This is a genomic window from Paraburkholderia caledonica (assembly GCF_000383275.1).
Classification (GTDB): domain Bacteria; phylum Pseudomonadota; class Gammaproteobacteria; order Burkholderiales; family Burkholderiaceae; genus Paraburkholderia; species Paraburkholderia caledonica.
This window is the reverse complement of record NZ_KB911048.1, coordinates 1-56637: the sequence shown is the minus strand read 5'-3', so window position 1 is coordinate 56637 and position 56637 is coordinate 1. Positions and strand designations below refer to the sequence as shown.

57 protein-coding genes and 1 pseudogene (1 of these 58 only partly in view) are annotated in these 56637 nt (G+C 63.0%); 21 read left to right on the top strand and 37 right to left on the bottom strand.

Translation table 11 applies throughout. The annotated features are described in order from the left end of the window. The 10 genes from fliI to fliR form a co-directional block, all read left to right on the top strand. On the top strand, positions 1-759 hold the end of the coding sequence (gene fliI, locus H281_RS0129720) for a flagellar protein export ATPase FliI (RefSeq protein WP_020070766.1). The gene continues 906 nt to the left of window position 1, outside the view; the window shows 759 of its 1665 coding nt (coding positions 907-1665); its start codon lies off the left edge, out of view; the stop codon is at positions 757-759. Positions 760-761: 2 nt separating this feature from the next. Then, positions 762-1211 carry a flagellar export protein FliJ gene (gene fliJ / locus H281_RS0129715; protein ID WP_020070765.1) on the top strand — a complete coding sequence of 150 codons (450 nt, stop codon included), beginning with the start codon at positions 762-764 and terminating at the stop codon, positions 1209-1211. A 60-nt stretch (positions 1212-1271) separates the two neighbouring features. After that, the gene (locus H281_RS0129710; RefSeq protein WP_020070764.1) at positions 1272-2825 is read left to right on the top strand and encodes a flagellar hook-length control protein FliK; all 1554 of its coding nucleotides are present in this window, start codon (positions 1272-1274) and stop codon (positions 2823-2825) included. 248 nt (positions 2826-3073) lie between these two features. Beyond that, the gene (gene fliL / locus H281_RS0129705) at positions 3074-3571 is read left to right on the top strand and encodes a flagellar basal body-associated protein FliL (protein ID WP_020070763.1); all 498 of its coding nucleotides are present in this window, start codon (positions 3074-3076) and stop codon (positions 3569-3571) included. Between the two features lie 64 nt (positions 3572-3635). Continuing rightward, positions 3636-4634 carry a flagellar motor switch protein FliM gene (gene fliM / locus H281_RS0129700; RefSeq protein ID WP_020070762.1) on the top strand — a complete coding sequence of 333 codons (999 nt, stop codon included), beginning with the start codon at positions 3636-3638 and terminating at the stop codon, positions 4632-4634. Further along, positions 4627-5094: a flagellar motor switch protein FliN gene (gene fliN, locus H281_RS0129695; RefSeq protein WP_020070761.1), complete on the top strand. Its 468-nt coding sequence runs from the start codon at positions 4627-4629 to the stop codon at positions 5092-5094. Before fliM ends, fliN begins: the two co-directional genes overlap by 8 nt. Beyond that, positions 5091-5702, top strand: coding sequence for a flagellar biosynthetic protein FliO (gene fliO / locus H281_RS0129690; RefSeq protein WP_020070760.1), 612 nt, complete (start codon positions 5091-5093; stop codon positions 5700-5702). Before fliN ends, fliO begins: the two co-directional genes overlap by 4 nt. After that, a complete protein-coding gene (fliP, locus tag H281_RS0129685) occupies positions 5702-6535 on the top strand; it encodes a flagellar type III secretion system pore protein FliP (protein ID WP_020070759.1) in 834 nt (277 codons plus the stop codon). Before fliO ends, fliP begins: the two co-directional genes overlap by 1 nt. Before the next feature lie 58 nt (positions 6536-6593). Beyond that, positions 6594-6863, top strand: coding sequence for a flagellar biosynthesis protein FliQ (gene fliQ, locus H281_RS0129680; RefSeq protein ID WP_011490196.1), 270 nt, complete (start codon positions 6594-6596; stop codon positions 6861-6863). 40 nt (positions 6864-6903) lie between these two features. Then, complete coding sequence (gene fliR / locus H281_RS0129675; protein WP_020070758.1) at positions 6904-7686, top strand: flagellar biosynthetic protein FliR; 783 nt, start codon at positions 6904-6906, stop codon at positions 7684-7686. Positions 7687-7917: 231 nt separating this feature from the next. Here the strand turns inward: fliR and flgL are convergent, their stop codons facing one another. The 12 genes from flgL to flgB form a co-directional block, all read right to left on the bottom strand. Next, positions 7918-9141 carry a flagellar hook-associated protein FlgL gene (gene flgL / locus H281_RS0129670; RefSeq protein ID WP_020070757.1) on the bottom strand — a complete coding sequence of 408 codons (1224 nt, stop codon included), beginning with the start codon at positions 9139-9141 and terminating at the stop codon, positions 7918-7920. Positions 9142-9151: 10 nt separating this feature from the next. Beyond that, the gene (gene flgK, locus H281_RS0129665) at positions 9152-11125 is read right to left on the bottom strand and encodes a flagellar hook-associated protein FlgK (RefSeq protein ID WP_020070756.1); all 1974 of its coding nucleotides are present in this window, start codon (positions 11123-11125) and stop codon (positions 9152-9154) included. A gap of 175 nt (positions 11126-11300) precedes the next feature. Further along, entirely contained in the window at positions 11301-12071 is a 771-nt protein-coding gene (locus H281_RS0129660; RefSeq protein ID WP_027805058.1) for a flagellar brake protein, read from the bottom strand. Positions 12072-12433: 362 nt separating this feature from the next. After that, positions 12434-13438, bottom strand: coding sequence for a flagellar assembly peptidoglycan hydrolase FlgJ (gene flgJ, locus H281_RS0129655; RefSeq protein WP_020070754.1), 1005 nt, complete (start codon positions 13436-13438; stop codon positions 12434-12436). A gap of 12 nt (positions 13439-13450) precedes the next feature. Continuing rightward, the gene (locus tag H281_RS0129650) at positions 13451-14632 is read right to left on the bottom strand and encodes a flagellar basal body P-ring protein FlgI (RefSeq protein ID WP_027776978.1); all 1182 of its coding nucleotides are present in this window, start codon (positions 14630-14632) and stop codon (positions 13451-13453) included. A gap of 2 nt (positions 14633-14634) precedes the next feature. Beyond that, the gene (gene flgH / locus H281_RS0129645; RefSeq protein WP_020070752.1) at positions 14635-15333 is read right to left on the bottom strand and encodes a flagellar basal body L-ring protein FlgH; all 699 of its coding nucleotides are present in this window, start codon (positions 15331-15333) and stop codon (positions 14635-14637) included. Positions 15334-15382: 49 nt separating this feature from the next. Beyond that, positions 15383-16171 carry a flagellar basal-body rod protein FlgG gene (flgG, locus tag H281_RS0129640; RefSeq protein ID WP_020070751.1) on the bottom strand — a complete coding sequence of 263 codons (789 nt, stop codon included), beginning with the start codon at positions 16169-16171 and terminating at the stop codon, positions 15383-15385. A 100-nt stretch (positions 16172-16271) separates the two neighbouring features. Next, entirely contained in the window at positions 16272-17030 is a 759-nt protein-coding gene (flgF, locus tag H281_RS0129635; protein WP_020070750.1) for a flagellar basal-body rod protein FlgF, read from the bottom strand. 20 nt (positions 17031-17050) lie between these two features. Then, positions 17051-18559 (bottom strand): flagellar hook protein FlgE, encoded by a 1509-nt coding sequence (locus H281_RS0129630; protein ID WP_020070749.1) that lies wholly within the window; start codon positions 18557-18559, stop codon positions 17051-17053. Between the two features lie 42 nt (positions 18560-18601). Further along, positions 18602-19333: a flagellar hook assembly protein FlgD gene (gene flgD / locus H281_RS0129625; protein WP_020070748.1), complete on the bottom strand. Its 732-nt coding sequence runs from the start codon at positions 19331-19333 to the stop codon at positions 18602-18604. Positions 19334-19343: 10 nt separating this feature from the next. Further along, positions 19344-19769: a flagellar basal body rod protein FlgC gene (flgC, locus tag H281_RS0129620; protein WP_027805057.1), complete on the bottom strand. Its 426-nt coding sequence runs from the start codon at positions 19767-19769 to the stop codon at positions 19344-19346. A 102-nt stretch (positions 19770-19871) separates the two neighbouring features. Then, a complete protein-coding gene (gene flgB / locus H281_RS0129615; protein WP_020070746.1) occupies positions 19872-20363 on the bottom strand; it encodes a flagellar basal body rod protein FlgB in 492 nt (163 codons plus the stop codon). Between the two features lie 215 nt (positions 20364-20578). Between flgB and flgA the strand changes: the two genes are divergently transcribed. The 5 genes and pseudogenes from flgA (at position 20579) to H281_RS0129590 (ending at position 24197) form a co-directional block, all read left to right on the top strand. Continuing rightward, positions 20579-22141: a flagellar basal body P-ring formation chaperone FlgA gene (gene flgA, locus H281_RS0129610; protein ID WP_027805056.1), complete on the top strand. Its 1563-nt coding sequence runs from the start codon at positions 20579-20581 to the stop codon at positions 22139-22141. 153 nt (positions 22142-22294) lie between these two features. Next, positions 22295-22648, top strand: a complete 354-nt coding sequence (gene flgM, locus H281_RS0129605) for a flagellar biosynthesis anti-sigma factor FlgM (protein WP_020070744.1) — start codon at positions 22295-22297, stop codon at positions 22646-22648. Positions 22649-22742: 94 nt separating this feature from the next. Next, entirely contained in the window at positions 22743-23189 is a 447-nt protein-coding gene (locus H281_RS0129600; protein WP_020070743.1) for a flagella synthesis protein FlgN, read from the top strand. A gap of 419 nt (positions 23190-23608) precedes the next feature. Beyond that, a pseudogene (locus H281_RS35490) lies at positions 23609-23790 on the top strand (type II toxin-antitoxin system HicA family toxin). Continuing rightward, the gene (locus H281_RS0129590) at positions 23787-24197 is read left to right on the top strand and encodes a type II toxin-antitoxin system HicB family antitoxin (protein WP_020070742.1); all 411 of its coding nucleotides are present in this window, start codon (positions 23787-23789) and stop codon (positions 24195-24197) included. Before H281_RS35490 ends, H281_RS0129590 begins: the two are co-directional and overlap by 4 nt. Positions 24198-24269: 72 nt before the next feature. On the opposite strand, the gene H281_RS0129585 is transcribed toward H281_RS0129590, so the two are convergent. The 20 genes from H281_RS0129585 to flhD form a co-directional block, all read right to left on the bottom strand. Beyond that, entirely contained in the window at positions 24270-25004 is a 735-nt protein-coding gene (locus H281_RS0129585) for an RNA polymerase sigma factor FliA (protein WP_020070741.1), read from the bottom strand. A gap of 28 nt (positions 25005-25032) precedes the next feature. Then, complete coding sequence (locus tag H281_RS0129580; protein WP_020070740.1) at positions 25033-25902, bottom strand: MinD/ParA family ATP-binding protein; 870 nt, start codon at positions 25900-25902, stop codon at positions 25033-25035. Beyond that, on the bottom strand, positions 25895-27886 hold the full coding sequence (flhF, locus tag H281_RS0129575) for a flagellar biosynthesis protein FlhF (protein ID WP_027805055.1): 1992 nt from the start codon (positions 27884-27886) through the stop codon (positions 25895-25897). The genes H281_RS0129580 and flhF overlap by 8 nt, the downstream gene beginning before the upstream one ends. Positions 27887-28248: 362 nt before the next feature. Continuing rightward, complete coding sequence (gene flhA / locus H281_RS0129565) at positions 28249-30351, bottom strand: flagellar biosynthesis protein FlhA (protein WP_020070737.1); 2103 nt, start codon at positions 30349-30351, stop codon at positions 28249-28251. Then, positions 30348-31553 carry a flagellar biosynthesis protein FlhB gene (gene flhB / locus H281_RS0129560; protein WP_020070736.1) on the bottom strand — a complete coding sequence of 402 codons (1206 nt, stop codon included), beginning with the start codon at positions 31551-31553 and terminating at the stop codon, positions 30348-30350. The genes flhA and flhB overlap by 4 nt, the downstream gene beginning before the upstream one ends. Before the next feature lie 217 nt (positions 31554-31770). Continuing rightward, entirely contained in the window at positions 31771-33087 is a 1317-nt protein-coding gene (locus tag H281_RS0129555) for a DUF3443 domain-containing protein (RefSeq protein WP_027805054.1), read from the bottom strand. A 15-nt stretch (positions 33088-33102) separates the two neighbouring features. After that, on the bottom strand, positions 33103-33639 hold the full coding sequence (locus tag H281_RS0129550; protein WP_020070734.1) for a DUF2844 domain-containing protein: 537 nt from the start codon (positions 33637-33639) through the stop codon (positions 33103-33105). A gap of 261 nt (positions 33640-33900) precedes the next feature. Beyond that, positions 33901-34611, bottom strand: a complete 711-nt coding sequence (gene cheZ / locus H281_RS0129545) for a protein phosphatase CheZ (RefSeq protein ID WP_020070733.1) — start codon at positions 34609-34611, stop codon at positions 33901-33903. 1 nt (position 34612) lies between these two features. Continuing rightward, complete coding sequence (gene cheY, locus H281_RS0129540; RefSeq protein WP_006050905.1) at positions 34613-35008, bottom strand: chemotaxis response regulator CheY; 396 nt, start codon at positions 35006-35008, stop codon at positions 34613-34615. 59 nt (positions 35009-35067) lie between these two features. Continuing rightward, entirely contained in the window at positions 35068-36156 is a 1089-nt protein-coding gene (locus tag H281_RS0129535) for a protein-glutamate methylesterase/protein-glutamine glutaminase (protein ID WP_027776958.1), read from the bottom strand. Between the two features lie 5 nt (positions 36157-36161). Then, the gene (gene cheD / locus H281_RS0129530) at positions 36162-36959 is read right to left on the bottom strand and encodes a chemoreceptor glutamine deamidase CheD (RefSeq protein ID WP_020070730.1); all 798 of its coding nucleotides are present in this window, start codon (positions 36957-36959) and stop codon (positions 36162-36164) included. Continuing rightward, positions 36956-37888: a CheR family methyltransferase gene (locus tag H281_RS0129525; RefSeq protein ID WP_020070729.1), complete on the bottom strand. Its 933-nt coding sequence runs from the start codon at positions 37886-37888 to the stop codon at positions 36956-36958. The genes cheD and H281_RS0129525 overlap by 4 nt, the downstream gene beginning before the upstream one ends. Positions 37889-38089: 201 nt before the next feature. Then, positions 38090-39943, bottom strand: a complete 1854-nt coding sequence (locus H281_RS0129520; protein ID WP_020070728.1) for a methyl-accepting chemotaxis protein — start codon at positions 39941-39943, stop codon at positions 38090-38092. 42 nt (positions 39944-39985) lie between these two features. After that, positions 39986-40516: a chemotaxis protein CheW gene (locus tag H281_RS0129515; protein ID WP_020070727.1), complete on the bottom strand. Its 531-nt coding sequence runs from the start codon at positions 40514-40516 to the stop codon at positions 39986-39988. A gap of 63 nt (positions 40517-40579) precedes the next feature. Further along, entirely contained in the window at positions 40580-42856 is a 2277-nt protein-coding gene (cheA, locus tag H281_RS0129510) for a chemotaxis protein CheA (protein ID WP_020070726.1), read from the bottom strand. An 87-nt stretch (positions 42857-42943) separates the two neighbouring features. Continuing rightward, entirely contained in the window at positions 42944-43321 is a 378-nt protein-coding gene (locus tag H281_RS0129505) for a response regulator (protein WP_020070725.1), read from the bottom strand. Positions 43322-43405: 84 nt separating this feature from the next. After that, the gene (gene motB / locus H281_RS0129500; protein ID WP_020070724.1) at positions 43406-44413 is read right to left on the bottom strand and encodes a flagellar motor protein MotB; all 1008 of its coding nucleotides are present in this window, start codon (positions 44411-44413) and stop codon (positions 43406-43408) included. 19 nt (positions 44414-44432) lie between these two features. Next, positions 44433-45293: a flagellar motor stator protein MotA gene (gene motA / locus H281_RS0129495; RefSeq protein WP_006050895.1), complete on the bottom strand. Its 861-nt coding sequence runs from the start codon at positions 45291-45293 to the stop codon at positions 44433-44435. Between the two features lie 226 nt (positions 45294-45519). Next, positions 45520-46080 carry a flagellar transcriptional regulator FlhC gene (gene flhC / locus H281_RS0129490; protein ID WP_020070723.1) on the bottom strand — a complete coding sequence of 187 codons (561 nt, stop codon included), beginning with the start codon at positions 46078-46080 and terminating at the stop codon, positions 45520-45522. 45 nt (positions 46081-46125) lie between these two features. Further along, the gene (gene flhD, locus H281_RS36200) at positions 46126-46446 is read right to left on the bottom strand and encodes a flagellar transcriptional regulator FlhD (protein WP_006050893.1); all 321 of its coding nucleotides are present in this window, start codon (positions 46444-46446) and stop codon (positions 46126-46128) included. A 702-nt stretch (positions 46447-47148) separates the two neighbouring features. On the opposite strand from flhD, the gene H281_RS0129480 reads away from it, so the two are divergent. Further along, positions 47149-48213, top strand: a complete 1065-nt coding sequence (locus H281_RS0129480; protein WP_020070722.1) for a glycosyltransferase family 4 protein — start codon at positions 47149-47151, stop codon at positions 48211-48213. A 313-nt stretch (positions 48214-48526) separates the two neighbouring features. Here H281_RS0129480 and H281_RS0129470 read toward each other — a convergent pair whose 3' ends face one another. Next, entirely contained in the window at positions 48527-48829 is a 303-nt protein-coding gene (locus H281_RS0129470; RefSeq protein WP_020070720.1) for an H-NS histone family protein, read from the bottom strand. A 294-nt stretch (positions 48830-49123) separates the two neighbouring features. On the opposite strand from H281_RS0129470, the gene aqpZ reads away from it, so the two are divergent. Together aqpZ and H281_RS0129460 are read left to right on the top strand one after the other, a co-directional pair. Continuing rightward, positions 49124-49864 carry an aquaporin Z gene (gene aqpZ, locus H281_RS0129465; protein WP_020070719.1) on the top strand — a complete coding sequence of 247 codons (741 nt, stop codon included), beginning with the start codon at positions 49124-49126 and terminating at the stop codon, positions 49862-49864. Between the two features lie 466 nt (positions 49865-50330). Continuing rightward, positions 50331-50642 (top strand): PXPV repeat protein, encoded by a 312-nt coding sequence (locus H281_RS0129460; RefSeq protein ID WP_020070718.1) that lies wholly within the window; start codon positions 50331-50333, stop codon positions 50640-50642. A gap of 129 nt (positions 50643-50771) precedes the next feature. Here the strand turns inward: H281_RS0129460 and H281_RS0129455 are convergent, their stop codons facing one another. Continuing rightward, complete coding sequence (locus H281_RS0129455) at positions 50772-51593, bottom strand: Cof-type HAD-IIB family hydrolase (RefSeq protein WP_020070717.1); 822 nt, start codon at positions 51591-51593, stop codon at positions 50772-50774. 126 nt (positions 51594-51719) lie between these two features. Next, entirely contained in the window at positions 51720-52610 is an 891-nt protein-coding gene (locus H281_RS0129450; RefSeq protein ID WP_020070716.1) for a BadF/BadG/BcrA/BcrD ATPase family protein, read from the bottom strand. A 136-nt stretch (positions 52611-52746) separates the two neighbouring features. Between H281_RS0129450 and H281_RS0129445 the strand changes: the two genes are divergently transcribed. Together H281_RS0129445 and H281_RS0129440 are read left to right on the top strand one after the other, a co-directional pair. After that, a complete protein-coding gene (locus H281_RS0129445; protein ID WP_020070715.1) occupies positions 52747-53343 on the top strand; it encodes a DNA-3-methyladenine glycosylase I in 597 nt (198 codons plus the stop codon). 374 nt (positions 53344-53717) lie between these two features. Further along, a complete protein-coding gene (locus H281_RS0129440; protein WP_020070714.1) occupies positions 53718-54143 on the top strand; it encodes a hypothetical protein in 426 nt (141 codons plus the stop codon). 154 nt (positions 54144-54297) lie between these two features. Here the strand turns inward: H281_RS0129440 and rpsU are convergent, their stop codons facing one another. After that, the gene (rpsU, locus tag H281_RS0129435; RefSeq protein ID WP_006050883.1) at positions 54298-54510 is read right to left on the bottom strand and encodes a 30S ribosomal protein S21; all 213 of its coding nucleotides are present in this window, start codon (positions 54508-54510) and stop codon (positions 54298-54300) included. 358 nt (positions 54511-54868) lie between these two features. Next, complete coding sequence (locus tag H281_RS0129430; protein WP_020070713.1) at positions 54869-55810, bottom strand: aldo/keto reductase; 942 nt, start codon at positions 55808-55810, stop codon at positions 54869-54871. A 265-nt stretch (positions 55811-56075) separates the two neighbouring features. Between H281_RS0129430 and H281_RS0129425 the strand changes: the two genes are divergently transcribed. Continuing rightward, positions 56076-56637: flagellin N-terminal helical domain-containing protein (locus tag H281_RS0129425; protein WP_020070712.1), on the top strand; the 562-nt coding region annotated here is incomplete at its 3' end.

Here is a 56637-nt window from a genome sequence, read left to right as displayed (position 1 = left end):
ATCGGCCTGATCGGCGAACGCGGCCGCGAAGTGAAGGAATTCATCGAGCAGATTCTTGGCGAGGAAGGCCTTGCGCGCTCGGTCGTGATCGCCGCTCCGGCCGACGTTTCACCGCTTTTGCGGATGCAGGCCGCGTCGTATTCGACGTCGCTCGCCGAATATTTTCGCGATCAGGGCAAGCACGTGTTGCTGCTGATGGATTCGCTGACCCGCTACGCGATGGCGCAGCGCGAAATCGCGCTGGCCGTCGGCGAGCCGCCCGCGACCAAGGGTTACCCGCCTTCTGTGTTCGCCAAGCTCCCGGCGCTCGTCGAGCGAACTGGCAACGGCCCGGCGGGCGGCGGTTCAATCACCGCGTTCTATACGGTGCTGACCGAAGGCGACGACCAGCAGGACCCGATTGCGGACTCGGCGCGTGCGATTCTCGACGGCCACATCGTGCTGTCGCGCTCGCTCGCGGAAGCCGGCCACTATCCGGCAATCGACATCGAAGCGTCGATTAGCCGGGCAATGACCGCGCTGATCGACGATAACCATCTGGACAAAACGCGTATGTTCAAGCAGATGCTGTCGCGCTATCAGCGCAACCGCGATCTGATCAACGTTGGTGCTTATTCGAGCGGACGTGACGCGTTGCTCGACCGTGCCATCGCGCTATATCCGCGGATGGAAGCCTTCCTGCAGCAAGGCTTTCGTGAGTGCGCGAATTTTGAACCGAGTGTCGAGATGCTGGACGCGCTGTTTGCCCAAGGAGCCTGACGATGGCGAAACACTTTCCGATCAAGACGTTGATTGGGCTCGCGCAAGACGATGTCGACGCCGCCGCGCAGCGTCTTGGCCGAGCACAGCGCGAGCGTAACGACGTGGAGGCGCAGCTTCAGTCGCTCGTGCAGTACCGCGACGAATACCACGCGCGTTTCACGGCAACCGCCCAGGCGGGAATGCCCGCCGGCAACATGCGCAATTTTCAGGCGTTCATCGACACGCTCGACGCCGCCATCGAACAGCAGCGCAATCTGCTCGTGACGGCCAATGCGCGAGTCGAGGCGGCCAAGCCGGACTGGCAGCGTCAGAAGCAAAAGCTCGGCTCCTATGAAGTGCTGCAGGCGCGCGGCGAAGCGGCCGAGGCCAAGACCGTGGCGCGGCGCGATCAACGCGACGCCGACGAACACGCTGCACGAATTCTGAGGATGCGCGCGGAAGGCGCCTGACGCCCGCGCCGCCCTCCACTGACTGAACACCGTACCCTTTGACGGATTGACAGGACACTTATGTCGCTTCTTTCACAGATCGGCTCCCTGCCAGGTTCTACCGGCAGCACCTCTACCAACGGTTCGAACAGCGCCGCGGCGCTGGCCGCCGCAAGCGCGAAACCGTTCTCGCAAACCCTCCAGCAAAGCATCAGCCTGCAGAACAGTGCGGCTGCAAGTGCGGCTGCCAAATTCAACGCAAGCGTCAACGCGAGCGCGAGCCAGTCTGCCGCAACGCCGACACCTTCCCCGACGCAGGCGGATGCTTCGCAGGCGTCGTCGTCGAGCGTGCACGACGCGCCGCCGCCGGACGACTCCGCAACCAAAAACGCCGACGACGCGAGCAGCGACACCAAGGACAGCACCGCGTCAGACGCATCGGCGTCTGCGCCGGCGGACAAGCCGCAACAGGCATCGACGGACAAGACGGGGGCCGCGCCTGCGAAGTCGGCCAACACCGCCACCGCGGCGAGCAGCAGCGACGCAAGCACGGCGGCGGCAGCCGCAGCGGCTCAGGCGCAAGCCCAGGCCCAGGCCGATGCAAGCGCTGCGGCCGATGCGGCCAACGTGAACATTCCCGCAGCGACGGATGCCAGCACGACCGCAGCCGGCGCGGCCACCGACGCCACCACGGTCGGCCTGCCCGGCAAGAAGGCGCCGACCGATCCGAAGTCGCTACAGGACGCATTGCAGGCGGCTCTGGCGGCGCTCGCGAACGGCCAGGCCGTGGTGCCATCGCAGGCGCTGGCAAGCGGCGCGGCCGCAGCTGCGGCGGCGAACGGACTGGCGAGCGCGAACGCGTCGCTGAACGATACAGACGGCAAGACGCTGGAAGCCGGTCTCTCCGGCGGCGGCAAGGGCTCCGCAGCCGCCCGCGGCGCATTGACGACGGCTGCGACCGTGGCGGATCCGACGGCGGCTGCGTCGGCTGCTTCCGCGGCGGCGGCGGGTGCGTTGGCATCGACGGGTGCGGCAGGCGCACAGGCGGACGACCTGGCGGCGTTCAAGAACGCAGCCGACGCAGCGAGCGCAGCGCTGGCCGCGTCGCAGGCAGCAGCGAGCGCTGCCAGCACCACGGCCGCCGTGCAGACGACCGGCAATGCGGGCGCGGCTGCAGCGGCAAACGCGTTGGGACCGCAGGTCGGCACGACCGACTGGGAGGAAGCGCTGAGCCAGAAGGTCGTGTTCCTGTCGAACGCTCATTCGCAGAGCGCCGAGCTGACGCTGAACCCGAAGGATCTTGGACCGCTCCAGGTCGTGCTGCAGGTCGCCGATAACCATGCGCACGCGTTGTTTGTTTCGCAGCATCAGCAGGTACGTGAAGCCGTCGAGGCAGCTCTGCCGAAATTGCGCGAAGCGATGGAAGCGAACGGCATCGGACTCGGCAGCGCGAGCGTCAGCGACGGGTTTGGTCGTCAGGGCGGGCAACAGCAGAATGCCGAGTCGGGACGTTCCGGCTCTGGAAGCCGCTCTACGGCGGGTAGTGGAGGCGGCATGGGCGGTGCCGCGGGTGCCGGCGTGACGGCGGACGTTGCCGTGCGGCGCAGCGTCGGGTTGGTCGATACGTTCGCCTGACGGGTTTTTTTGCGGGTTGCGGCTTTGTTCGGTGGTTGATTCGAGGTGTTGGCCGTTCCTCGAAATCGCGGTGCTCTATTGGCGCTGCCCTTGTGCGGGGCAATGCCCATGGACCACCGCGATTTCATTTCAGGGAAAGGCCAAAAACTAGAGATAGCCCGCATTAACCCTTCTGTTCGACCCATCGCGCCGCAGGCAAATCAACAACAATCACTATCACCAGCACTAACGGCAAGCAAGCAAACCTCATGGCTACCACTCCCGCAAATCAGCAAGCCGCGCCCGCGTCTCCGGGCCCCTTGAAGCGCATCATCCTGATCGCCCTCATCGCTATCGTCGCCGCCGGTGGCGCCGGCGCAGGGGTGTGGTTCTTCATGTCCAAACGCGCTCCGGCCGCCGCCACCGCAGCTGCGCCGGCTCCGGCTCCCGCTCCGACGTTCTTCCCGCTCGAATCGATGACGGTCAACCTGCAATCGGACGACGGCCAGCAGCACTTCCTGCGTATCGGTCTGACGCTCAAGCTCACCGATCCGAAGACGCCGCAGGAACTCACCGAACACATGCCGGAAATTCGCAGCCGCATCCTGCTTGCGCTGTCGAACCATCATCCGGATGAACTCGCTCCGCTCGAAGGCAAGCACGCGCTTTCCACCGAACTGCGGACGCTGATCGAGCAACCGACCGACAAGGGTGCCGCGCCGATCCATGTCCAGGACGTGCTGTTCACCGAATTCGTCGTGCAGTGACGTCGTTGTGACGCTGTCCCGCACTGCCATCATCAACCGTCACGGTATGCACGAGGAATAAGGAATGGGCCACGAAGAGTTCATGTCCCAGGAGGAGGTCGATGCCCTCCTCAAGGGCGTAACCGGCGAGTCCGACTCTGAAGCCGAGCAGAGCGAACGTGTAGGCGTACGTCCCTACAACATCGCGACGCAGGAACGCATCGTCCGCGGCCGGATGCCCGGCCTCGAAATCATCAACGACCGCTTTGCGCGCCTGTTGCGCGTCGGCATCTTCAACTTCATGCGGCGTTCGGCGGAAATCTCCGTCGGTCCGGTGAAGGTGCAGAAGTACAGCGAGTTCACCCGCAACCTGCCGATCCCGACCAATCTGAACCTGGTCCACGTCAAGCCGTTGCGCGGCACGTCGCTGTTCGTGTTCGACCCGAACCTGGTGTTCTTCGTGGTCGACAATCTGTTCGGCGGCGACGGACGCTTTCACACGCGTGTCGAAGGTCGCGATTTCACGCAGACCGAGCAGCGCATCATCATGAAGCTGCTCAACCTGACGTTCGAACACTACGCGGCGTCGTGGAAAAGCGTGCGTCCGCTGCAGTTCGAGTACATGCGCTCGGAAATGCACACGCAGTTCGCCAACGTCGCGACGCCGAACGAAATCGTCATCGTCACGCAGTTCTCGATCGAATTCGGCACGACGGGCGGCACGCTGCACATCTGCATGCCGTATTCGATGATCGAACCGATCCGCGACATTCTGTCGTCGCCGATTCAGGGCGAGGCGCTTGAAGTCGACCGCCGCTGGGTCCGCGTGTTGTCGCAGCAGGTGCAGGCGGCGGAAGTCGAACTGACGGCCGACCTCGCGCAGGTGCCGATTACGTTCGAACAAATCCTGAACATGCGCAAAGGCGATGTTCTGCCGATCAACATTCCCGAGCACATCACGGCCAAAGTCGACGGCGTGCCGGTGATGGAATGCGGCTACGGAATTTTTAATGGTCAATACGCGTTGCGCGTGCAAAAGATGATCAGCGCAGCCGACACGATGAAGGAAGGTGGATATGAGTGATCTGAACGCAAAGCCCGCGGACGAGCTGACCGCCGCCGCCGCGCAAGTGGCCGCCGACGCGGCGAGCGCGGAAGACGAAGCAGCGCTGGCCGACTGGGCGAGCGCGCTCGCCGAGCAGAACGACAACCCGAGCGAAATCAGCGCCAGCACGGCCGGCGTGTTCCAGCCGCTGTCGAAAGTCGCGCCGACCTCGACGCGCAACGACATCGAAATGATTCTGGACATTCCCGTTCAGATGACCGTCGAACTCGGCCGCACCAAGCTCGCGATCCGCAACCTGCTGCAACTCGCGCAAGGTTCGGTGGTGGAGCTCGACGGCATGGCCGGCGAACCGATGGACGTGCTCGTCAACGGCTGCCTGATCGCCCAGGGTGAAGTGGTGGTGGTGAACGACAAGTTCGGTATTCGCCTGACCGACATCATTACGCCGTCAGAACGTATCCGGAAGTTGAATCGATGAAAACCGCAGTCCGCCGCGCCGTGTTCCCTGCGTCGCGTCACGTCATCTCCCGCGCAATCGGCGCAGCGCTGTCGGCAACGGCGTCGTTCTGCGCACCGCTCGCTGCACACGCAGCCGACATGAACGCGGTCAACAACGCAGCGAAGATGGCGTCGAGCGTCGGCGCGGGCACTGCGGTTCCGGCGCTTGGCGTCGGCGCGGTATTGCAGACGATCGTCGGCCTCGTCGTCGTGATCGGTCTGGTGTTCGGATGCGCGTGGCTTGCGCGCCGCTTCGGCTTGCAGCCGGGCAGCCGCAGCGGACTGGTGAAGACAATTGGCGGCGCGTCGCTCGGCGGTAAGGAGCGCGTGGCGGTGGTCGAGATCGGCGATACGTGGCTCGTGCTCGGCGCCGCGCCCGGCAACGTGCGTCTGCTTCATACGATGCCAGCGGGATCGGTCGCCGTCGACGCGATCGGCAATACCCAGGCGGGCACGCCTGGCGCAACGGGCAGTAGCAGCGCGGCGGGCAGCACCGGACTGCCAGGCAGCTTCGGCCAGCGCTTTCGCGACGCCTTGAAAGGCGAAGTGAGCAAACGTTTCAACGGGCAAGGCAACGGGGTTCGGTAATGCAGTTCAGTCTTCAATCGGCGCCTGGCGCGCCCTCCACCCGCACCTCGCGCGCCGCCTCTGCAGTGCTTCGCGGTTTGCATCGCGCCGCGCCCGTCGCGTCGCTGGTTGTGCCGGTGGCATTGTTCGCGCTGCCGACGCTTTCGTTCGCGCAAACCGCCGGCTTGCCGGCCTTCAACACGAGCCCGGGCCCGAACGGCGGAACCACGTATTCGCTGAGCGTGCAGACGATGCTGCTGCTCACGATGCTGTCGTTCCTGCCTGCGATGGTGCTGATGATGACGAGCTTCACGCGCATCATCATCGTGTTGTCGTTGCTGCGCCAGGCGCTCGGCACGACGACAACGCCGCCTAACCAGGTGCTCGTCGGTCTTGCGCTTTTTCTGACGCTGTTCGTGATGTCGCCAGTGCTCGATAAGGCTTACACCGACGGCTACAAGCCCTTCTCCGAAGGTACTGTTCCGATGGAGACGGCGGTGAGCCGCGGCCTCGCTCCGTTCAAGACGTTCATGCTGCGTCAGACGCGCGAAAGCGATCTCGCACTGTTCGCGCGCATCTCGCACGCCGCGCCGATGCAAGGCCCTGAAGATGTGCCGCTGTCGCTGCTCGTGCCTTCGTTCGTTACTAGCGAACTGAAGACCGGCTTCCAGATCGGCTTCACGATCTTCATTCCGTTTCTCATCATCGACATGGTGGTGGCGAGCGTGCTGATGTCGATGGGCATGATGATGGTTTCGCCCGCAACGATTTCGCTGCCGTTCAAGCTGATGCTGTTCGTGCTCGTCGACGGCTGGCAACTGCTGCTCGGCTCTCTTGCGCAGAGCTTTGTCTGAGCGTGCTCGCTCGATAGTCCCTGTTTTCAACGTTGTGCCAGTTTCCGGTTGAATCGCCATGAATCAAGAATCCGTCATGACACTCGCGCACCAGGCCATGTACGTCGGCCTGCTGCTCGCCGCGCCGCTTCTTCTTGTGGCGCTGGTGGTTGGCCTGGTGGTGAGCCTTTTCCAGGCTGCCACGCAGATCAACGAATCGACGCTGTCGTTCATTCCGAAACTGCTCGCTATCGCGGTCACAATGGTGATCGCCGGTCCGTGGATGCTCACCACCATGCTCGACTACCTGCGCCAGACGCTCACCAACATTCCGACGCTCGTCAACTGAGCGCCGCGATTTTCTCTCTGCATCGAGCCTCGCCGCCGCCATGTTTTCCGTCACCTACGCGCAACTGAACGCCTGGCTCACCGCGTTTCTGTGGCCGTTCGTGCGGATTCTCGCGCTCGTCGCGACCGCGCCTGTGCTCGGCAACCGCTCGCTGCCGCTGCGCGTGAAGATCGGCCTGGCGGCTTTCGTGACGATCATCGTCGCACCCACGCTCGGGGCGCTGCCGCAAGTCACGGTGTTTTCCGCGGAAGGCGTGTGGATCATCGTCAACCAGTTTCTGATCGGTATCGCGCTCGGCATGACCATGCAGATCGTGTTTCAGGCGATCAGCGCGACCGGCGACTTCGTCGGCCTCGGCATGGGCCTCGGCTTTGCCACTTTCTTCGACGCGCAGGCGAGCAGCTCGAGCCAGGTGCTGTCGAGCTACATGAACACGATCGCGATGCTCGTGTTTCTCGTGATCGACGGTCATCTTCAGATGGTCAGCGCCCTGCTCGCGTCGTTCAATTCGCTGCCCGTGTCGGCAAATATTCTCGGCTCGCCGGGCTGGCGCACGCTCGCCAATTTCGGCAGCACGATTTTTTCAGCGGGACTGCTGCTCTCTCTGCCAGTCGTCGCCGCTCTGCTGATCACCAACCTCGCGCTCGGCATTCTCAACCGCGCGGCGCCGCAGATCGGCGTGTTTCAGATCGGCTTTCCGCTCACCATGCTGATCGGTATGCTGCTTTTGCAGTTGATGATTCCGAACATGATTCCGTTCTTCGGGCGCCTCTTCGCGGTGGGCATCGACCAGATGGGGCGGGTCGCGCTGGGATTCAGGTAGCGGGGGAATTTGGGCCGTTGCCCGCTCGCCGTTAGAAGTGACTTTGAAGCCGACAGTTGATGTCGGCTTTTTTCGTTTGGATGCGCGACTGGTGCTAGCGGTGCTCCGCGTTGAATCTGTTAATAGAGCATGCGTCTCGCATACTTCTCACGCCCCAAAAAAACAAAAGCGCGGTAACCAGTCCCCCGGTTACCGCGCTTGCCTATCGAAACTAATCGAGCAGAAGCTCTATCAGTTCAGGTACTGAAACAGCGACATATTCTGGATCTTCACGAACGCCTGTTGTGCTGCTTGCAACGCGTTCTGCGCCAGCGTGTATTTGCCGACCGTCTTGATCAGGTCTGTCTGCGTCAGGTCCGACAGGTTGCTGGCCGTTTGCAGCGTATTGGTCTGCGTGACCGCCTGCAATGCCTTGACCTCCTGCGAGCGGCCGCCCACAGTCGCTTGCGCGGTCGTGATGTTGTTCATCGTGTTCTCGAGCTGCGTCATGCTGGTGGTGAGCGCGCTCTGAAAGCTCGCGGTCGACGCACCGCCCGAGATCGGCGATTGCAGCGTGCTGATCAACTGGCTCAGGTTCGCGAACACATCCATGCTGCCTTGGGTCGCGGGCGTCACCGAGAAGCTGTCGCCCGCGTTCGGCGCGCCGCTGATCGTCACCGACTGGCCCCCGAGCGTGATCGCCGTACCTGCCGTGAAGGCTTGCGGTGCGCTCGTCGTAACCGCGCCGGTCGCCGGATTCGTCTGGCTCACGGTGTAAGTCGTCGACGACGTAAAGTTGATCGCGTATTTGTCGGCGTTCGTCGGATCGGTCGGGTTGTTCAGGCTCACGGTGCTGATGACACCCGTACCCGTGTTGCCCGTGGTCGCCGCCGGCACCGCGCTCGTGCCGATAGGCGCGACACTGCTGAAGATCGAAATGCCGGTGTCGCCGGTCTGCACGACGTGCGAGTCGGTGATCTGCACCGCAGGCGTGCCGGTGTCGCCCGAATACGTGACCACGCCGGCCGAACTCGTCGTGTACGGCTGTGCGCTGCTTTGATAGCCGGCGAACATGTAGTTGCCCTGCGGGTCCGTCGAGTTACCGAGCGTTATCAACTGGCTGCGCAAGCTTTGCAGTTGCGTCGCGATGGAGCCGCGGTCGCCGTTGTTGAGCGAACCGTCGCCGGCGCGCAACACGAGCGTGTGGATACTTTGCAGCACGTCGTTGACGCTGCTGAGCGTCGTGTCTTCGAGCTGCAGCGACGCAAGCGCCGTGTTCTGGTTGCTCGTGTACTGTGCGAGGCTCGTCGCGGTCGAACTCAACTGCACGGCCTGCGCCGCGCCGAGCGGATTGTCCGACGGCGTCGCAAGGCTCACGCCGCTCGAAATCTGCGCGTAAAGCTGCGACAACTGAGCTTGCTGATCGCTCATCGTCGCCACGTTCATGGTGAAGTACTGCGTGCTGGAGATGCGCATGTTCAACGCCTCACTGGAAGATGCCGAGCAGCGTCTGGAACAGGGTCTGCGCGGTCTGAATGACCTTGCTGTTCGCCTGATAGAGCTGCTGATACTGAAGCAGATTGGCTGCTTCCTCGTTGATGTTGACGCCCGAGACGGACTGCTGCGCCGTTGTGATCTGCGTCACCAGCGAAGCCTGCGCCGTGCTCGAAGTCTGAATCTGATTCGTCTGGTTGCCGATGTCGTTGACGTAGTTCGCGTACGCGCCCGTCAGCGTGACCGTGCCGCCGTCCATCGATTTCGCCGTCGACAGGTTCGACAGTGCAAGCGCGTTGCGGCCGTCGTTGTTCGCGCCGGTGTTCGGCCCGATGGTGAACTTGTCGCCGGCAGCGGGCACGCCGCTGATCGTCACCGACACCTTGTTCATCTGGCCGGCGGTCGTGTTGTTGATCGTCAGACTCGCGCCGTTGCTCGACGAATACGGCACGACGGTCGTCGCGCTCGTGATCGAATAAGTGGTCGCCGGCGAGCCCGCCACGGTCACCGTCGAGCCGACCGGGAAGCCGGTGAGACCAGTGCCGTCGTACGTCAGCGTGGTCGTCGAGTTCGGCATCGTGTAGCCCGCCGCGACCGTGCCCTTCGTGATGGCGCCGGTGCCGGTGTTAGTCGACGCTGCCGCGCCGAGAACCGGCGCTGCGGCCGCGATCGCCGAGGCGTCCGTCGTCGCAGTTGCAAAGCTGTTCAACGCGCCGCGAGTCGGCTGGACCGTGAACGAGTCACCGGCGTTCATCGTGCCCGTGGTCGAAAAATTCAGGCCGTTGATCGGCTGGCTCAGATTCGTCGCCGAGCCCACCACGCCACCCGTCGAATTGTCGGTCAACGTATAGGTGGTGCCGTTGAAGGCGAGCGTGTAGTCGCCCGTGGTCGGCTGTGCAGGATTCGCGAACGACACGTTGAGCGATGCGTTGCCGGTGTTCTGCGTGTTCGCGTAGACGGTCGGGCCGCCCACCGAGAACAGGGCGCCGCCCTGCACGCCCGCGAGGGTGATGCCGAGCGCGTTCTGCGCATTGACCTGGGAGGCGAAACTCACCGCAATCGCGCCAAGTTGCGCTTCTGCCGGATCGAGCGTCTGGCTGCGGAATGCGACGAGACCGCCGAGCGTGCCGCCCTCGATCTTGCTGTCGGGCAAATCCTGCGGCGCGGCGGCAGGATTTGCGCCCGCCTGGCCGAGATACTGCACGGACAATTCGCTGGAGTCGCCCGTCGAAGGCGTGGTGCCCAGATTGAAGCTGTTGCCGGCCGACACGAGCGGCTGGCCATTGCTCATGAAGACGCCATAGCTGCCATTGCTGTTCACCACCTGCACGCCGATCAGTTGCGACAGATTCGACACGGCGAGATCGCGCTGATCGAGCAACTGGTTCGGCGGCTGGCCTTGCGTGCTCGCGGCGGAGATCTGACCGTTCAATTGTGCGATCTGCTGCGTGTAGCTGTTGATCTGCGAAACGGTGTTGCTCAGTTGCGTGTTGACGCTCTGGCGCAGCGCGTCGTATTGCTGGCCCGCGGCATTGATCTGGTTCGCGAGTGTCTGCGCGCCGCTCATCGCCGTCTGACGCGTAGCGAGGCTCGAAGCGTTGTTCGAGACGTTCTGCATGCCCGTGAAATAACTCGTGACCGCGCTGGCAATACCGGCAGTCGGGCTGCCGATCAGATTGTTCAGTTGCGAGATCAGCGTGTTGTAGGTCGCGAGCGAGCTGCTGGACGACTGCGCGTTATTGAGCTGGGTCGTCAGATACTGGCTGTATTGGCGAGTCACCGTGACGGTCGAAACGCCGTGCGGCAGATAGCCGGAACCCGTGTACTGCCCACCCGTTTCCGCGAAGACCGGCGTTTCAATGGTATAGCCGGGCGTCGACGCGTTGCTGATGTTCTGGCCGGTCGTCGTGAGTCCCCACTGGGCTGCATTCAGTCCGCTGAGGCCGAGATTGATGAGATTGGACATGCGTCATCCTGAAGGGCGACACCACACATGCCGCCGCGTTACTTGAACTTAGTGTTTAACGGCTTTCGCGACGGAAAATTGAGGCCATTCACGACGCTTGCGAGAGTTTGTTTCAACGTTTGCGAGGCCGATGCGCCGGGCCTTCGCCGGCGCGTCATGTCTGGTCCGCGCGCTGTCAGCGAACCAGCGAACGGCGCTTCATTTCGAGTTGCGTGATGAGACGCTGCAGCGTGTTCTCCGCGTTGCCGGGCAACGTCAGAAAGCGGAAACCAAGCTGATACCGCTGGGTGCCGTTCGGCAGCGCGAGCGAGCGATGCGACACGAGTTGCAGATCGAGCGAGAGGCGGCCCAATCCGCCGAGCGACAATTCGCAATCGTCGAGACGCGTGCCCATGGGCAGTTCGGCGACGCGTTCGTCGGAAGTGCGCATGCCGACGCCGCCCAGCGAGAGGTCATGCACCTCGAAACGGAACGAATCGCCTTCCGGCAGACGACCGCTGCACACGTACGGATCGAGAATCGGTGCGTCGACGCGGAAATACTCGCGGCGTTGCACGTAGTACAGCACTTCCGGAAAGTCGGCTTCGAATGCCGGCATTCCCTCGTAACGCGTTTCGCGCGGCGTGCTGGTGACGAACTCCATGCGCACGCCCTCGGGCGCCGCGTGGAACTGACAGCTTGACGCCGCAAGCAGACCGCGGTTCTGATCGGACAACGCGCCCCAGTCGAACGTGAAGGTGCGTCCGCGCACGTCGACGTCGAGCAGGCGCGTAACGAGCTGGCCGCCGGCATATTGAACGGTAAGAAAATCGCCCCGATTGACGAGGTTGCGCAATTGAACGCCGATTTCGAGCGGATTGCGGCGGCCAAAATCGAGTGCACTGTCGTCCAGCGGAACGTGCGGCTGAAGCGTGTCGGTTTGGCCGTTCGACTGATTGGTTTCCATGGGCTTGCCGGTATGCATGTTCTTGCGGGTACGTGCCAGAGCTCCTGACGGGGCTTTCACGCGGTCTCTCATTCCCGGCCGCGGCACGCACATTCAACCGGACATGAACGCTTCCGGTATGGGGTCTAACGGATTAGCGGCAGTATCGAGCCAAAATTTAGGGGCGACTAATAATAAATTTAGAATAATCGCGCGCAAACGTTAAAGCCCCGGTAACTCGCCGATAACGCGTCTTTAAATCGCCCGCCGTTTTTTCGCCGCGTGTTTGTTGCGTGTTTGTGGCTTGTACGTCTGTTGTTCGGCGCGCCCCGCAAAACCGCTTCTCGCGGTCAATCCGCGCCGACCGGTCGCAATCACACCGCTCAGCCCATCTTTTGCATGATGGACATCAGTTTCTTCGCGTAATGCGGATCCGTTGCATAACCGGCGCGCTGCATGCCGGTCGCAAAACCCTTCACGTCGTGCGCGGAATTGATGACCTGCGCGTAACGCGGATTGCCCTTCAGCATGCTGGCGTAGTCGGTCATGGCTTCCTGATACGAATCGTATGCGCGGAATTTCTCGACCACGCGCTGCGGCTTGCCGTTCACATACTCGGTGGTGAGCGTGGACACCGTCTTGCCGGTCCAGTCCTTGGTCGCCTTGATGCCGAATACGTTGTGACTCGTGCTGCCGTCAGCCTTTTTGATTTCGCTCTTGCCCCAGCCCGATTCCAGCGCCGCCTGGCCGATGATGAAGCGCGCCGGAATGCCGGTCGCCGCGCTGGCAGCCTGCGCGGGAGCCGCGAGCTTGTCGACGAAAGCGTCGACCTTCGGCGAGCTGCCGTCACCCTTCAACGGCGGCGTCAGCGCGCTGTTGGCCGAGTAGCCTTTGCCCATCGCGAGCTGGCCGTTTGCTTGCGCATTGCCGTAGGCCTTGGCGAGCGCGTTGAGCGCCGCAGTCTGGCCTTCGTCGCCGCCGCTGCCGCCGCCGAGCGCGTTGGCCATGCCGGCGAGTCCGCCCGCGCCGCCTGCTCCGTTCGGGCCGCTCACCTGCATGCCCTGGTTGCGCATCAACTGCTTGAGCATCGCATCCGCCACACCGATGCCCTTCTGCGACATCTGCTGCGACAACTGCTGATCCATCATCGACGTAAACGTCGCGCTGTCGTGCGAGTCGAACGGGCCGTCCTGCGGCGTCGCATCGCGCATGCTCTTCAGCATCATCTGCGTGAAGACCGCGTCGAACTGCTGCGCGGCTACCTTCATGCCGGCTTGCGGCGACGCCTTCGCCTGCGCGCTCAGCTTCGCGAAACCCTGCACGTCGAGCGCGAAGCGCTGGCTAAGATCGTTCGCCGCGGCGGCGGAATTGGTCGTATCCGAATTCATCTGCTGTCGTCCTTAGATGATTTCCAGGTCGGCGCGCAAAGAGCCCGCCGCTTTCATGGCCTGCAGGATCGACATCAGATCCGCGGGCGTCGCACCCAATGCGTTGAGCGCCTTCACCACGTCGGCGAGGTTCGCGCCGGCGGTCACTAGCTTGAGCGCGCCGTTGTCCTGCTTCACCTGAATCTGCGACTGCTTCGCCACCACCGTCTGGCCGTTCGAGAACGCGCCCGGCTGACTCACCACCGGCTGCGTGTTGATCACGACCGACAGGTTGCCGTGCGCCACCGCGCAGTTCTGCAGCGTGACCATCTGGTTCATCACGATCGAGCCGGTGCGCGCGTTCAGGATCACCTTCGCTGCGGCCTGCGCCGGCTTCACGTCGAGATTCTGCAGTTGCGCCATGAAGGCGACCTGCTGTTCGGGATCGGTCGGCGCGCGCAGTTGAATCGTGCGGCCGTCAAGCGCCGTGGCCGTGCCGCCGCCGAACGCGTTGTTCACTGCCGCCACCACGCGTTGCGTCGTGTCGTAGTCCATTTCGTTCAGGTCGAGCTGCATCGTGCCGGCTTGCGACACCGACGTCGGCACCGAGCGTTCGACGATCGCGCCGCCGGCAATACGGCCGGCAGCAAGTGTATTGACCTGCACCTTGCTGCCGTTGGCGCTCGCGCCGGCGCCGCCAACGGCGAGATTGCCCTGGCCGAGTGCGTACACCTGGCCGTCGGCGCCCTTGAGCGGCGTAAGCAGAAGCGTGCCGCCGCGCAGGCTCTTCGCATTGCCGAGCGAGGACACGGTCACGTCGATCTGTTCACCCGGGCGCGCGAACGGCGGCAGCACCGCCGTCACCATCACCGCGGCAACGTTCTTCAACTGAACGTTCGACAGCGACGATTGCGAGTTGCTCGAACCGGCGGCCTGGTTGTTGATCGAGATGCCGAGGTTCGCCAGCATGTTGGCGAGCGTCTGCGTGGTGAACGGGGTCTGCGTGGTCTGGTCGCCCGTGCCGTCGAGACCGACGACGAGGCCGTAGCCGATCAGCGGATTGTCACGAACGCCCTGGATCTGCACGAGATCCTTCAGGCGCTCGGCGTGCGCGGGCGTCGCCGCCGGCAGCGCCGCGCAGGCGAGCGCGACGAAAGCCAGCGCCCGGCCGATGCGGCCGGCTCGCGCGAGAAAGCGGAAAGAAACAGTACCCATGATCACCACGGCGACACGTTGAGGAAGAAGCGTTGCAGCCAGCCCATGTTTTCGGCCTCGTCGAGATAGCCTTTCGCCGAATACTCGATTTTTGCGTCGGCCACCTGCGTGGAGTACACGGCATTCAGACTGGAGATCGTGTTCGGATTCACCACGCCCGAGAAGCGCACGAACTCGTTGCCCTGATTGATGAGCATCTGCTTTTCACCGCTTACCATCAGGTTGCCGTTCGGCAGCACACCGGTCACCGTCACAGTGATCGTGCCGTTGAATGTGTTCGACGCGTTGGCGCCGCCGGTGCCGCTGAACACGTTCCCACCCTTGGCGCTCAGATTCGCCTTGCCGAACAGTCCGGCAAGGAAGCCCGCCGTCGGCACCGCAAGGTTGGTACTGCCCGAGCGGTTTGCATTGGCACCCGAGGACTTCGTCGCGTTGACGTTTTCCTGGATCACGATGGTCAGGATGTCGCCGACATTGCGCGGACGCTGATCTTCGAACAACGGCCGGCCCGCGTAACCCGGGTTGTAGATCGAGCCGGGCGACTGCGCTTGCGGCGGCATCGGCGGCAGCGCCGTCATCGGCTGCTGCGTGATCGGCTGCTTCGGCACGAGGCCGCAACCGCCGAGCGCGACGAGCAGCGTGAGCTGCGCGAGCGCGACGGCAGTACGCGAATGAACCGGATTACGAGTGAAGTGCGACATCTTGATTACCGCCTGATTTACAGCCTGTTAATTACCAGTGACTTCAGCGTCAGACTTGCATCTGGCTGAGCGTCTGCAGCATCTGGTCGGACGTCGTCACGGCCTTGCTGTTGATTTCGTAAGCACGTTGCGTCTGGATCATGTTCACCAGTTCCTGCACCACGTTCACGTTCGATGCTTCGACGTAGCCCTGATTGAGCGTGCCCGCGCCGTTCAGGCCAGGCTGCGCAACGTTAGGCGCACCCGACGACGCCGTTTCTGCGAACAGGTTCTCGCCCTTCGCATCCAGACCGGCCGGGTTGATGAAGGTGGCGACCTGCATCGAGCCGAGCTGCTGGCTGTTGGTCGAGCCGGCGACGGTGATCGACACCACGCCGTCGCTGCCGATGGTGAGCGAGGTCGCGTTGTTCGGCACCGTGATGGCCGGGATCACCTGATAGCCGCTCGACGTCACGAGCTGGCCTTGCGCGTTGGTTTGAAACGAGCCGTCGCGCGTATAGGCGGTCGTGCCGTCGGGCATCTGCACTTGGAAAAAGCCCTGGCCGTTAATGGCGACGTCTTTCGAGTTGCCGGTCTGCTGCAGGTTGCCCTGCGTGTACAGACGCTCGGTGGCAACCTGTTGCACGCCGGTGCCGAGCTGGATGCCCGAGGGCAATTCCGTTTGCTGCGTCGAGTTCGCGCCGGGCTGGCGGACGGTCTGATACAGCAGATCCTCGAACACTGCGCGCGATCCCTTGAAGCCGTTGGTGCTGACGTTCGCGAGGTTGTTCGAGATGACGTCCATCTGCGCCTGTTGCGCATTCATGCCGGTGGCGGCGATATACAGCGAGCGATTCATATTCCTTCTCCTATGTCGACCGGAGTGCCTCCGGTTCCATGCAAGGCACTTACTCTGGTCCCATGCAACATGGTGGCGGGCCGGCACAAGCCGGCGGCCGTTAGCTAAAGCTGAGCAACTGGTTAGCCGACTGATCGTTCTTGTCGGCGCTTTCCAGCAGCTTGGTCTGCATCTGGAACTGGCGCGCGTTCGTGATCATCGAGACCATCGCGCTGACCGGATTCACGTTGCTCCCTTCGAGCGATGCAGGCGCGACCGTCACGGCCGGATCGGCGTCGGCGGGATTGCCGTCGGCGGTGCGAAAGAGGCCGTCGTCGCCGCGCGTCATGGTTTTCGGATCCGGGTTGACCAGCTTCAGCTGATCGACCGTCACCACGGCGGTCGGCGGATCGCCCGGTGTGAGCGCCGACACGGTGCCGTCCCGACCGATGGTGATCTGCGCACCCGGCGGCACCGAGACCGGCCCGCCGTTGCCGAGCACCACCTGATTCGTGGCGTTCACCAACTGGCCGTTCTGGTCGATGTGCAGATTGCCGGCACGCGTGTACGCCTCGCCGCCGTCAGTGGTCTGCACCGACAGCCAGCCCGGACCTTCGATAGCGACATCGAGAGGATTGCCCGTCTGCTGGATCGGGCCGGGCGTGTAGTCCGCGCCCGGCGTCGACGACAGCACGAAAGTGCGCGTGGTGTTGTCGTTGATCGAACTGCCGTCGCCGAACGCCATCGGCACGGCGCGGAAAGTCGCCAACTGCGCGCGAAAACCAGTGGTCGATGCGTTCGCGAGATTGTTCGCAACGATTGCCTGCTGTTCGAGCGCTTGCGTGCTGCCCGACATCGCGGTGTAGATCAGCCGATCCATGATGGGTCCGTCCTGCTCGCTTACAGGTTGATGAGCGTCTGGTCGACGGTCTGCTGCGTCTTGATCGTCTGCGCGTTCGCCTGATAGTTGCGTTGCGCGGTGATCAGGTCCACGAGCTGGCTCGTCAGATCGACGTTCGAGTTTTCCACGGCGCCGCCTTGCAGCACGCCGTGATTGGTCGAGCCCGGCGCCGAAATCTGCGCGGCGCCCGATGCGTCGGTCTGCTGGAACTCGTTATTGCCGAGGTTCACGAGGCCGTTCTGGTTCGCGAAGTTCGCAAGCGCGATCTGGCCGAGCGCGGCCGTCTGCTGGTTCGAATAGTTGCCGGTCAGCGTGCCGTCGGCGCCGATGCTGAAGCTCGTCAGCGTGCCGGCCGGATAGCCGTCGGGCTGAAGCGAATTCACGCCGTCCTTGCCGCCGTACTGCGTGGTGCCGCCAATATTCAGCGTCAGTTTCTGAGGCGTCGCCGAACCGTCGGTGGTCGGCACCGAGAAGTTGAAGACGAACGGCGTGGCAGTCGCCGCGCCGGAAGCGTCGGTCGTGCCGAGCAGCGTGCCCGACGAGTTGAAGTTCGCATGGCCGACGAGCGCCGCGGTGCCGGTGGAGACGCCGGCATACACGTCCCACGTGCCGGCGGCCGTCTTGGCAAAATACATGTTGACCGTCTGCGAGCCGCCGAGCGTGTCGTACACCGTGGTGCTCGTCGAGTAGTTGTACGTCGTCGAGCTGTTCTGGTTGAACGCCACGGGAGTCGGCGTGACGCTATAGCTGTCACCCGTCGCCGGCACGCCGTTGAACGTGATCGTCTGGCCGTTGCCGAGCGAAATCGGCGAGCCGGCCGTGTATGTGCCGGTCGTCGACGTGCCGAGCGTGGTGTCGGTCACCGTGTAACCCGTCGCGCTCGTGAACGAGACGGTGTAGTTGTCCTTGTTCGTTCCCGACGCAGTGTTGGTGATCGTCGCGCCGGTCGTGCTCAGCGTGCCGGAATTGGTGCCTCCTGCCGTCACCTTCGGCGTGCCGAGCATCAGCGGGTCTTGCGCATTCAGGTTCAGGCCGGCTGCGATGTTGGTCGTCGCCTTCGGCGCGATGTTCGCGGTCGGCACGCTAAGCGGCACGGTCTGGGCGGTATTGATGATGCCCGAGCTGTTGGCCGCGTAGCCCATCAGTTGCAGGCCTTGCGAGTTCGTGATGAAGCCGTTCTTGTCGAGCTGGAACACGCCGTTGCGCGAGTACACGAGCGAACCGTTGTTCGACAGCTGGAAAAAGCCGTTGCCGTTGATGGCGACGTCGAGTGCCTGGTTCGTGCTGGTGATCGTGCCTTGCGAGAACTGCTGCTGCACCTGTGCGAGCTTGGTGCCGATACCGACCTGGTTGCCGACAGCCGTCGCCACCGAATTGGCGTACATGTCGGCGAATTGCGCTGCGCCGCTCTTGAAGCCAACCGTATTCGCGTTGGCAATGTTGTTGCCGATCACGTCGAGATCGCTCGACGATGCGGACAAACCACTCAAACCTTGTTGGTAACCCATGACGGTCTCCGTGTCTGGAAAGTCGTAACTGACTGAATCGAATTAGAGGATCGCGGCCACGCTCGTCAGCCCGACAGTCGAGCCGTTCGAGAGCACGAGGCCCGGCGTACCGTTGTTCTGCATGACGACGCTTTGCACCGTTGCGCCTGCGAGCGTGGTGGCCGTCGCTTGCTGGCCGTTGATCGTGCCGACCGCGCTGATCGTGTACGTGCCGTCGGGCAGCGCGTTGCCGGCCGAGTCGGTCGGCGTCCAGCCCACCGGGATCGTGCCCGCCGACTGCTTGCCGAGGTCGATCGTGTTGACGATCTGGCCTGCCGAGTTCTTCACGACGACCTGCAGGTCGCTCACCGAGTTCGCGAGTTGCACGCCGAACGCGCCGGCCTTGCCGCTTGCGACCGACACGGAGTTGCCCGGCGCGAGCACGGTCGAGCCGATCAGCAGCGCCGCTTGCGACTGCTGACCCGCCGACATCTGCGTCGCGAGCGAGCTCAACGTCGTGTTCAACTGGCTGATGCCCGACACGGTGTTGATCTGGGCGAGCTGCGAGGTCATCTGCGAGCTGTCCATCGGATTGGTCGGATCCTGATTCTTCAGCTGCGCGACGAGCAGGCTCAAAAAGGTGTTTTGCAGATCGGTCGCCGAAGTGCCCGACGTGCCGGACGTGCCGCTCGTCGAACTGCTCGAGCCCGAGGCACTGTTCGTGCCGTTCATCGTATCGAGCAGCGTTTGCGACACGGTCGTGCCGTTGTTGCCGATGGTGGTGCCAGTAGTCAAGGGGCTCTCCTCAGGTTCCGATCGTGAGCGTTTTCAGCATCAGGGTCTTGGCGGTGTTCAGGGTCTCGACGTTGGCCTGGTATGAGCGCGACGCCGAAATCATGTTCACCATTTCCTGCACCGGGTCGACGTTGGGCAGCGTCACATAGCCGTCAGCGTTGGCCGCCGGATTGCCCGGGTCGTAGGCGGTTTTCATCGGTGTCGGGTCGTCGACCACGCCGGTGACCTGCACGCCGCCAACCTGCTGGCCGGAGCCGCTGCGCGCGCCGCCGAGCGGCGCAACGCCGAACACGACCTGCTTGGCCTTGTACGGCTGGCCGTCCGGGCCGGTGGTGCTGTCCGCGTTGGCGAGATTCGACGCCGTCACGTTGAGCCGTTGCGACTGCGCGGACATCGCGGAGCCTGCAACACCAAATATGTTCATCAAAGAAGGCATGTTTGCTGACCTTTCCCGCCGGTTCGAGCCGGCTTCAAGTTAGTTCCCGTAGCGATTGTTCTTGCGTACTGCGTGTTTCTTTGCGTGCAGACCGTTACCCGGTTACGAGCCCGACTGGATCGCCGACAACATCGCCTTGATCTGGCTCGACAGCATCGTCATGCCAGATTCGAAGTGCAGCGTGTTGTCCGCGAACTGAACGCGCTCGGTGTCGATATCGACCGTGTTGCCGTCGAGCGCGGGCTGCGTCGGAACGCGGTATTGCAGGTTGCCGTAGTCGTCGGGCCTGCCGCCCGCCGCGCTCAGCGTCGACTTGCCGGACATGTGGCCCGGCGTGGTCGACGCCATCGACATTCCGCTCGTCACGCCGGCCGGCTGCGCCATCGGCAGCGTCGCGGTGTTCGACGCCGTATGCGCGGCCACACCGGTCTTTTTCAGCGCGCCCGCGAGCGACGAAGCGAAGTCGACGTCGCGCGCCTTGTAGCCGGGCGTGTCGGCATTGGCGATATTCGACGACAGGAGCTCCTGGCGATAAGCGCGCACATCGAGCGCTTCACGTCCAAAGGCGAATTCGGCATCGAGTTTGTCCAGCATAAGAATCTCCGGAGAACGGTCCCGAGGCTTCCCGTGCGCCTCGCGTGAGGACTGCATCAGACGGGAAGACCTTTTTGCATGAGGTGCATCTTATGGGCCGAGTGCAAGCAGCAATCGGACGAATAACCGGGAAAGGGGGCTTCTATTCAACGTTTGCGCGAAGGGGGCTCTCAATAGAATGCAAGGCGTACCAAATGCATTCGATGGAGAACCGCATGGACCAGCACACTTTCGATCCGACGCACCGCGCGCAACGCGCAGCGGCGCATCGCCTGTGTGCGGCTGCGCTGCGCGTCGCCGCGCGGCTCCTGTTGAGTTCGTCGCTGGGCGTGCCGGGTGCCGGCGCCGCCGTGCTTTGCGCGCCTGCCGCCGCTATGCTGATCGCCAATGCCGCGAACGCGGGCGAGGCGGACGGTCCCATCGTGATTGCCGGTCCGAACGAAAAGGATCCCGCGGCACTTACCGAGCTTGCCGAGCATATGCAGGCAGCGCCCGCGAAACGCGCCGGCTCTGCGGCGACCCTCGCCGCCGCCACCGCACAATCGCTGACGCGCGGTTCGACCACGCGCGACGCCGATCCTTTCTGCCGTGCCGCCAATGCGAGCGGCTCGATCGTCATCGCGGGCTCGGGCGAAGCACCGGCCGCGCCGCAAATGATCCGCACCAGTTTCAAGCCCGACGCGAACGGCGTCGTGACCATTCCGGCGCCGGGCCGTGCCGGTTCTGCCGCGACGAACGCAACGAGCGCAGCCAGCGTCGATGAAATGCCGGCCTCCCGCCGTGTCGTTCCGGTCGTCGTGACACCGGCGCCGCAAGCGAACGGCGTGCGTCAGGCCGCCGGCGTTCAGCCGGTGGCGGCCAACGCGCCGACCAGCGTGACGGGTCGCGCAGCGGCTGCGGCGTCGCAAGCGTTGGGAGCATCGGCAACCGACTCGTTCGACACGCTCGCTTCGCGCGGCGAGCCGCCACAACTCGGCGCGGACGGCAAGCTGATCCCGGCGCGTTCGAACGCGCCCGCCAATTCAACTCGTGCCGCTGCGGCGTCGCCGACGGCGCGCGTGGCCGCTGCGCGGCCCATCGCGGCAGCACCGGCACCCGCACCCGCACAGCAGAATCAGCGTGCAGCCGCGCCGGCGCAGCCCGAGCCGTTGCCTGGCCAGCAAGACGCGGAAGCGATCCGCACAACCGCGCTCGCGTTCCTGCAGCAGCAGTCGGCGGGATTGCCGGGGAAAGTGGACATCACCGTCGCACCCGCGTTTCCACGCGGTCTTGCAGCCTGCATGGTGCTGGAGCCGTTCATGCCGAGCGGCGCTCGCCTGTGGGGCCGCGTAACGGTCGGCGTGCGTTGCGCGGGCCAGCGTCCGTGGACCATCTATCTGCAGGCGCGCATCTCGCTGCATGCCACCTACTATCTCGCCGGCCGCGCGATGTCGCCGGGAGAAGTGCTCACGGCCGCCGACCTCGTCGCGCGCGAGGGCGATCTGACGGGCTTGCCGCAAGCCATCGTGACGGACCCGTCGCAAGCGGTTGGCTCTGTCACGTTGACACGCGTTTCCGCAGGCATGCCGCTGCGCCGCGATATGCTCAAGAGCGCGTCGGCTGTGTCGATCGGACAAACGGTACGCGTCGTCGCCGCCGGCGAAGGATTCGCGATTTCGTCGGAAGGCAGCGCGATGAACAATGCGTCGCCGGGTCAGCAGGTCCGCGTGAAGACGCCCAATGGTCAGGTTATCTCGGGCATCGTCAAGGACGGCGCGACCGTGGAGATTCAACTGTGAGCCGCGCGCTTTCCGGGCTGGCAGCCGATCCGTATGCGTCCGCCGTTTCAGGGCCGGATCGTATTGACAGACAAGGGAAAAGCAGCAGCGATTGCGCTAAAGTTTTGATCGACGCCTGCCGTTATCAGGATCAAATCGTTCAGGAAGCCAATCGTGAAAGTCGATTCCAAAACCAATTCGAATCTGCCGACGTTGAAAGACGGCGTGTCCCGCTCGCAACAAAGCGACGCGGCGACGGCCAACACCGGCGCGCAGACCGCGAGCACCGCCTCGCAAGCCACTCCCAGCGGTTCGGGCGACGCCAGCGTCAGCCTGTCGGGTCTGTCGCAGCACCTGCGCAGCCTCGCGGCGTCCGGCTCGGCCGACATCGATACGGCGCATGTCGAGTCGATCAAGCAGGCCATCAAGGACGGCACGCTGCAGATCGACTCGGGCAAGATCGCCGACGGCGTGCTGAGCACCGCACGCGAACTGTTGCAAAGCAAAACCCCGTCGACCGGCAATTAATCGACGCATCGAAATACGGTGAATGGCCGGGCGGCGTTCGACAAACCCGACTCGCGGATCGTCCGCGAGCCGTCGTTTTCAGCGAGTTGTTGAGATGAAAGACGCCCTGCTTGCCACCCTCATCGAAGAGTATTCCGCCGTCGAGGCGTTCGCCTCCGTTTTGACGCTGGAGACGAAGGCATTGACTGCCTTGTCGCCGGTCGAATTGCTGCCGCCGGTCATCGACAAGAAAACCGAACTGATCGGCGAGCTCGCGCAGCTCGAAACCCGCCGCGACGAACTGCTCGCCAGCATGGGTTTTCCGGGCGGCTGGGCCGGCATGGAACTCGCGGCCAGCACCGACGAGCGGCTCGCCGCACAGTGGTCGCTGCTGCAAAAAGCCGCCGAGCGAGCGCGCCGCTTCAACACGAGCAATGGCGAACTGATTCGCGTGCGCATGGATTACAACCAGCGGGCGCTCACGGCGTTGCAGGTCGCGCTGCCGCAAAAGGCCAACTTCTATGGCCCGGACGGACGCATTCCGGCGCGCGCAGCGGTGTGATGCCGGGTGACGCTGGCACTCAGCTTCAGCGTCTCCTGTTCGCTACTGTGAATGCTGCTTATCGCGATGCGGACCTCGCATTGCTTTGCGGTGTTTGACGCCAACGCCTGACTCGCCCGCCACTTCGTGACGCGCGGCTAGCTCGCCGCAGCAACGCAGCCGACTCAAGCAGCCTCGCGTGAACAGAAGGGTTCGTCGTCTCGACGAGCCCTTTTTGTTTTCTATCTCCCCGCCCTTCGCTCCCCGCCTGCCGCAGCCATTCGGCTAGGTGGCGCGAATCCGTCGCGCACGATCAAATCGCCTGTTTTCCCTAACGAAGTTTTCCGCTGCTAGCGGGCGTGCCGACGCATCGCGGCGAGCCGAAGCTCACTTCATCTAGCGAGAGTGTGTAATCGTGTGTATGATTCGAGGAGTGCAATATGAACAGTGCCGAAGTCGTCAAACTGATTCTGGCGAACGGCTGGCGGCTCGTCCGCATAACGGGCAGCCACCATCATTTTCGGCACGCATTCAAAGCCGGGTCGTGACCATCCCTCATTCCTGGAAGGATCTGCCGGCCGGCACGCCGAACAGCATCTTGAAACAGGCAGGGCTGAAATGAAAAATCTGATCTTCCCGATCGCAATCGAGGCAGGCGACGCACAGCACGCGTTCGGCGTCGTCGTGCCGGATATTCCGGGCTGTCACTCGGCGGGAGATTCGCTGGAAGAAGCTTACGCGAACGCAAAAGAAGCGATCGAGGCGCATCTGGATACGCTGCTCGATGAAGGCTTGCCGATTCCCGAAAGGCTGACACTAGACGAGCATCGGCGTAATCCTGACTACGCGGGTTTCGCGTGGGGTTTCGTGACAACCCGGAATATTCCCGCGCTGAAGAAGGCGGTACGCATCAACATTTCGTTGCCCGAAGCGCTGGTGCATGAAATCGACGAATACGCGCAGGCGCGTGGCATGTCGCGTTCCGCTTTTCTCGCGCTCGCGGCCGAACATGAAATGGCGGACGCATGACGGAAGGCGCGGGTAACGCCCTCGCTTCACAACTCATTGCCCCGCTGAGCGTTAGCTCACGAGGCAAGCCGCTCAGGTTGCCTCGGCATTCGCCCACGCCATCTCGCGCAAGCGCGTGCGCAAACGCGCCACCGCCTGGCTGTGCAACTGACACACGCGCGACTCGCTGACTTCCATCACCGCGCCGATTTCACGCAGGTTCATGCCGCGCTCGTAGTAGAGCGACATCAGCAACTTCTCGCGTTCCGGCAAGCGGTCGATCGCCTCGACCAGCGCCGAGCGCAGACTGTCGTCGAGCAAGGCGGAAAGCGGGTCCGAATGATCGACACAGTAACGGTCGAGAAACGGTTCGTCGTCCGCAGAACGGTCGAAGTCTTCGTAGTAGATCAACTGGCTTCCGTGGAGATCCTGCAACATCGACTGATACTCGTCGAGTGGCATGTCCAGGTGTTCGGCAATCTCGGTTTCGCTCGCCGAGCGGCCCAGATTCTGCTCCACCTTGTGTACGGCCGTCTCCACTTCTCGCGACGTGCGTCGCAAGCTGCGCGGCAACCAGTCGTTGCTGCGCAGTTCGTCCAGCATCGCGCCGCGAATCCGCTGGCTCGCGTAGGTTTCGAACTGCGCGCCCTGATCTTCCTTGTAGCGACTCGCGGCATCCAGCAAGCCAATCATGCCCGCCTGAATCAGATCGTCGAGATCGACGCTGGCCGGCATTTTTGCAACGAGCTGCAAGCCGAGTCGACGCACCAGCGGTGCGTACTTCGTCAAAACATCGGCTTGGGAAATCTTTCCCTGAGCGTTATACATCGTGCTCCCCTTGTCCTTGTGCCGCCTCTCAGGCGTGCTGCGCAGACGGTTGGTCGGCGTGTTGCGCCGCTGTAACTGCCGCAGGCGCCATCCATGGCGTTTGCGACGACATCGCTGGCCGCATCGGCCAGTACTGCAATTCGGCTGCGAGGTGGCGGAAGTCGCGCGCTGCCGGTGTCGACGGAAATGCGTCGACGACACAACGCGACAACTCCTCGGCTCGCGCCATCCGCGCATCCGCGGCAATGCAACCGGCGTCTTCCAGCGCCACCGCGAGGTAACGCCCGGCCACGCCGGCCAGGTTTGCAAAAGCAGTGCGCGCGTCTTCCACGCTCTGCACGTGATTCACCAGCACGCGAAACTGCGCGATCGCATGCGCGTAGTGCAGGCGCTTCATGCACGCATACGCGTCGGTGATCGCCTGTGCCGCCATGCGCGTGACGATCATCACGTCATGAGCCTGCATCGCGAGCGCCGAGAGGTGCCCTTGCTGATCCAGTTGCGCGTCGATCAGCACGATGTCGGCCGAACCGCGCAGCACCACGCTGAACTGCGCCGCGCTATAGCCTTCGCGATGCGCACGTGAGGCGGCGAGCACCGAGAAGCCGAGCGCGTGCCGCAAAGCAGCTTCGTCGAGCGTCATCTCGCCGCGCATCACGGCGGCAAAGTTGCCCGCGCCGCGCACGCTGCCGAGCATCGCGCTCACTGACTTGTCGCCCACGCACTCGTCGATCACGAGCACATCTTTCCCCTGCTGCGCGAGCGCCACCGCAAGGTTCATCACTGTCGCCGTACAGCCGGCGCCAAGTGAGCCGCCCGTCACCGCAATCACGCGCGAGCCGCTCCGCGCGAGAAGGCGCCGCAGTCCTTCTGCCTGATCGGAGACGAGCTTATCCAAAGCGGACCTCGTGCAATTCGGCCGTCGAGCGCGCGGACAACGCAGATAGCAATGCCGGAACATCGTCGTCATGCGGCACGAATGGCGAGTGATCGCGCGGAATGCAGAACGCGCTCTTGATCAGAAAACGTTTGGTCGCGACGTACAGGTTCTCCGGCACTTTCTGACCGGTCGACACGTAGTGCACCGGCAGCTTGTAGCGGATCACCGTATCGAGCACGCCGCCCAGGTTGGTCGCCTCGTCGAGCTTGGTCAGAATGCAGCCGGCGAGCGGCTGTTGATCCGGCCCGCGCTGATAGGCCTGCACGACTTCATTGAGCGTGTCGCCGTGGCTCGTTGCGTTGAGCAGCAACAGGCGTTGCACGGGCTGGCCCGCGCGGCTCAGCATCGCGATCTGCTCGGAGACAAGGCGATCGCGTTGGCTCATACCGATCGTGTCAATCAGCACAATGTGCTTGTTGCGCAATTCGGAGAGTGCGAGTTGCAGGTCGGCGCTGTCTTTCACCGCATGAACCGACACGCCGAGAATCTTGCCGAAGATGCGCAGTTGTTCATGGCCACCGATCCGGTAACTGTCGGTGGTGAGCAGCGCCACTTTGCTGGCGCCGAAACGCATCACGCAGCGCGCCGCGAGTTTTGCGGTGGTCGTCGTCTTGCCGACGCCCGTCGGGCCCATCAGCGCAAAGACGCCGCCGCGTTCCATCAACGTGTCTTCGTCTTCCATGACCGGCAGGTTCGATGCGAGCACCGAGCGCACCCAGTCCATGCCGTCGTCCATGTTGTCGACTTCGTCGGGCAGGTTCGCGACCATCATCTGCACGAGCTGCGCGGAAAAGCCAGCGGCGAAGAGATGCTTGGTGAGCGACGCGTGCGCCGGATTCCGGCGCTGACGATCGCCCCACATGAGACCGGCGAACTGTTCTTCCATCATGCCGCGCATCGAAGAAAGCTCGTTCATCACGGTTTCTTTGACGACCTGCTCCATGCGCGCCTTGATCGCTTCGGCGACTGCAGCAGGCGTGCGCGAGTCGTCGGTCGGCGGCAGCGTGGTCGGTGCGACCTTCTGCGCGGCGCGCCGTGCGGCAACCTGCGCGGCTTCGCGGGCCCAATCAGGCGTGTTGTCCGCCTGCGACGCAGCGGCCTTGCCCGGTTCCACGGCAGCGCCAAGACCCTTGGCCATCGCGGCGGCCGGCGTCATCGCGCCCGGACGTGTGTTGTATTCGCCTTGCGGCTCGTGGTCCGCGGCGATCCGTCGAGCGTGATCGATCAGCCAGGGATTCGATTCGGCCATCGTACGCGGCGCGTGGAGGTCCGAGGCCGGTGCTGCAGAGCCGGACGGCACGCCGGCGGCCTTCAGCAGATCGGCGCGAATGTCTTCGTTCAAACGAGCGGCGGCTGCGCGTGCGCTCGGCTGCCCGACGTGAATCTGTTGCGGTTGCGGCGCCGACGCGGGCTTCGTGGCCATGCCCGGGGCACCCGGCAATGCGGTCTTGCGCGAGTCGGCCTGGCCGGCCGACGCCTTGGCTGCATTCATCGCGGCGCTCATGGCCGCGCTCGGAACGACCTTCGCAGCGGGCTGTGCATCGTGACTCGCGGCCAGCGCTGAGTCGGCGAAGCTGCCCGTCGATTCAGTGCCGGCTTCCGGGCTCGCGCCGAACACCGACGAGAACACGTCCGGCATGCCGCTCGCGTACGGATTGGCCTGCATCGGCTGCGCGGCGGACATTGCGCGCGGCGCATTCAGCGCACTCGGCGCGGGTTGCGCAGCCGCTGCATTCGTCGATGCGAATTGCGATGCGCTCGCGTCTGCGCGCGGAGCCTTCGGCGTGATTGCCGCGAGGTCGCTGTCGGCCAGGGCGACGATTTCGACGCTGCCGTCGTCCATCGTTCGATTGGACAGCACGACCGCGTCGGCACCCAGCGCTTCGCGCACGAGACGCAGTGCGTCGCGACTGGTAGCACCGATAAATTTACGAATGTTCAAGCTGGACCCCCGATGAGGTATACGGACTGACGGACCGGCAACACACCGCTTCCCATTGAGATCATTATTGCGAAACGTGACGACCGACGATCGGTGGATAAGGGCTGTTAAACGTGGGTAATTCGAACGATGGACGGAGGCCGCGATTCGCAGCTCCCGCATCTATCGAATGACTCGCGCGCCGGACGATTGCTTCCGGGTCCCGCAGGCGAAGCATGGACGAGCCAATACGTCGGCGGTACGAAAAGTCAGGCGCGGAAATGAAAACCGGCGCCCTGGGGCGCCGGTCAATATGCAGGTCGTCGTCGAGCCGGGAAGCAAACGCAACTTGCCGATCGCAGTCACGTTCGTCGAACGCGACTTCAACCGTGCGCGCCGATCAGATTAACAACCTTGATGTTGCGCGTGTCGGGCACTTCCGCATACGACAGCACCTTCAGTTGCGGCAGGCTGCGACGAAGGAAGCGCGCGAGCATCGGCCGCAATGCATGTTGCACGAGCAACACCGGCGCGAGCCCAAGGTTCTGCTGGCGATTCATCGCCTTCTGCGTTTCGTTCATCAGCGTATGCGCGAGGCCAGGCTCGAGACCCGGGTTGGAGCCGGTCGAAAGCGCTTGCGACAGCACGCGTTCGAGATTCGAGTCGAGGCCCATCACCTGCATGTCGCCGGTGCCTGGGAACCACTGCTGCGTGATCGCGCGGCCAAGCGCAAGGCGCACGGCGGCGGTGAGATCGTGTGCATCGGTGATCTTCGGCGTGTGTTCCGACAGCGCTTCGAGAATCGTGCGCATGTCGCGGATCGGCACGCCTTCTTCCAGCAGGTTTTGCAGCACCTTTTGCAGCGTGGTGAGCGGCAGCGACTTCGGCACCAGATCGTCGACGAGCGACGGCGTGTCTTTCTGCATCCGCTCGAGCAGCGCCTGCACTTCCCGGCGACCGAGCAGTTCGGACGCATGCGTGACCACCAGGTGATTCAGGTGCGTCGCGACGACCGTGCTCGAATCGACCACCGTGTAGCCGTACACCTGCGCCTGTTCGCGCAGATTGGTGTCGATCCAGATGGCCGGCAGACCGAATGCCGGGTCCTGTGTCGGCGTGCCCGGCAGCGCAGCGGAAACCTGGCCGGGGTTGATCGCGAGCCATTGACCCGGATACGCCTCGCCGACGCCCACTTCCACGCCCTTGAGCGCGATCCGATAACCGTTCGGACGCAATTCCAGGTTGTCGCGGATGTGAATGACAGGCGGCAAGAAGCCGATTTCCTGCGCAAACTTCTTGCGGATGCTTTTGATCCGCTTGAGCAACTCGCCGTCGGAATTCTTGTCGACGAGCGGAATCAGCCGGTAGCCGACTTCGAGGCCTAGCGTGTCGATCATCGTCACGTCGTCCCAGCTTGCTTCCGCGTTTTCGATCGGTGTTACGGCTGCCGGTGCGACATCTACGAGCGCGGTCGTGTTCTTGCGTTCTTCGGCGCGCTTTTTCATCGTGCGGCCGAGCTGGATCAAACCGCCGCCGAGAATCAGAAACGCGAAATGCGGCATGCCCGGAATCAGGCCCATCAGCACGAGAATGCAACCCGTGATCGCCAGCACGCGCGGGTTCGTGAAAAGCTGCCCGGTGAGTTGTGTGCCGATGTCTTCGTTCGTCGCGACACGCGACACGATCACACCGGCAGCGGTCGAAATCACGAGCGACGGAATCTGCGCGACCAGGCCGTCACCGATGGTCAGCAGCGTGTAGTTCTTGCCCGCCGACGCGAAGTCCATGCCGTGCTGAACCATCCCCACGATCAACCCGCCGAAGATGTTGATCACCATGATCAGCAGGCCGGCAATCGCATCGCCGCGCACGAACTTGCTCGCGCCGTCCATGGAACCGTAGAACTCGGCTTCCTGCGAGACTTCCGAGCGACGCTTACGTGCCTGTTCTTCGTTGATGAGACCGGCGTTCAGATCGGCGTCGATCGCCATCTGCTTGCCGGGCATCGCGTCGAGCGTAAAGCGCGCGGACACTTCCGCGATACGCCCCGCGCCCTTCGTGATCACCATGAAGTTGATGACCATCAAAATGATGAAGACGACGATACCGACCGCGAAGTTGCCGCCCACGAGGAAGTGGCCGAACGACTCGATCACCTGGCCGGCCGCGTCAGGACCCGTATGGCCTTCGAGCAGCACGACTCGCGTCGACGCAACGTTCAGCGACAGCCGCAGCAGGGTCGAGAACAGGAGCACGCTCGGGAAAGCGGCAAAGTCCAGCGGCTTCATCGTGTACATGCTGACAAGCAGCACCATCACGGAAAGCGCGATATTGAAGGTGAACAGCAGATCCAGCAGGAACGGCGGCAACGGCAGAATCATCATGCCGAGGATCATGCAGATCAGCACCGGGCCGGCTAGGGCGCGTAAATTGGTGCCGCTCAAGGCATCGGGCCGTCGAGCGAGGAAACCGGCGCGAGCGTTCATGCGGAGGCTCCGTTATCGTTAGCGGGGTTAAGCGTGTCGGCGGCTTCCTGATCGGCTTCTTCATCCGATACACCGCCCTTGTCGAGTTCAGCTGGCACGTCGAGCTCGGTCGGTGCGACCGGCACGTCGCCGCCGTCGGTTTTGAAGCGCCGCAACTGATACACCCACGCGAGCACTTCGGCGACCGCGCCATAAAGCTGGCCGGGAATCTCGCGATTCAGTTCGACGTTGTGATACAGCGCGCGGGCAAGCGGCGGCGCTTCGAGCAGCGGCACATTGTTTTCGGCGGCCAGCTCGCGAATCCGCGCGGCCACCAGGTTCACGCCCTTGGCTACCACCTTCGGTGCGCGCATCTCGCCGTCCGTGTATTGCAACGCGACCGCGAAGTGCGTCGGGTTCGTGACCACGACGTCGGCCTTCGGCACTTGCGTCATCATGCGGCGGCGGGCAATTGCGCGCTGCTGCTGGCGAATCCGGCCTTTTACGTGCGGATCGCCTTCGCTTTCGCGGTGCTCGCGCTTCACTTCTTCCTTGCTCATACGCAGCTTCTTGTGGAACTGCCATAGTTGATACGGCACATCCATCGCGGCCACGACGAACATGCCGGCCACCGTCATGCCGCAGCACACGGCAATCAGATGCACGGTGTTCGCAAGCGCAAGGTGCAGCGGCTGCGTGGCCAACGCGAGAATTTCCTCGCGTCGATTCCAGATCGCGGTGCCGCCGATCACGCCCACCACCAGCGTCTTCGCGAGCGACATGACAAGCTGGATAGGCCCGTTGATCGAAAAGATCTTGCCGAGGCCTGCAATCGGATTGAGACGGTCGAACTTGGGCTCGAGCCCTTTCGCCGACAGTTGCCAGCCGCCCAGCGCCATTGGCGCGAGCAAGGCCGCAGCGCCCGTGATCGCGAGAATCGGCAGCAATGCGGCGAGTCCTTCGCGGCTGGCGGCACCCGCGCCGATCAACATGCGACGGGTCTCGAAAGCGGACGCGTGATCGAAAGTGAAGGCCGCGCGCAGCATGCCCTGCAAATGTTCGCCGATGCTGCCGGACATGCCCCACACGCCGAAAAAGCCCGCCGCGAGCAGCGCGAACGTCGACAGCTCCCGCGAACGCACGATCTGCCCTTCCTCGCGCGCTTTCTGCAAGCGCCGGGGAGTGGCTGATTCGGTTTTTTCGAGGTCGCTTTCCTCTGCCACAAAGCTCTCCAGTCGGCCGAGGCACAACGCCTCTTTCCAGTGAGAGCGATTATTCCCGCTCGGCGCAAGCACCGATCGGCGGATAAGGAAGGGGAAACGGGGGCTTTTCGGGGGATGGGCAAGCGCGGCGTGGACCCGGGCGAGGCCGAAAAAAGAAACGCCTGCGCGGGGTCGCGCAGGCGTTGTGGACAGCCGTCAGGCTTTGCGTGGCGGCAGGTTAGCTTGCGTAAGCCACGAAAGGCGCCTGGGTGCCGCCGATCGGCCGCAGATCGAAGCCGTGATACACGTGGCGTCCGTAGAAGAACGGCAAGCCGAGGTCGAATGCGGCGAGACCGCCGACCTGACCCGCCAGATCGTTGAACGCGTAGTTGGTGCCGTTGCCGAACAGCGTCGATGCACTGACGATGCCGATGTTGGCCGTCGCCTTCACGTTGTTCAGGCCGGCCAGCGTGATGGAGCGGGTTTGCGCGGTGGACGGGCAGTAGAAGCCCGAGAAATTGCTGCCGCACAACGTGAGCGAGCTATCGCTGAAGAAATAGCCGTTCGAGCCCGAATCCAGGAACGCCGTCACCGTGTTGCCGTTGAACACGCTGTTGGTCAGATCGCCGAAGTTATCCGTCGTGAAAGTCTGTGCCGATCCGAGCGCATTGTTCGACTGCGTGCCGATGCCGAATACCAGCGTGCCGTTGGCCGACGGCGCGCCGCTGTTCGAGATGGGCGGCATCTGCACGATCACACCGTTGTTGTCGACCGGGAATTTGGCGACCGGATTGGCCACCTGATTCGCCAGCGCGACCGCGGTGCGAGCGCAAGACGTGCCGTTCGGACACGCGAAGTAATTGCTGTAAGTCGCCGCAGTAGAGGCATTCGCGCACGTGGCGCCGCAATCATAAAGCGCGGTGCCGATGCCGATGATGCCGTTCGCGCCCAGGTCGCTCGCCGTGTTTTCCGCCGAGCCGCTGCCGCAACCGGCTGACGGCACGGTGCTCGCGTCTTTATCGCCGATCACCTGGATCGGAACCGCCGATGTCGTGGTTTCGCCGCCGATGGTGACGGCGGCGGTACGCACGGTGCCCCACGTGTAGCCGTCGGCGAACGTCGCGCATTCAGCAAGCTGAGCGCCGCCCGAGGTCGCGGTGACCGGCAAGGCGGCTTGCATCGCCGCATTCAACGCCCCGCCGACGATGCGCAGGCCGAACGAGCCCGTGTCGACCTGAATGTTGTTGATGGTCTGGCAGGTCGTGGTACCGGGCGCGCACAGCGTCACGCTGATCGTGGGTATGTTGATCACACCCGTGGCGCCGTGGGCGACCGTGATCGGCACGGTGTTCGCGGCTGTCGCGGCGATCGGCTGCTGGGTTGGACTGGCCGGCAAGGAGCCGCTGATCTGACTGCCTGACGAGCCGCCGCTGGAGCTGGAACTGCCGCCGCTGTCGCCGCCTCCACCGCACGCGGCGAGCGCCGATACCAGCGCGACGGTCGCCACAACTTGCATCCAGTTCTTGAGTTTCATCGCAATATGCATGGTTCGCATCGTTCGTCCTCGCCGTTACTGGATGTCTGAGCTGCTGACGCCGGCCGGCAGCGCGGGCGGCAGCCATGCACGGCCGCTAAAAGCGCCCATGTGACCGCCGGACTGCACGACGAGCGTGCTCTGATCCACCGCAACCGGCCCGCGAGCGCCGCCGCGCGCCGCGCGCGCCGCCTTCACACCCGCGACGTACTGCGGAAAGTAACTACCGAGCATTTCATTCAGATCGGGCATTTGCGGACCGCTCCACGCGACGCCGAACACGGTGCCGTCAGCGGACAGATATTCGCGCACCACCGTGCCATTGCCGAGCGTGGTTTCACGAACGGTATAGGACGCGGAAGCCGAAGCGGAAGAAGCCGCACCGGATGCCGAGCGCATCACGGCGTTCGCCGACGTGTCGGCAGGCTGGAACTTGCGGGACGAAACCGACGCATCTGCCGGAGGCGACATTGGGGCGCCGCCGAGCGCCGCGTGAGCGGACTGCACGGCCGTCAACGAACAGGGCAAAACAAGCGCCGTAACCACACCGGCGCGACGTACACGACTCCACATAACGAGACTCCTCCCTGGCTGCTAGCCGGCGCAAGCTCATGCCAACCGGCTGCAAATAGGCAAATCATAGGGCACGGACGGGGCCGCATTGCCGAGGAATACCTCGTCGTGCAGGCCGCTGGTGATAGCGTTCACCTTCGGCCGCGCCGCTGCTTGACCTCGTAGTATGCCTGCGGTTTGTGTCGATAGACAGCACTCGCGCGCGGGAGCGCGCCTTGCTATTCATACTGGCAGGCCTCGCGCCGCAAGGGCGCGGGCCGCTCAGAAACCGAGGCTGGCGAGCAGATCGTCGACCTGCGACTGGTCCTGCACGACGTCGGTCTTGCCTTCCGGATTGATCTGCGGACCGTTCAGCAGATGCTCGGGGCTGCCGGTCGGAGATACTTCGGCGACCAGCGCCGCCGCATGCGCCGCGAACTGCTCGCGCCGCTCGAGCGCGATGTTTTCGACGAGCACGCCGAGCAACTGCTGCTCGATCAGGTACACGACGTCAGTGATCTTCTTGATCACCTGACCGGTCAGATCCTGGAAATCCTGCGCCAGCATGATCTCCATGAGCTGCGAATTGGTCGCCGTGGTTGCTGCGGGCACGCCGCGCAGAAATTCGCGCGTATCGTTCATCAGCGCGCGCACTTCCGCGCGTTCGATCGGCGCCGCGTACCATTGCTCCCAACGCGCGTCGAGTTCGCCGGCGTCTTTCTGCAACTGCTCCTGGATCGGCTTCGCGACATCGATCGAGCCCAGCACGCGCTCGGCGGCCTGCTCGGTCATGTTCGCGATGTACTTCAGACGGTCGCGTGCATCGGGTACCGCTTCGGCCGCGCGCTCGACATGCTTGTCGAGGCCCAGCTCGCGCATCGAATCACGCAGCGTACGTGTCAGTTGTCCAATGCGGGCAAGAATGCGGTCTGACGCGAAGTCGCCGCTCTCGTTGACCGCTTCAGCGCCTTGTGCATTGGTCGGCAGGTTCACATCAGCTCCCGGTCTTGGCCATCTTTTCGAGAATCTTGTTGAGCTTCTCGTCGAGCGTCGCGGCCGTGAACGGCTTTACGACATAACCGCTCGCGCCGGCCTGAGCCGCCGCGATAATGTTTTCCTTCTTCGACTCGGCCGTCACCATCAGCACCGGCAGGTGCTTGAGGTTTGCATCGGCGCGGATCTCCTTGAGCATGGCGAGACCGTCGAGGTTCGGCATGTTCCAGTCGGAAATCACGAAGTCGTAGGTGCCGCCGCGCAAACGGGCGAGACCAGCCTGGCCGTCTTCGGCTTCGTCCACGTTGCCGTACCCCAGCTCTTTCAGGAGGTTGCGAACGATCCGGCGCATCGTCGGAAAATCGTCAACAACCAGAAACTTCATTGCCTTATCCATTTGATTCCCTTTACTTGATTCACGGTGCGGCGTGTGACCGCCTCAATCCGAACGGCGCATCATACCCGCTGAACGCGATCGCCCATCGACGCAAGCCGCGCCATTACGCGCCGGCACATATCCGGCAGCGACGCGATTTCGTCCGCCGCGCCCAGCGCAATCGCTTCACGCGGCATGCCGAACACAATGCAACTCGCCTCGTCCTGCGCAAGGGTGTAAGCCCCTGCCTTTTTCATATCCAGCAGACCTGCGGCGCCATCGCGCCCCATTCCTGTCAGGATCACTCCGACCGCATTCTTGCCCGCGTGCTGCGCGGCGGAACGAAAGAGCACGTCCACCGAAGGACGATGCCGGTTCACCGGCGGATCATCCGACAGATGCGCGATGTAGTTCGCACCGCTTCGGGCAAGCAGCAGGTGAGCGTGGCCTGGGGCGATATACGCATGTCCCGGCAGCACACGTTCGCCATGCTCTGCCTCTTTAACGGTAATCCGGCACAAACCATTGAGGCGTTGCGCAAAAGATTTTGTGAAACCGGGCGGCATATGCTGTGCAATCAGCACCGCGGGTGCATCCGGCGGCAGCGGCACGAGCACTTCGCGGATGGCTTCCGTGCCGCCCGTCGACGCGCCGACGATGATCAGCTTCTCGGTACTCAGCAGCGGATTGTTGAAAAGCGGCGCGGCGCCGACAGGCGCATGTCCGGCGGCAGCCGGCGCATGATGCACCGGCGCGGCCTGGCGCACACGAGCGCGCGCCGCGGCGCGAATCTTGTCGGCGAGCTTTTCCGAATAGTCGAGCATGCCGTCGCGAATGCCGACCTTCGGCTTCGTCACGAAATCGACCGCGCCGAGTTCCAGCGCACGCAGCGTGATTTCATTGCCGCGCTCCGTCAGCGAGGACACCATCACGACCGGCATCGGACGCAAACGCATCAGCTTCTCGAGGAAGTCGAGACCGTCCATGCGCGGCATTTCGACGTCGAGCGTCAACACATCGGGGTTGTGCTGCTTGATGAGCTCGCGCGCGACCAGCGGGTCAGGAGCGGTTGCAACGACGGTCATGTCCGGCTGGCTATTGATGATTTCCGTCATCAAGCTGCGGATCAGCGCCGAATCGTCGACGCACAATACTTTGATCTTTTGCACAGCGCTCACGCCTCCTCTGCGGTTCTGGCGTTTGTTGAATTAGTTGGGCGCGGGGTCGAGCCGAACAGTTCGATGCGCGATCTTGGCGCGCCCGCGCCATTCGCTGTTGTGCTGCCTGAGCCGTTGCCCGAGCCACCGCTTGAGCCGAACAGTTCGATCTTCGGCTTCGTGGCGGCTGGCGCTGAAAACAGTTCGACCCGCTTTCTCGCGGCGGCAAGCCGCTCGGCGCGCGCTTCGGCGGTTTGCCGCACGAGCGCCTGTTCGCGCTCGGCCACACCCGGGTCCTGCTGCAGACGCAGCTTCTTCACCATGACCTGGCCGGTGCGTGGCATGAATGCCACCTTGCGCGGATGCGAGCCCTGCAAATCCTCTGCGACGATGCGGATCTTTTCGAGCGCAAGATAGCGGCGCACGAATTCCGAATTGCGATCGCCGATGTTGATCGTCGTCATGCCCGCGAGCACCGCGCCGCCGCCGAACACCTTCGCTTCGAAACGGTCGCGCCGGCCGCCCGCCTTGATGAGTTCGTTGATCAGCACTTCCATCGCGTAGGCGCCATAGCGCATCGAATCGGACGCGGCCTGGCCGACTTCCGCACCGTCGTCGGGCAACATGAAGTGATTCATGCCGCCGATGCCGGCCGTGCGGTCCTGAATGCAGGCCGCGACGCACGAACCGAGTACGGTGACGAGCACCATGTCGTCGTGCGTGGTGTAGAACTCGTTCGGCAACAGCTTCACGCCTGGGCGTTGGAAGTGGTTGTCGTAATAGAGATTGGTCGCGATAGGCAAGGCGCTGCTCATACCGTCACCCCGCTCGTCGCCGGCGTGCGTGCCGGTGCGCGCGCGCCTGCAGCATCGCGCGTCAGTTCATAGACGGTCTGACCGCGCAGCTTGAAAGCCTGCGTGACGTAGGTGAAGTTTTCCGAGTGGCCGGCGAACAGCAGGCCGCCCGACTTCATCAGCGGCTCGAAGCGGCTCAGCACCTGAGCTTGCGTCGGCTTGTCGAAATAGATCATTACGTTGCGGCAGAAGATCGCGTCGAACTGCGTGCGCAACTGATAGTCCCGATCGGTGAGGTTCAATTGCTCGAAGCGCACCATCGCACGCACTTGCGGACGCACCTTGACCATGCCCGCATGCGCGCCCGTGCCCTTCAGGAAAAAGCGCTTGAGCCGCTCGGGCGAAAGGTGCTTCACCTGGTCGAACTGGTACATACCGGCTTCGGCTTTCGCGAGCACTTGCGTGTCGATGTCGGTCGCGAGCACCGTGGCCTGACGCGCGCCGGTCTCGCCCAGCGCTTCGATCAGCGTCATCGCGATCGAATACGGTTCCTCGCCGGTCGAGGCCGCCGAGCACCACACCGAAACAGGCTGCGCGCGGCGCGGCACGAAATCGGCCAGGATCGGAAAGTGATGCGCCTCGCGGAAAAACGCGGTCAGGTTCGTCGTGAGCGCATTCGTGAATGCTTCCCACTCGGCGGGATCGTTTTCCGCTTCGAGCAGATCGAGGTATTGCTTGAACGAGTCGAGGCCACGGGCGCGCAGCCTCCGGGCGAGACGGCTATACGCCATATCGCGCTTGTGATCGGAGAGCGAGATGCCGGCGCTGCGGTGAATCAGTTCGCGAATGCGTGTGAAGTCCGCCGAAGTGAAATCGAAATCACGTCCCTGTTCGCCGGATCTGACCGGTTCTGCCCGGTCGGTGCGTTGCTGTGCGCGCGTTGCCATCATGAAAGTTCCTGCCTGCGATACGAGCCATCACGCTTGCGCGACGGAACTGCCGGCGAGCAAGGGACTGTTTTTGCGGGGTCGCGCCCGCCCGCAAGAATCACCACCATGCAGTCGGCCCGCGACACGCTGTAAGAGCGTGCTCCGATGATTCGCGCCGCATGGAGCGAGATACCGAATGACTGCATGTTTCTTCATCATTTCTTAAAACGTTTCCCAGTCCGCGTCCGAGCCCGCCGACGCTACGCTGGCGGCAGCCGGCCGTGGTGCGGGTGCGGATGCCGCGGGCGGCGTCTTCGGCTTGAGCGCCGGTTCGACGCGCGCCGCGCCTGCTTCGTGATTGCCCGAAGCGGAAGCGGTGCCGCCTGCCGTTACTGCATTTGCCGTTGCTGCTGCCGGCTGCGCCGGTCGCGCTGCGCTCTTCGCCACTGTCTTGCTCTTGCTCACCGCCGCCCGCGCCTTCACCTGCGGCTCGGCCTGCGCGGCGAAACTGCGAGCGGGGCTGCTGGCGACTTTCCAGCCGCTCAGCACCGCTTGCAACTGACGCGTCTGATCTTCGAGCGAGCCTGCCGCTGCCGCCGCTTCTTCGACAAGCGCGGCGTTCTGCTGCGTCACCTCGTCCATCTGCACGACCGCGCGATTCACCTGTTCGATGCCGCCCGATTGCTCCTCGGACGCCGCGCTGATTTCGCCCATGATGTCGGTCACGCGGCGCACGGCCTGCACGATCTCGTCCATCGTCGTACCGGCACGTCCGACGAGTGCCGAACCGCTTTGCACCTTGTCGGTCGAGTCGCCGATCAGCTCCTTGATTTCCTTCGCGGCGCTCGCGCTGCGTTGTGCAAGGCTGCGCACTTCGCCGGCCACGACCGCAAACCCGCGGCCCTGTTCGCCGGCACGCGCCGCTTCCACCGCCGCGTTCAGCGCCAGAATGTTGGTCTGGAATGCAATGCCTTCAATCACGCCGATGATGTCGACAACCTTGCTCGAACTGCTCGCGATGTCCTGCATCGTCGTGACGACCTGACTTACCACCTCGCCGCCGCGCGTCGCGATGTCGGACGCATTCACAGCGAGCTGGCTTGCCTGGCGCGCGTTCTCTGCGTTCTGGCGCACGGTCCCCGTGAGTTGCTCCATGCTCGATGCGGTTTCCTGCAACGAGGCGGCTTGCTGTTCGGTACGCTGCGACAGATCGGTGTTGCCCATCGCGATTTCACGCGCGCCGGTGTCGATCGACTCGGTGCTGCTGCGAACCGCGGTGACCATCGACGCCATGCTTTCCTGCATCCGTTTGATGCCGGCAAAGAGGCGGCCGATTTCGTTGCGGCTCTTCACCTCGATCGCTTCCGACAGATCGCCCGCGGCGATCCGCTCGAAGCATTCGGTTGCGTCCTGAAGCGGCTGCACGATGAGGCCACGCAGCGCGAAACGCAGACCGATCACGAGCAGCAGCGCGAGTGTGGCAAACGCGATGATCAACGTCGTCATCAGCGAGATGTTCGACTGCGCATCCGCCTGCTGGTCCACGGCCTGTTGCTGCAGGTTCTTGATCACCACCGACGCCACGTTGTCATACGAGACGAACATCGGGCTGATCTTCGTATCGGCGATCGCGTGGTACGCGGCCATGTCGTTCGCCCGCAGCGCCGCGAACTCCGGCTCCATGCCGTCGCGCACGAGCGCCGTGCGGCGCGCGAGCAGTTCGTCCATCTGCGCCTGGTCGACGCCGGTCTTCGGCGCGTCGACGTAGGTCTGCCAGTTCTTGTTGCTGAAGCCGTACAGCTCCACTGCACGGTCCAGAACCTTCTTGGCCGTTTCAGTGTCGCCAGCGGCTGTCAGCGCGGTAAAGCGGTCCAGCGAAACACGCGAGCGCAGCAGGTATGCCGAAGCGTCGTCGAGCGCATGAATCGCCACCAGATCGCCGCGCGCGATGCGGTCGAGCGACTTGCTCGCGCTGCCGAGCGCCGTCAACCCAAGTACGCCGACCACCATGGTCAGCGCGACGAGAATGATCCCCACTAGCGTGAGCGATGTGCGAATCGACCACCTGCTTAGCATCTCAATGCTCCCTGTCACTAACTTTTCTGAACGCCGCGGCTGTTAGACGCCGAGCGTTTCGATGAGCGCCATCTCGCGGCTCGTCATCAGCTTCTCGATGTCCATCAGGATCAGCATGCGGCCGTCGACGGTGCCGAGACCCGTGAGGTACTCGGTCGTCAGCGTCGCGCCGAATTCCGGCGCCGGCATGATCTGGTCGATGGCAAGCGTCAACACGTCGGACACGCCGTCCACCACCATGCCGACCACGCGATGCGCGACGTTCAGGATGATCACGACGGTCTGGTGGTCGTACTCGACGCGGCCCAGATGGAACTTGATGCGCATGTCGACGATCGGCACGATGATGCCGCGCAGATTGATGACGCCCTTGATGAACTCGGGCGCATTCGCGATGCGCGTCACGTTGTCGTAGCCGCGGATTTCCTGCACCTTCAGAATGTCGATGCCGTACTCTTCGGCGCCGAGCGTAAAGACGAGGAATTCCTGACCGCCGGCGTCGGCCTGCTGCGCATCGCGGCGACCATTCGTCGCGTTCGCGACGCTCGAATTGATGGATTGAACTTCTGCCACGTTAGCCCCCAAACGGTTGGGATAAATTAAGTTGAGTGAGTGTTACGACAAATTTGACGGACATCATGCGAGACTCATTGCGCCGTGCGCGTTGCGCGACTCGCGGTTCAGCGCCGCCACGTCCACGATCAGCGCGACGCGGCCGTCGCCGAGAATGGTCGCTGCGGAAATGCCGCGCACCTTGCGGTAGTTCGTTTCAAGGTTCTTCACGACCACTTGCTGCTGCCCCACCAGTTCGTCGATCAGCATCGCAAAGCGACGCCCTTCGGTTTGCATGATGGTGACGATGCCCTGGGTCGGCTCCTGCTTTGCGCCGTCGACGTTGAACACTTCGTGCAACGCGACGAGCGGCAGATATTCACCGCGCACGCGCACCACGCGCTCGCCGTTGGCGACCGTGTAAATGTCCTCGGCTTGCGGCTGCAGCGACTCCATCACGAAGTTCAGCGGCAGAATGAAGATCTCGTTGCCGACCTTGACGGACATGCCGTCGAGAATCGCCAGCGTGAGCGGCAGAACAATGCGCGTGGTGCTGCCCTTGCCGGCGTGCGACGTGATTTCCACGTGACCGCCCATCGACTGGATGTTTCGCTTCACCACATCCATACCGACGCCGCGACCCGACACGTCCGTGACCTGCTCCGCCGTCGAAAAGCCCGGCAGGAAGATCAGGTTCCAGACTTCCTCGTCGGTCATCGTTTCGCTGACCTGCATGCCCTGCTTCGCAGCCTTCGCGAGAATCTTGTCGCGGCGCAGACCGGCGCCGTCGTCGCTGACTTCGATCACGATGTTGCCGCCGTGATGCGCCGCCGACAGCACGAGCTGACCGGTCGAGGCCTTGCCCGCCGCGCGCCGCGCTTCCACGGTTTCGATGCCGTGGTCGAGACTGTTGCGCACGAGGTGGGTCAACGGGTCGATGATCCGCTCGATCAGGCTCTTGTCGAGTTCGGTGGCTTGACCGAAGGTGACGAGTTCCACTTCCTTACCGAGTTTGGCCGCGAGATCGCGCACGAGTCGCGGGAAGCGGCTGAACACGTAGTCCATCGGCATCATGCGGATCGACATGACGGCTTCCTGCAGATCGCGCGCGTTGCGTTCGAGCTGTGCCATGCCGTTGAACAGGCGATCGTGCAGCGCCGGATCGAACGTGCTGGTGGTTTCCGCAAGCATCGCCTGCGTGATCACCAGTTCGCCGACCAGGTTGATCAGCTGATCGACCTTTTCGACGCCCACGCGAATCGAGCTGCCTTCCGCGCCGCCTGCCGCCGCTGCCGGACGTGCGGCCTTGCGGTCCTGCTCGCCGGCTGCCGCGGCAGCGGCCGCCGGTGCGCTGGCCGCAGGCGCTTGAGCCGCTGCCGGAGCTGCCTTGGCGGGCTCGGCGGCGAGCGCCGGAGCAGGCTGCGCGACCGTCGCGGCAGGCGCCACGGGTGCTGCGGTATTAGTGGCGGCCGAAGCCGCCGGTGCTGCTTGCGCCGGAGACGAAGGCTCAGCGTCGGGCGTTCCAGGTTCGCCTTGCTGAGCACCGTCCGCCGGTGCGGTTCCGCGGCCGATCGAGATCTGACTTTCGTCGATCACGAAACAGCACACGGCGATGATGTCGTCGGACGTAACATCGGTCTGAAGCCACAGCGTCAGATCGCCGCCGCTCTTGACCTGCCCGACGATATTGCCCAGGTTACCCAGCTCTTCGGCAAGGAGTTCCTGGTCCTTCTCATCAACGCCCCGTAGCGTAATTTTCAGGTGCGGACCGGCGGCGTCGTCCGCGTCGCCGGTTCCTTCGGCTTGCCCGGTCTGTGCCGGTTCGCCGTCATTCCATTCGCCCGCCGCCTGCACCGCCTGTTCGACGACGTGTTCCGGCGGACTGCCTTCTTCTACTGTTGCGAATTCCTCGATCGGCGCGGTCACCGCGACTTCGACCGGCGCTGCAGCAGCCGGCGCAGCCACGCCGCGGCTTTCCGCGTGCAACTGTTCGAGCTTCGCGCAGATCGCCTTCGCAACCGCCGCGTCGGGCTCTGCGCTCGCGCGGTAGTCGGCGAGCTGGCCCGACAACACGTCCTTGGTTTCGAGGAACGTGTCGATCATGTCCTTGCGCAGCACGAGTTCGTTGTTGCGCGCACGGTCGAGCAGCGATTCGAGGATGTGGGTCGTCTCCGTCAAGGCTGTAAAGCCGAACGTCGCCGCGCCGCCCTTGATCGAATGTGCCGCGCGGAAAATTGCCGCGAGGTCTTCGGGGTCTGGATGCGCGATGTCCAGATTGAGCAGCAACTGCTCCATCTGCGCGAGCAGTTCGTCCGCTTCGTCGAAGAACGTCTGATAGAACTGAGTGATGTCGAGTGTCATGCCTGGGTCACCGCGAGAGTTCCTGTCTAGGCTTGGGCTACCGTGCCGCAGCGTCGAGAGCTTCTATAACTTGTCTAAGGTTGATGCTTATGCCTGATCTGGCTCGGCCAGCGCCGCCACCAGTTCGGTGAGCATGTCGGGGTCGAGCGGCTTTTCGATCCAGCCGGTCGCACCTGCTTCGCGCGCCGCGGCTTTGAACGACTCGCCCGATTCCGTCGTCAGGACGAGGATGGGCGTCGCCGTGTAAGCCGGATTGCCGCGCAGCTCGGAGATCAGATCGAGGCCGGTCTTGCCCGGCATGTGCTGATCGGTCAACACCAGGTCGAACCGCACGGCGAGCGCGTTTTCGAGCCCTTCCGCGCCGTCCGCGGCGAGCGTCACCTCATAGCCGGCCGCCGTCAGCGTCGCGGAAAGAATCTGCCGCATCGATGCCGAATCGTCGATTGCCAGGATATGCCTGATCATGAAAACCTCGCTGCACTTACGCTATGTGTCGCCTCGCTGTCCGCGCCAGTGAGGCGCATGGAACAGCGGGACGACCGCCTTCTGTTACTGAGCCGCCGGCGCTACCGCCGGTACCTTGGGCGCGGCCGTCGCCGGCTGCGCCAGTTTTTGCAGCAGCGGCTTCGAGCCGGCTGCATCGTCCGACAAGGTCGTCGTTGTGGAGTCGTCGTGGTCGAGCGCCTCCTCTGATTTCCTGTTCAGAACGATGATGCTGATGCGGCGGTTCTCCGGATCCATCGCGTCCGCCTTGTTCAGGTTCTGCGTCGACGCGAGGCCGAGTACACGCATTACCTTTGCTTCGTCCATGCCCCCGGCGATCAGCTCGCGGCGCGACGCATTCGCGCGGTCCGCGGACAGTTCCCAGTTGCTGTAGCCCTTCTCGCCGCCCGCGTACTGCGCGGCGTCGGTGTGTCCTTGTACGATGATGCGGTTCGGCACATCGTTCAGCGTGTGGCCGATCTCGCGCAGAATGTCGCGCATGTACGGCTCGACCTGATCTCTCGCGGTCGCGAACATCGGCCGCTTCTGCGAGTCGACAATTTCGATGCGCAAGCCGGTCAGCGTCGAATCGATTCGTATCTGCTGCTTGAACTGGCGCAGCACGGGATTCGCTTCGATCGCGGCCATCAGCTTCACTTGCAGATCGTGCAGCCGGACCTGCTCGCGTCGCTCCAGTTCACCTTGCAACTGCTTCATCGAGTCTTCGCTGCTGTGCGAGACCGTGCGCTCGGCGCGATTGTTCGTACCGTCCGTTGCGCGCGTCACGCCTTGCGCGTCGGTCGAGATATCGCGGCCGCCGCCCTTCAGAATGCTCGAGTCTTCCGCGCTGCGGTCGCCGCCCCACAGCGTGATCTTCAACGGCTGGTTGAAGTATTCCGCGATGCCTTTCAGCTGCACCGTGGATGCCGAGCTCAGCAGCCACATCAGCAGGAAGAACGCCATCATCGCGGTCATGAAGTCCGCATACGCGAGCTTCCAGGCGCCGCCATGGTGGCCGGCCTTCTTCGGCGCAGCGCGCTTGACGACAATGGCGCGGTCTTTGTCCTTGCTCATCGGTTCGTTCCCGGCGCCCTTACTTGGCCTTCACGCGGCGCACGTGCTCTTCGAGCTCGGCGAACGACGGACGCTCGGTCGAGAAGAGCACCTTGCGGCCGAACTCGACGGCGATCGCCGGTGCGTAGCCATTCAGGCTCGCGAGAATCGTCACCTTGATGCACTGGAACATCTTGGTCGACTCGGTCACGCGCTGTTCGGCGACGCTCGCAAGCGGCCCGATCAGCCCGTACGAAAGCAGAATGCCGAGGAACGTACCAACCAGCGCCTGCGCAATCATTTCGCCGAGTACTGCCGGCGGTTTGTCGGCGGACGCCATGGTGTGCACCACGCCCATCACCGCGGCCACGATACCGAACGCCGGCATTGCGTCGCCCACCTTGTTCAGCGCATGAGCGGGCGCTTCGCCTTCCTGGTGATGCGTCTCGATCTCCTCGTCCATCAGGCTTTCGATTTCGAACGCATTCATGTTGCCGCCCACCATCAGGCGCAGGTAGTCGGTCAGAAACTCGATGATGTGATGGTCAGCGAGAATCTTCGGGTACTGCGTGAAGATCGGACTCTTCGACGGATCGTCGATGTCCGCTTCCAGTGTCAGCGTGCCTTCCTTGCGCGCTTTGGCGAGCAGGACGTAAAGGAGCGCCATCAGCTCCATATAGACGTCCTTGTTGTACTTCGCGCCCTTGAACAGGGTCGGAATGACGCGCAGCGTTGCCTTGATCGTCTTCATCCCGTTTCCGAGGATGAACGCGCCTACGCCGGCGCCGACGATCATCAGCACTTCAACGGGCTGCAACAGCGCGCCGAGATGGCCGCCTTCCAGCGCGTAACCGCCGAAGACGGACAAAAGCGTCACGAGTGTTCCCACGAAAATCAGCACTGCGGAGCCCTCACAAAGAAGCGACGGTGACCGTCGTTAAACTGGTTTACGGCAACGCACCAGAAAACTTTGGCGGAAAAGCGGCTAGCCTCGCCGGTGTAAACCAGAGGCGGGCGCGGCTGGCCGGAGACGTGGATGCGCGGCCCGGCGCGGTAGTCAGCCGGGCGGCAGCGCCCAGTGGGCGGGGAGATGGACGAGGGCCGCACGGCGGCGGCCCGCTTGAGGATCAGGCGGCGAGCGCAGCGAGGCTCTCGCGGGCGCGGGCGTCCGCAACTTTCTTTGTCTTACCGGCGCGCGAAGGCGGCTGGCACAGCCCGCAGATAAAGCCGTGTTTCGGGTCGTGAGCGTGTGCGACGAAATGTCCGCCGCAGCGGCAGCAGGGCGTGATCTGCAGCATCCCCGAATCGAAGAAACGCACGAGCGTCCATGCGCGCGTGAGGCTGAGCACGGGTTCGTCTTCGTGCAACTGCACGTGCTCGAGATAAAGCCGGTAGCTCTTCACGATCGACTGGATCGTCGCGCAGCCGCCATGGTCGGCCATGAAACGGTAGATGTTGTAGAACAGCGAGGAGTGAAAGTTCGGCTGCCACGTCATGAACCAGTCGGTCGAAAACGGCAGCATGCCCTTGGGCGGCGAGACCCCTTTCAGTTCCTTGTACAGCTTGATGAGCCGGTCGCGCGACAGGCTGGTTTCCGCCTCGAGCAGTTGCAGACGCGCGCCGAGTTCGATCAGTTCGATGGCCAGGGTGATTTCCCTGACTTCGAGCACCACGCTTTTATAGGCCATCCGCTTACGTTCCCGTCCCGATTGCTTGCCTTGTGCGGACCGCCATCAGCCGAGTTGCTCGACAGGCTGGCTTGCCATCAGGATCGCGGAGTGCGCCTGCGCAACGGCGCTTGATTTGCCCTTGTCCGCGAGCGCGGACAGCACGGCGTGGTCGTCGAAACGGAAGCGGCACAGCACCTGATTCGACGCCGCCAGCTTCACGGTCTGCGCCAACGAAAGGTTGGCGAGCACGTCGGCCAACTGGTCCGAAATCCCCATGCGGAACATGCCCATCGGCTTGTCTTCGCGGAGCAGGCGCTGCGCGAGCAGGAGATAAGACAGGTTGACTTCTCTGATCTCATTGAGCATTTCGCTTGTCGCGCTCATGATTCCCCCGGGGTGTATCTGGCTGGTCAGGCCGTTACGGAAACGTTTGCTCGAACGCGCGCAGTCAAACCGCGCCGGTCGGCTCGTTTGTAGTCTTGCGAGCATTGTCTCGAAAGGGGGGGCGAAACGAAATCGGACAGACACCCAGCTTGTTTGACGGATTAATCCGTCATTCATGTAGGAGTTTTTCCTACAACGCTGTGTTTTTGGGTCGGGTTAAGCAGATTAACGGGCGCGAAGATCAGGGCCGTTATGCGCGGTGAATCTTAACTTCCCGGCGAATGTGCCAAGCGGTGAGCAGGTTAGGCAGTCGGGCCGCACCGTTCAACGGTGAGCCGGATTATAAGACGTTTTCACCGCCCCGTAATATTCCCGACTTTGCGGTTGCGGGCTCGCCGCTTGCTATAACGGAGCGCGGCGGTTCGAGGAACGTTCGTCATCCCCCGCCAGAATCAGTTTAAAAGCGCCGAAAACGTGCCTGAGGGTGTGTAACGTCTCGTGTTTCGCGCTGTAACAAGGTTAAGCGTTTGAAAAATAACTCGAATTGGCGCGGCCGATCCCGATAATGGCCCTAAGGGATAACCCGATGCAGTTTCGGAGCACCCCCGGGCGGCGGCTACCGCGCCCAACCGTCCGTCAGGCATTCGCTCTTCGCTCTACCCGAGCGCCGCTGTGCGAAGCCGTACTCAACAGGAGAAACGCATGCGAATCGCACAAATTGCGCCGCTGTATGAAGCAGTCCCGCCGAAATTGTACGGTGGCACCGAACGTGTCGTGTCGTACCTCACCGAGGCACTGGTGGACGACGGTCACGACGTCACGCTGTTTGCGAGCGGCGACTCGGCGACTTCCGCGAAGCTCGACGCGTGCTGGCCTCGTGCGCTGCGCCTCGATCCGACGATTCGCGACGCGCTGGCCCCCCATATTCTGATGATGGAAAAGGTACGCCGGGTCGCACACGAGTTCGACGTGCTGCACTTCCACCTCGACTACATGCCGTTCCCGCTGTTTTCAACGATGGACACGCCGTTCGTGACCACGCTGCACGGCCGCCTCGACCTGCCTGAATTGCAGCCGGTGTTCGATGCGTTCTCGGGCGCGCCGGTCGTTTCGATTTCCGATTCGCAGCGCCTGCCGCTGCCGCAAGCAAACTGGTTGAGCACCATCTACCACGGTCTGCCCGAGCAGCTGCTCACGCCGCAGGCGCACAAGAAGCCGGAATATCTCGCGTTCCTGGGCCGGATCTGTCCGGAAAAGCGTGTCGACACCGCCATCAAGATCGCGGCGCAAAGCGGTTTGCCGCTGAAGATCGCGGCCAAGGTCGACAAGGCCGACCAGGATTACTTCAAGCGCGAGATCGAGCCGCTGTTGTCGCAGGCGCATGTGGAGTTCGTCGGCGAGATCAACGAGGCACAAAAGCCCGAGTTCCTGTCGGGTGCCAAGGCGCTGCTGTTCCCGATCGACTGGTCCGAGCCGTTCGGCCTCGTCATGATCGAGTCGATGGCCTGCGGCACGCCGGTGATCGCGTTCAACCGCGGTTCGGTGCCGGAAGTGATCGACCATGGCGTAACCGGCTATATCGTAGAAGACGTGCAAGGCGCGGTGGCGGCGCTTCAACGTCTCGACGAGTTGTCGCGCAGCGAAATCCGCGCGCAGTTCGAACGCCGTTTCAGTTCGAAGACGATGGCACGCAACTACGTTGACGCGTACTCGGCGCTGATCGAGGCTTCGCGTCGGCCGATGCTGCGCCAGGTTGCGGTGGGCTAAAGCGTGGTGAGCCTGAAGATGGCGGCGCAACCAGGATACTGGTGCTTTAAACGGGCCAGTACTCTGTCGCCATCCAGGCTCACATGCCTGAAGCGCTTTTCGATTGACGCACGGAATGCAGGTATTTTTTCCACGTGAATCGTTTGCGCAAACGGTAACTCGGACTTATCCCGCTTCATTTACAGAAAAGCCGCCTCTCAAAGGCGGCTTTTTTAATGGCGATGTGGATACGCTTCCATGTCCGATTAGAACAGCCCACTAAACCCGGACTCGCGCCGATCCTTCAATTCGCTTTCGTTCACTCGCGAACGACTCAGCTTGCACCAATCAAAAAGCGTTCACGGTTCTTGCCAACGATCCACTTGGGCGGTTTTCCCCGGCCGCTCCAGGTACTACCTGTTTTCGGGTCTTGATATTTAGCCGGCAGCGGCGCCTTCTTGGGCGGGCGTCCGCGCTTGGCGGCTACTGCAAAGCCGAGGTCCTGTGCAGTCAGGCCGTATTCGGCGATTTTTTGGCGGATGTCGGCTATCACATTGTCGATTTCCGTACGGCGGGCTTCTTCTGCTTGTGCCTGCAATTTGGCGATCTGCGCCTTGAGGTCTGCATATTGAGACATTCCGGTTCTCCCCTTTTAGATCTCATTCGCTTCGCAGACTAACTGTAATTATAAAAATTCGCAATGGATAACATTACTGATTTAGGACGGTATCTTCTGATAATTATTAAGGTTGATGAATTGCAAAACGGCTTTATCCCGGAATAATCGGTAATGCCGCCCGGCATTGACAATTCTTGACACCCGATTGGCGAGTCTTTCCCTAGAATTGGGCGCTCAAAGGCACGCGCCCGCCCGGAGCGTGCGCCCAGACTCCGTGCTTTCAGAGCATCAACTATTTTAGGATTACCAATCATGCAGTTGTCAAAGCGCCTTGCTGCCGAGTTGTTCGGCACCTTCTGGCTCGTGCTGGGAGGCTGCGGCAGCGCTGTTCTCGCCGCCAACTTCGCCGGTCCGGTGCATGGCCTCGGCATCGGCTTCGTCGGCGTATCGCTCGCTTTCGGGCTGACGGTGCTGACCATGGCGTATGCAATCGGCCACATTTCCGGCTGCCATCTGAACCCGGCAGTCAGCGTCGGCCTGACAGTGGCCGGCCGTTTCCCGGCTCGCGACCTGGTTCCGTACATCGTCGCGCAGGTGGTCGGCGCCGTGCCGGGCGCGGCGGTGCTGGCATTGATCGCCTCGGGCAAGCCCGGCTTCGAACTCGTCGCGAGCGGTTTCGCGAGCAACGGTTATGGCGAGCGCTCGCCGGGCCACTACTCGCTCGCCGCGGCATTCGTCTGCGAGGCGGTTATGACGGGCTTCTTCCTCTTCGTCATCCTCGGAGCGACTGACAAACGCGCGCCGGCCGGTTTTGCGCCTATTGCCATCGGCTTGTGTCTGACGCTGATTCACCTTGTCTCGATTCCGGTGACGAACACCTCGGTCAACCCGGCACGCTCGACCGGCCCGGCGCTTTTCGTCGGCGGGGCTGCGGTGGATCAGTTGTGGCTCTTCTGGATCGCGCCGATCATCGGCGCCGTTATTGCCGGCGTGCTGTATCCGCTGGTCGCGGAAAGCCGCGACGCTAACGCGCGGAAGCTGGCACTGGACTAACCGGAACCGGTTGGCTGCGGGTTCGAACGGGCGCTACGGCGCCCGTTTTTTTATGAAGGCCGCGTGCCGGAGCAGTCGAGCGGCAGCTTCCGCAGTATTTATAGAGTGGGTCTTCGCGGCCGTTTCACGCCCGGCCATCTCAGCGGATTCGTCGAAAGGACCAGATTAATCCGTTATACAGATGTAAGCCGGGATTACGCGCCATGCCGGCAAACGCCTGCCTTAGTTGCCATCAATTCGATGCGCGCGCCACTTATCTGCCCCAACGCCCCGCTGCGACGGGCTTTCCGTTGAATGAGTGGCGCCGATCCGACGCAGAGCAGGCGCGAGTGGATGCTTTCAAGCACTGCGACGATGCTTGCAGTCCGTAACATCTGGTCGCAGTACTCGTGAGGCGCAATGCGTAGATTGAACCTGTGCGACAAACACTCGTCGCTTCACAGCAGGCTCTTGGATGGAGAACAACATGAAACGCATCGTCACTCAATTGCTGGTTGCCGCAGGTCTCGCAGCGGGCGCATGCGGTGTAGCGCAAGCACACACGGATCTGAACATCGGGCTGTCGCTCGGCGCGCCTGTCTACACCCGCCCAGCGCCGGTCTACGCAGCACCGCAGCCCGTGTACTACGGCAATAGCGGCTGGGGCCATCGCTACGATCGCGGCGACTATTATCGCGGCGACCGCCGTTACGAGCACGGCTGGAATCGGGACGACCGCCGTTGGGGCCACGACGACCGGCGCGATCACGGCGACCGCCGTGGCGGATGGCGCGACTAATGGTTACGACTAGTGATTCCGACTGGTAGGTAAGTCGGCAACGAGAGCCGGAGAGACGCCGGCATCTAGTCAACCGGCCCGCATCTGCCATCGTGCGATGCGGGCCGGTCGCATTCAAGACTCCGGTCGTCAGGCCGTCAGTTCGTCGTCAAGTGAAAACAGCTTGCGCAAGTGATGCGCGACGCCCGCTTCGAAATTGTTGCCTATCCGCGGCACGTTCGGCAGCCGTGTGATCAGATCGGGATTCGCGTTGTTCATCATGAACGGATGGCCGGCCGTTTCGAGCAGGTCGATATCGTTCATGTTGTCGCCGAAAGCCACGCAATGCGCAGCATCCACGCCCACGCGCTCGAGCACGATTTGCAACGCGCGTCCCTTCGAGACATTCGCCGTCATCACCTCCAGGCAGTCCGGCAGCGAATATGTCACATAGAGCGCGTCGTCGAACTCGCGTGCGAGATTGTCCGCGACCGTGGCCAGATCCGCCGGATCGCCGATGTAAAGAACCTTGGCGATATCGACGCCGTCGTGCGCGAGCAGTTCGGCGACTTCATAGGTGAAGCCGGAATCCTGATGAAACTTCAGCAGCTCCGGCGCGTCCCGGTCGATCAGCCACGCCTGGTCGGCGAACAGGTTGACGATGACGCGACCGTGCTCGCCGACAATTCCGGGCTGCACGAGGCGTTGCACGATGGCGGGCTGCAGGTCGTCGGCGTGGATCACAGTATTGTCGGGCGCATGGATACGGGCGCCGTTCGACGTAATCAGATACGGCTTGATGCCGAGAATGTCGCGAATACCCGCGACGTCGCAGAAATGGCGACCCGTTGCGATCACGAATTGCACGCCGTCGCTTTCCAGCTTGCGCACGGTGGCGACCGTGAACGGGTCGACCTGATGGTCGGCATTGAGCAGCGTGCCGTCGAGATCCGTGGCGATGACTTTATACATAGTGAGCAGGCGAGCAGCGTGGAAGGCGCTATTTTACCGTCGATGACGAGATGGGCCCCGAACGCTTCCCGTCGGCATTGAACGCGCGGCGCTCGCGTCCACGCCGGACGCCGGTCAGACACTGGCTCACGCGTCGCCCACAAGCCGCGCGGCTTGACGCTGCGCCAGCTGCAAACCACCATGCGCGGAGTCGGACAACGGTTCGCGCAGCCGTCCCTGATAGATCTGCGGCACATACTCGCGCAACGGCGCCCCGAGGCCGCCGCACAAGGCTATGGGCAACGCCCCAGATGGATCGAGCGCGGCAATCATTTTGCCGATCTGAAGCCCCGCTTCGCCAAGCAGCCGCGCGGCGAATGGATGCGCGCGGTGCGCAATCACGATCCGCGCGAGGCTCGCATACGCGGTCTGATTGGCTTCGCAAAGCCACACGACAAGTTCGTCGCGATCGTGTGCGCCGACATGGGCCAGGAGCGCCTGCGCGAGGTCGTCGTTCGGCCCCCGTCCGTCGAGCGCGTGCTGTGCGTGAACAATGGCTCGCACTCCGAGCCAGGCGCCGCTCGCTTCATCACCCGACGGAAAACCATACCCGCTGACCGTCCGGAATTCGCCGTCGTCGCGGTCGGCCGCCGCCGCAACGCTGCCCGTGCCGAGCGCGACAATCACGCCATACGCGCTGCCATGCGCGCCAAGCAATGTTGTGTACGCGTCGCTTTCTACGGCGAGCCCGGCCAAAGCTGGCGCCTGCGCGAGAAATGCCGCCAGCCAGTCGCGATTGTTCACGCCCGCGAGACCGCAACCCAGTACGCAGCGTGACCAGTCAAGCGCGGCGCCCGCCTGCGCGAATGCATCGGCACAGCCAGCCGCGATTGCTTGCCACGCGCGTTCGACGCCCAAGCCAAGACCCGACGGCCCACTTGCCGCCTGCGCCAACTCGCGCCCGTGCGCGTCGGCCAGCACGATGCGTGTGCCGGTGCCGCCGCCGTCAACGCCGATCAGAAATAGGTCTTCGTTCATTGAGAGAGGTGCGTTTCGTGGGAAATGTGCATAGCGTGGCAGGTCTGTTTCGATCCGGCAATTGGCCGAACGGCTAGCTTGCGACGTCCAGGCGTTCCGCTATGCTGGCGAGCGACATGACTACCGGGAGCGCCACATGACACAACGATGCAATTGGGTATCGAGCGAAGCGCTCGCACAGTATCACGACACTGAATGGGGCGTGCCGTCGCGCGAGGACCAGCATCTTTTCGAAATGCTCGTGCTGGAAGGCGCGCAAGCCGGACTATCGTGGTCGACGATTCTCAACAAGCGAGCGGGCTACCGGCGCGCGTTTGCCGACTTCGATATCGACAAGGTCGCGCGCTTCACGCCGCAGCACGTCGACACGCTCGTGGCGGACGAAGGCATCGTGCGCCATCGCGGCAAGATCGAGTCCGCCATCACGAATGCGCGCGCCGTGCAGCAGATCCGGGCCAAACACGGATCGCTCGCCGACTTCGTCTGGTCTTTCGTCGACAACACGCCGATTCAGAACGAGTGGGCGTCGTACAAGTACGCGCCGGCATCGACGGAGGTTTCCGATGCACTTAGCAAAGCGCTGAAGCGCTACGGCTGCAAGTTCGTCGGCTCGACCATCTGTTATGCGTTCATGCAGGCGGTCGGCATGGTGAACGATCACGAGGTGACCTGCATGTGCCGCGCGCGCTGCGCCGCCCTCGGCAAGAAGGGACGGGCTCGCAAGGCCGGTTAGCCGCGGGGACTACACGGTGACGGTGCCGGGCGCGTGGGAGGCAGCGCTCGCCTGCCTACACGGTCCTTGCGCACCGGTCGAAACCGCTATCCGGTAAAGCCCTGCTGCGCTTATCACGGATGTTGGTCGTTATACGGTTATGAGCGTCGCTGCGTTTGCGGCAACCAGTGGCGATTGGAGCCTGTTGGGGCCGCTTGAGCCTCCTTGTGCTGTGCTTGGGCGCCCGCCTGAGTCACGCGGCAAATCCACGGGCAAAGCCCGGAATTGAAGGCTTTTCGCCATGCTAGTCGGGGCTTGGACAGCGAACGCAGGCTGGATACTGGTATCAGACGCTCATCAACGAGTAACCACCGCGCAGCATCGCGAGACCAACCATGAAAACCGTTACCTTCCTCACCCATCAGGACATTTACGACCGGGCCGTGAGCCACCTTTTCGGCCAGAAGCGCGCAGCACTGCTGCCACGCGGAGGCGGCGCCTATCGTGGCTATTGTGGCGGCTGCCCTGTCGGCAACTTCATCAAGCTGCGCGACTATATGACGGCTATGGAAGGCGTGCCCGTGCGCTATATCGGCAAGACGCCCGTCCCGGCGCCCGCGTATATGGACGTCGGCGTGGCAGCGCTGAGGAAAGCGCTGCTGCGTTCGCGCATCAATGTGTACGATCAGGCCACCGTCGATCTGCTCAGCTGCCTGCAAAACGTGCACGACGTGTTCGGCACGTGGGAATGGGACGAGCGCCTGAACTCGATCGCGCGTCAATTCGGGCTCTCCGTGCACAAGTTGAAGAGCGCAGCGTAACTACGCGCGAGGCGTCGTCTGGCGACGCCTGAGCACGGCGCGGCACCGGCCTGCTCAACACGGTAAAGCCGCGTCAACTGCGACCACAAAGCAAAACGGCGGTGTGGCTTCTTTCGAAGCTCACACCGCCGTTCTGACGTGCTGAGAAGCTTGCTTAGTGCAGCTTCTTCGGCAGCATCTGGCTGCGCAGGCGCTTGTGCAGGCGCTTCACAGCAGCAGCCTTCTTGCGCTTACGTGCCGTAGTCGGCTTTTCGTACGATTGGCGCTCACGCAGTTCTGCGATCAGGCCGTTCTTTTCGATTGCGCGACGAAAGCGGCGAATCGCCACTTCGAACGGCTCGTTTTCCTTCAGAAGAATCGTCGTCATGTAATTCCTAACTCAATCACTTGATATGGGTTGATTGCGTGGCGGAGACCGCTCACGCGCCGGCCCTCCGGTCGTTTCGATTCATGGCCAGTAACAGGCAAACGCGGGAAGAACCCGGCCAAACCACGAATGAAACGAGAGGCAAAGCGGCCACGGAGGCCGGAAAAGAGAGGTGCGGAGCTCACCGCGGAACGCGGACAGACGTACTGCAAAGCCGCGTCTGCTGCCGTTTCGCCAACCTTTCACCAACGGAAAACCGATGACGAAACAGGCAAAGATCTCAATTCACTCCCGATGATATCAGGAAACTCTCCATGCTACCAGGGGTTTAGGGATTACGCCAGGCCATCCGGGCGATTCATGCGCTCGCATCGTCCAGTTCGCGGATGTCGGTACTGGTGAGCGTCAGATGAACTGCGGCGACAAGGCTTTCCAGCTGCTGCAGCGACGTCGCGCTCGCGATCGGCGCGGTCACGCTCGGTCGCGCGATCAGCCATGCCAGCGCGACGCTGGCCGGCGTGCTGCCATGCCGCGCCGCGACGCGGTCGAGCGCCGTGAGAATCTGCAAACCACGTGGGTTCAGATACTTTTCCACGCGGCTACCTCGCGCCTTATTGGCGAGATCTTCCTGCGAACGGTACTTTCCCGAGAGGAATCCGCTTGCAAGACTCCAATACACGACCACACTTAACTGATGGGCCACCGCAACCGGCTCAATGTCGGTCTCATACTCGGCCCGATCGTACAGATTGTATTCCGGTTGCAACACCTGATACTCAGGCAGCCCGTGCTGGCGGGACACGGCAAGCGCCTCCTCGACGCGCGCACCGCTGTAATTAGACGCACCAATCACTCGCACCTTGCCGGCTTCGATCAGCCGCTGGTACGCGCCGAGTGTCTCGGCAAGCGGCGTTTCGGTATCGTCTTCGTGGGAAAAGTACACGTCGATGTAATCGGTTTGCAAGCGGCGCAGCGAGTCTTCCACTGCCGCCTGAATGTTCGCCGCCGAAAGTCCCTTACGCTGCGGATGCTTCGCCACTTTCGTCGCCAGCACGATTTTGTCGCGCTTGCCGCTCCGCCGGAACCACTTTCCGATGACGGTTTCGGACTCGCCGCCCTGATTGCCGGGCGCCCAGGCGGAATAGACGTCGGCCGTATCGATGAAGTCCAGTCCGGCGTCGACGAAGGCATCCAGAATCGAAAACGACGTCGCTTCATCGGCGGTCCAGCCGAATACATTGCCACCGAACATAAGCGGTGCGACTTGCAATTCCGAGCGTCCAATGCGGCGTCTTTGCATGATTTCTTCCGGCTTTATTCACAAGAGAAAAAGAGAATACGCCGCCTTTTCAAATCGTGCAGCGCACCCGTGAATCGCACCGCAAACCCTTGTCGGGCGGGGCGCACACGCCTCGCCAGCGATAGCGGTTGGAGCGCGATAAAAGAAAGTCCCTCAAGTTTTTTAGGGGTGCCGTCAACCTTCATTGAGGCGGCCAGCAATGAACGAGTGCTTCCGCCGATGCCAACGTGGCGTATTGGGCTCAGGCTTATTTAGGAGATTTTCCATGCTCGGAATCAATAGCAATATCAACTCGCTGGTTGCACAGCAAAACCTCAACGGCTCGCAAAGCGCCCTGTCGCAAGCTATCACCCGCCTGTCGTCGGGCAAGCGCATCAACAGCGCAGCTGACGATGCAGCAGGTCTGGCGATCTCGACGCGTATGCAAACCCAGATCAACGGTCTGGGCCAAGGCGTGTCGAACGCGAACGACGGCGTTTCGCTGATTCAGACCGCGTCGAGCGCGCTGTCCTCGCTGACGTCCAGCCTGCAACGTATCCGTACGCTGGCTGTGCAAGCTTCGACGGGCACGATGTCCTCGTCGGACCAGGCAGCTCTGCAGAAAGAAGTTGCACAGCAAATCCAGGAAGTGAATCGTATCGCGTCGCAAACGACGTACAACGGCACGAACATTCTGGACGGCTCGGCTGGTATCGTGGGCTTCCAGGTTGGCGCGAACGTCGGTCAGACGATCAACCTCGACCTGTCGAAGAGCATGTCGGCAGCTAGCCTGGGTAGCGGTTCCCTGGCAACCGGCCAACTGGCTGGCACGATCAGCGGTCTCGACA

Excerpts from the sequence above, each read along its gene's own strand:
- fliQ (WP_011490196.1), top strand. The coding sequence starts at position 6,594 with ATGAATCAAGAATCCGTCATGACACTCGCGCACCAGGCCATGTACGTC.
- rpsU (WP_006050883.1), bottom strand. The coding sequence starts at position 54,510 with ATGACGACGATTCTTCTGAAGGAAAACGAGCCGTTCGAAGTGGCGATT.
- flgC (WP_027805057.1), bottom strand. The coding sequence starts at position 19,769 with ATGCCTTCTTTGATGAACATATTTGGTGTTGCAGGCTCCGCGATGTCC.
- flgG (WP_020070751.1), bottom strand. The coding sequence starts at position 16,171 with ATGAATCGCTCGCTGTATATCGCCGCCACCGGCATGAATGCGCAACAG.
- cheD (WP_020070730.1), bottom strand. The coding sequence starts at position 36,959 with ATGAGCAGCGCCTTGCCTATCGCGACCAATCTCTATTACGACAACCAC.
- H281_RS0129450 (WP_020070716.1), bottom strand. The coding sequence starts at position 52,610 with ATGAACGAAGACCTATTTCTGATCGGCGTTGACGGCGGCGGCACCGGC.
- H281_RS0129455 (WP_020070717.1), bottom strand. The coding sequence starts at position 51,593 with ATGTATAAAGTCATCGCCACGGATCTCGACGGCACGCTGCTCAATGCC.
- flgF (WP_020070750.1), bottom strand. The coding sequence starts at position 17,030 with ATGGATCGGCTGATCTACACCGCGATGTCGGGCAGCACGCAAGCGCTC.
- H281_RS0129525 (WP_020070729.1), bottom strand. The coding sequence starts at position 37,888 with ATGATGGCAACGCGCGCACAGCAACGCACCGACCGGGCAGAACCGGTC.
- flgB (WP_020070746.1), bottom strand. The coding sequence starts at position 20,363 with ATGCTGGACAAACTCGATGCCGAATTCGCCTTTGGACGTGAAGCGCTC.
- flhD (WP_006050893.1), bottom strand. The coding sequence starts at position 46,446 with ATGAGCGCGACAAGCGAAATGCTCAATGAGATCAGAGAAGTCAACCTG.
- H281_RS0129555 (WP_027805054.1), bottom strand. The coding sequence starts at position 33,087 with ATGCGAACCATGCATATTGCGATGAAACTCAAGAACTGGATGCAAGTT.
- flgJ (WP_020070754.1), bottom strand. The coding sequence starts at position 13,438 with ATGAATTCGGATACGACCAATTCCGCCGCCGCGGCGAACGATCTTAGC.
- fliP (WP_020070759.1), top strand. The coding sequence starts at position 5,702 with ATGCAGTTCAGTCTTCAATCGGCGCCTGGCGCGCCCTCCACCCGCACC.
- H281_RS0129505 (WP_020070725.1), bottom strand. The coding sequence starts at position 43,321 with ATGATCAGGCATATCCTGGCAATCGACGATTCGGCATCGATGCGGCAG.
- H281_RS0129660 (WP_027805058.1), bottom strand. The coding sequence starts at position 12,071 with ATGGAAACCAATCAGTCGAACGGCCAAACCGACACGCTTCAGCCGCAC.
- H281_RS0129585 (WP_020070741.1), bottom strand. The coding sequence starts at position 25,004 with ATGTATAACGCTCAGGGAAAGATTTCCCAAGCCGATGTTTTGACGAAG.
- H281_RS0129650 (WP_027776978.1), bottom strand. The coding sequence starts at position 14,632 with ATGGGTACTGTTTCTTTCCGCTTTCTCGCGCGAGCCGGCCGCATCGGC.
- H281_RS0129590 (WP_020070742.1), top strand. The coding sequence starts at position 23,787 with ATGAAAAATCTGATCTTCCCGATCGCAATCGAGGCAGGCGACGCACAG.
- flhC (WP_020070723.1), bottom strand. The coding sequence starts at position 46,080 with ATGGCCTATAAAAGCGTGGTGCTCGAAGTCAGGGAAATCACCCTGGCC.
- cheY (WP_006050905.1), bottom strand. The coding sequence starts at position 35,008 with ATGGATAAGGCAATGAAGTTTCTGGTTGTTGACGATTTTCCGACGATG.
- H281_RS0129430 (WP_020070713.1), bottom strand. The coding sequence starts at position 55,810 with ATGCAAAGACGCCGCATTGGACGCTCGGAATTGCAAGTCGCACCGCTT.
- H281_RS0129710 (WP_020070764.1), top strand. The coding sequence starts at position 1,272 with ATGTCGCTTCTTTCACAGATCGGCTCCCTGCCAGGTTCTACCGGCAGC.
- fliM (WP_020070762.1), top strand. The coding sequence starts at position 3,636 with ATGGGCCACGAAGAGTTCATGTCCCAGGAGGAGGTCGATGCCCTCCTC.
- flhA (WP_020070737.1), bottom strand. The coding sequence starts at position 30,351 with ATGAACGCTCGCGCCGGTTTCCTCGCTCGACGGCCCGATGCCTTGAGC.
- H281_RS0129550 (WP_020070734.1), bottom strand. The coding sequence starts at position 33,639 with ATGTGGAGTCGTGTACGTCGCGCCGGTGTGGTTACGGCGCTTGTTTTG.
- H281_RS0129520 (WP_020070728.1), bottom strand. The coding sequence starts at position 39,943 with ATGCTAAGCAGGTGGTCGATTCGCACATCGCTCACGCTAGTGGGGATC.
- H281_RS0129440 (WP_020070714.1), top strand. The coding sequence starts at position 53,718 with ATGAAAACCGTTACCTTCCTCACCCATCAGGACATTTACGACCGGGCC.
- H281_RS0129445 (WP_020070715.1), top strand. The coding sequence starts at position 52,747 with ATGACACAACGATGCAATTGGGTATCGAGCGAAGCGCTCGCACAGTAT.
- fliO (WP_020070760.1), top strand. The coding sequence starts at position 5,091 with ATGAAAACCGCAGTCCGCCGCGCCGTGTTCCCTGCGTCGCGTCACGTC.
- cheA (WP_020070726.1), bottom strand. The coding sequence starts at position 42,856 with ATGACACTCGACATCACTCAGTTCTATCAGACGTTCTTCGACGAAGCG.
- flgH (WP_020070752.1), bottom strand. The coding sequence starts at position 15,333 with ATGTCGCACTTCACTCGTAATCCGGTTCATTCGCGTACTGCCGTCGCG.
- H281_RS0129470 (WP_020070720.1), bottom strand. The coding sequence starts at position 48,829 with ATGTCTCAATATGCAGACCTCAAGGCGCAGATCGCCAAATTGCAGGCA.
- motB (WP_020070724.1), bottom strand. The coding sequence starts at position 44,413 with ATGAGCAAGGACAAAGACCGCGCCATTGTCGTCAAGCGCGCTGCGCCG.
- flgA (WP_027805056.1), top strand. The coding sequence starts at position 20,579 with ATGGACCAGCACACTTTCGATCCGACGCACCGCGCGCAACGCGCAGCG.
- H281_RS0129600 (WP_020070743.1), top strand. The coding sequence starts at position 22,743 with ATGAAAGACGCCCTGCTTGCCACCCTCATCGAAGAGTATTCCGCCGTC.
- H281_RS0129460 (WP_020070718.1), top strand. The coding sequence starts at position 50,331 with ATGAAACGCATCGTCACTCAATTGCTGGTTGCCGCAGGTCTCGCAGCG.
- H281_RS0129480 (WP_020070722.1), top strand. The coding sequence starts at position 47,149 with ATGCGAATCGCACAAATTGCGCCGCTGTATGAAGCAGTCCCGCCGAAA.
- fliN (WP_020070761.1), top strand. The coding sequence starts at position 4,627 with ATGAGTGATCTGAACGCAAAGCCCGCGGACGAGCTGACCGCCGCCGCC.
- fliJ (WP_020070765.1), top strand. The coding sequence starts at position 762 with ATGGCGAAACACTTTCCGATCAAGACGTTGATTGGGCTCGCGCAAGAC.
- flgK (WP_020070756.1), bottom strand. The coding sequence starts at position 11,125 with ATGTCCAATCTCATCAATCTCGGCCTCAGCGGACTGAATGCAGCCCAG.
- fliR (WP_020070758.1), top strand. The coding sequence starts at position 6,904 with ATGTTTTCCGTCACCTACGCGCAACTGAACGCCTGGCTCACCGCGTTT.
- fliL (WP_020070763.1), top strand. The coding sequence starts at position 3,074 with ATGGCTACCACTCCCGCAAATCAGCAAGCCGCGCCCGCGTCTCCGGGC.
- aqpZ (WP_020070719.1), top strand. The coding sequence starts at position 49,124 with ATGCAGTTGTCAAAGCGCCTTGCTGCCGAGTTGTTCGGCACCTTCTGG.
- H281_RS0129630 (WP_020070749.1), bottom strand. The coding sequence starts at position 18,559 with ATGGGTTACCAACAAGGTTTGAGTGGTTTGTCCGCATCGTCGAGCGAT.
- flgL (WP_020070757.1), bottom strand. The coding sequence starts at position 9,141 with ATGCGCATCTCCAGCACGCAGTACTTCACCATGAACGTGGCGACGATG.